Origin of the sequence: Moraxella bovis (assembly GCF_002014975.1) — a bacterium.
GTDB classification, from domain to species: domain Bacteria; phylum Pseudomonadota; class Gammaproteobacteria; order Pseudomonadales; family Moraxellaceae; genus Moraxella; species Moraxella bovis.
Genome location: NZ_MUXV01000001.1, coordinates 1 through 44,634, shown reverse-complemented (window position 1 = coordinate 44,634; position 44,634 = coordinate 1). Strand labels below are relative to the sequence as shown.

Annotated in this window: 39 protein-coding genes, 2 tRNA genes and 2 pseudogenes; 24 read left to right on the top strand and 19 right to left on the bottom strand. The window is 47.4% G+C overall.

Annotated features, from left to right (window positions below; translation table 11 throughout):
• Positions 1-63: 63 nt before the first annotated feature.
• A complete protein-coding gene (locus B0182_RS00210; protein WP_112742774.1) occupies positions 64-411 on the bottom strand; it encodes an outer membrane protein assembly factor BamE in 348 nt (115 codons plus the stop codon).
• Positions 412-497: 86 nt separating this feature from the next.
• On the opposite strand from B0182_RS00210, the gene B0182_RS00205 reads away from it, so the two are divergent.
• From B0182_RS00205 to nqrF, 8 genes are all read left to right on the top strand, one after another.
• Positions 498-1,457, top strand: a complete 960-nt coding sequence (locus B0182_RS00205; RefSeq protein ID WP_228157751.1) for a DUF3025 domain-containing protein — start codon at positions 498-500, stop codon at positions 1,455-1,457.
• An 80-nt stretch (positions 1,458-1,537) separates the two neighbouring features.
• Positions 1,538-1,984, top strand: coding sequence for a hypothetical protein (locus tag B0182_RS00200; RefSeq protein ID WP_078273017.1), 447 nt, complete (start codon positions 1,538-1,540; stop codon positions 1,982-1,984).
• A 410-nt stretch (positions 1,985-2,394) separates the two neighbouring features.
• Positions 2,395-3,735 (top strand): Na(+)-translocating NADH-quinone reductase subunit A, encoded by a 1,341-nt coding sequence (locus B0182_RS00195; RefSeq protein WP_078273016.1) that lies wholly within the window; start codon positions 2,395-2,397, stop codon positions 3,733-3,735.
• Between the two features lie 3 nt (positions 3,736-3,738).
• Positions 3,739-4,989, top strand: coding sequence for an NADH:ubiquinone reductase (Na(+)-transporting) subunit B (locus B0182_RS00190; protein WP_078273015.1), 1,251 nt, complete (start codon positions 3,739-3,741; stop codon positions 4,987-4,989).
• Positions 4,973-5,779 carry a Na(+)-translocating NADH-quinone reductase subunit C gene (locus B0182_RS00185; RefSeq protein ID WP_078273014.1) on the top strand — a complete coding sequence of 269 codons (807 nt, stop codon included), beginning with the start codon at positions 4,973-4,975 and terminating at the stop codon, positions 5,777-5,779. The genes B0182_RS00190 and B0182_RS00185 overlap by 17 nt, the downstream gene beginning before the upstream one ends.
• A 2-nt stretch (positions 5,780-5,781) precedes the next feature.
• Positions 5,782-6,441 (top strand): NADH:ubiquinone reductase (Na(+)-transporting) subunit D, encoded by a 660-nt coding sequence (locus B0182_RS00180; RefSeq protein WP_029103012.1) that lies wholly within the window; start codon positions 5,782-5,784, stop codon positions 6,439-6,441.
• Positions 6,441-7,049 (top strand): NADH:ubiquinone reductase (Na(+)-transporting) subunit E, encoded by a 609-nt coding sequence (gene nqrE / locus B0182_RS00175; protein WP_029103013.1) that lies wholly within the window; start codon positions 6,441-6,443, stop codon positions 7,047-7,049. Before B0182_RS00180 ends, nqrE begins: the two co-directional genes overlap by 1 nt.
• 9 nt (positions 7,050-7,058) lie before the next feature.
• Positions 7,059-8,291, top strand: a complete 1,233-nt coding sequence (gene nqrF / locus B0182_RS00170; RefSeq protein WP_078273013.1) for an NADH:ubiquinone reductase (Na(+)-transporting) subunit F — start codon at positions 7,059-7,061, stop codon at positions 8,289-8,291.
• A gap of 392 nt (positions 8,292-8,683) precedes the next feature.
• Here nqrF and B0182_RS00165 read toward each other — a convergent pair.
• The 3 genes from B0182_RS00165 to B0182_RS14105 all read right to left on the bottom strand — a co-directional run bounded on the left by B0182_RS00165 (position 8,684) and on the right by B0182_RS14105 (position 9,502).
• Positions 8,684-8,768: transfer RNA gene (locus B0182_RS00165), tRNA-Leu, on the bottom strand.
• A 36-nt stretch (positions 8,769-8,804) separates the two neighbouring features.
• On the bottom strand, positions 8,805-9,356 hold the full coding sequence (locus B0182_RS00160) for a hypothetical protein (protein WP_078273012.1): 552 nt from the start codon (positions 9,354-9,356) through the stop codon (positions 8,805-8,807).
• The gene (locus B0182_RS14105) at positions 9,353-9,502 is read right to left on the bottom strand and encodes a hypothetical protein (protein ID WP_158079577.1); all 150 of its coding nucleotides are present in this window, start codon (positions 9,500-9,502) and stop codon (positions 9,353-9,355) included. The genes B0182_RS00160 and B0182_RS14105 overlap by 4 nt, the downstream gene beginning before the upstream one ends.
• Before the next feature lie 169 nt (positions 9,503-9,671).
• Between B0182_RS14105 and rlmD the strand changes: the two genes are divergently transcribed.
• Positions 9,672-11,093: a 23S rRNA (uracil(1939)-C(5))-methyltransferase RlmD gene (gene rlmD, locus B0182_RS00155; protein ID WP_078273011.1), complete on the top strand. Its 1,422-nt coding sequence runs from the start codon at positions 9,672-9,674 to the stop codon at positions 11,091-11,093.
• A gap of 63 nt (positions 11,094-11,156) precedes the next feature.
• Here the strand turns inward: rlmD and B0182_RS00150 are convergent.
• The 5 genes and pseudogenes from B0182_RS00150 to B0182_RS00130 all read right to left on the bottom strand — a co-directional run.
• A pseudogene (locus B0182_RS00150) lies at positions 11,157-11,333 on the bottom strand (MscL family protein); the annotation flags it as partial.
• Between the two features lie 139 nt (positions 11,334-11,472).
• On the bottom strand, positions 11,473-13,320 hold the full coding sequence (typA, locus tag B0182_RS00145) for a translational GTPase TypA (protein WP_078273010.1): 1,848 nt from the start codon (positions 13,318-13,320) through the stop codon (positions 11,473-11,475).
• A gap of 162 nt (positions 13,321-13,482) precedes the next feature.
• On the bottom strand, positions 13,483-14,718 hold the full coding sequence (locus B0182_RS00140; RefSeq protein WP_078273009.1) for an OmpA family protein: 1,236 nt from the start codon (positions 14,716-14,718) through the stop codon (positions 13,483-13,485).
• 249 nt (positions 14,719-14,967) lie between these two features.
• Entirely contained in the window at positions 14,968-15,702 is a 735-nt protein-coding gene (locus B0182_RS00135; protein ID WP_078273008.1) for a pyridoxine 5'-phosphate synthase, read from the bottom strand.
• Between the two features lie 42 nt (positions 15,703-15,744).
• The gene (locus B0182_RS00130) at positions 15,745-17,175 is read right to left on the bottom strand and encodes a C13 family peptidase (RefSeq protein WP_078273007.1); all 1,431 of its coding nucleotides are present in this window, start codon (positions 17,173-17,175) and stop codon (positions 15,745-15,747) included.
• Positions 17,176-17,686: 511 nt separating this feature from the next.
• Here B0182_RS00130 and ccoS point away from each other — a divergent pair.
• From ccoS to recO, 9 genes are all read left to right on the top strand, one after another.
• Positions 17,687-17,899 carry a cbb3-type cytochrome oxidase assembly protein CcoS gene (gene ccoS, locus B0182_RS00120; RefSeq protein ID WP_036387736.1) on the top strand — a complete coding sequence of 71 codons (213 nt, stop codon included), beginning with the start codon at positions 17,687-17,689 and terminating at the stop codon, positions 17,897-17,899.
• On the top strand, positions 17,896-18,732 hold the full coding sequence (locus B0182_RS15045; protein WP_078273005.1) for a sulfite exporter TauE/SafE family protein: 837 nt from the start codon (positions 17,896-17,898) through the stop codon (positions 18,730-18,732). The genes ccoS and B0182_RS15045 overlap by 4 nt, the downstream gene beginning before the upstream one ends.
• A gap of 226 nt (positions 18,733-18,958) precedes the next feature.
• Positions 18,959-19,846 carry a LysR family transcriptional regulator gene (locus tag B0182_RS00110; protein ID WP_078273004.1) on the top strand — a complete coding sequence of 296 codons (888 nt, stop codon included), beginning with the start codon at positions 18,959-18,961 and terminating at the stop codon, positions 19,844-19,846.
• 81 nt (positions 19,847-19,927) lie between these two features.
• Positions 19,928-20,263, top strand: coding sequence for a Uma2 family endonuclease (locus B0182_RS15040; RefSeq protein WP_208624060.1), 336 nt, complete (start codon positions 19,928-19,930; stop codon positions 20,261-20,263).
• Positions 20,250-20,516, top strand: coding sequence for a Uma2 family endonuclease (locus tag B0182_RS15035; RefSeq protein ID WP_208624059.1), 267 nt, complete (start codon positions 20,250-20,252; stop codon positions 20,514-20,516). The genes B0182_RS15040 and B0182_RS15035 overlap by 14 nt, the downstream gene beginning before the upstream one ends.
• Positions 20,517-20,780: 264 nt before the next feature.
• On the top strand, positions 20,781-23,627 hold the full coding sequence (gene rapA / locus B0182_RS00100) for an RNA polymerase-associated protein RapA (protein ID WP_078273003.1): 2,847 nt from the start codon (positions 20,781-20,783) through the stop codon (positions 23,625-23,627).
• 16 nt (positions 23,628-23,643) lie between these two features.
• Positions 23,644-24,000, top strand: a complete 357-nt coding sequence (locus B0182_RS00095; RefSeq protein ID WP_078273002.1) for a 5-carboxymethyl-2-hydroxymuconate Delta-isomerase — start codon at positions 23,644-23,646, stop codon at positions 23,998-24,000.
• A 3-nt stretch (positions 24,001-24,003) separates the two neighbouring features.
• The gene (locus tag B0182_RS00090; protein WP_078273001.1) at positions 24,004-25,497 is read left to right on the top strand and encodes a YifB family Mg chelatase-like AAA ATPase; all 1,494 of its coding nucleotides are present in this window, start codon (positions 24,004-24,006) and stop codon (positions 25,495-25,497) included.
• Positions 25,498-25,523: 26 nt separating this feature from the next.
• Positions 25,524-26,276, top strand: a complete 753-nt coding sequence (gene recO / locus B0182_RS00085) for a DNA repair protein RecO (protein ID WP_078273000.1) — start codon at positions 25,524-25,526, stop codon at positions 26,274-26,276.
• An 18-nt stretch (positions 26,277-26,294) separates the two neighbouring features.
• Here the strand turns inward: recO and B0182_RS00080 are convergent, their stop codons facing one another.
• The 4 genes from B0182_RS00080 to B0182_RS00065 form a co-directional block, all read right to left on the bottom strand.
• Positions 26,295-27,947, bottom strand: a complete 1,653-nt coding sequence (locus B0182_RS00080) for a fatty acid--CoA ligase (RefSeq protein WP_078272999.1) — start codon at positions 27,945-27,947, stop codon at positions 26,295-26,297.
• Between the two features lie 197 nt (positions 27,948-28,144).
• Positions 28,145-28,681 carry a YecA/YgfB family protein gene (locus B0182_RS00075; RefSeq protein ID WP_078272998.1) on the bottom strand — a complete coding sequence of 179 codons (537 nt, stop codon included), beginning with the start codon at positions 28,679-28,681 and terminating at the stop codon, positions 28,145-28,147.
• Positions 28,682-28,779: 98 nt separating this feature from the next.
• Positions 28,780-28,995 carry a PA3496 family putative envelope integrity protein gene (locus B0182_RS00070; protein ID WP_029102430.1) on the bottom strand — a complete coding sequence of 72 codons (216 nt, stop codon included), beginning with the start codon at positions 28,993-28,995 and terminating at the stop codon, positions 28,780-28,782.
• A gap of 182 nt (positions 28,996-29,177) precedes the next feature.
• Positions 29,178-30,425, bottom strand: a complete 1,248-nt coding sequence (locus tag B0182_RS00065; protein WP_143821624.1) for a hypothetical protein — start codon at positions 30,423-30,425, stop codon at positions 29,178-29,180.
• 232 nt (positions 30,426-30,657) lie between these two features.
• On the opposite strand from B0182_RS00065, the gene serB reads away from it, so the two are divergent.
• Together serB and B0182_RS00055 are read left to right on the top strand one after the other, a co-directional pair.
• Positions 30,658-31,863, top strand: coding sequence for a phosphoserine phosphatase SerB (gene serB / locus B0182_RS00060; RefSeq protein ID WP_078272996.1), 1,206 nt, complete (start codon positions 30,658-30,660; stop codon positions 31,861-31,863).
• Positions 31,864-31,947: 84 nt separating this feature from the next.
• Entirely contained in the window at positions 31,948-32,469 is a 522-nt protein-coding gene (locus B0182_RS00055) for a hypothetical protein (protein ID WP_078272995.1), read from the top strand.
• A gap of 128 nt (positions 32,470-32,597) precedes the next feature.
• Here the strand turns inward: B0182_RS00055 and B0182_RS00050 are convergent, their stop codons facing one another.
• The 5 genes from B0182_RS00050 to B0182_RS00030 all read right to left on the bottom strand — a co-directional run bounded on the left by B0182_RS00050 (position 32,598) and on the right by B0182_RS00030 (position 38,630).
• Positions 32,598-34,073, bottom strand: coding sequence for a UvrD-helicase domain-containing protein (locus tag B0182_RS00050; protein WP_078272994.1), 1,476 nt, complete (start codon positions 34,071-34,073; stop codon positions 32,598-32,600).
• A 107-nt stretch (positions 34,074-34,180) separates the two neighbouring features.
• Entirely contained in the window at positions 34,181-34,987 is an 807-nt protein-coding gene (locus tag B0182_RS00045; RefSeq protein WP_078272993.1) for an acetyl-CoA carboxylase carboxyltransferase subunit alpha, read from the bottom strand.
• Positions 34,988-35,059: 72 nt separating this feature from the next.
• On the bottom strand, positions 35,060-35,740 hold the full coding sequence (locus tag B0182_RS00040) for a hypothetical protein (RefSeq protein WP_078272992.1): 681 nt from the start codon (positions 35,738-35,740) through the stop codon (positions 35,060-35,062).
• 3 nt (positions 35,741-35,743) lie between these two features.
• Positions 35,744-37,300, bottom strand: coding sequence for an exopolyphosphatase (gene ppx / locus B0182_RS00035; protein ID WP_078272991.1), 1,557 nt, complete (start codon positions 37,298-37,300; stop codon positions 35,744-35,746).
• Positions 37,301-37,628: 328 nt separating this feature from the next.
• Positions 37,629-38,630 (bottom strand): RluA family pseudouridine synthase, encoded by a 1,002-nt coding sequence (locus tag B0182_RS00030; protein ID WP_078273018.1) that lies wholly within the window; start codon positions 38,628-38,630, stop codon positions 37,629-37,631.
• A 613-nt stretch (positions 38,631-39,243) separates the two neighbouring features.
• On the opposite strand from B0182_RS00030, the gene B0182_RS00020 reads away from it, so the two are divergent.
• From B0182_RS00020 to B0182_RS15285, 3 genes and pseudogenes are all read left to right on the top strand, one after another.
• The gene (locus B0182_RS00020) at positions 39,244-43,038 is read left to right on the top strand and encodes an Rne/Rng family ribonuclease (RefSeq protein WP_078272989.1); all 3,795 of its coding nucleotides are present in this window, start codon (positions 39,244-39,246) and stop codon (positions 43,036-43,038) included.
• Between the two features lie 111 nt (positions 43,039-43,149).
• A tRNA-Pro gene (locus tag B0182_RS00015) sits at positions 43,150-43,226 on the top strand.
• Positions 43,227-43,373: 147 nt separating this feature from the next.
• Positions 43,374-43,649 (top strand): annotated as a pseudogene (locus B0182_RS15285) (Arm DNA-binding domain-containing protein).
• Here the strand turns inward: B0182_RS15285 and B0182_RS14700 are convergent.
• On the bottom strand, positions 43,600-43,818 hold the full coding sequence (locus B0182_RS14700; protein WP_228157749.1) for a hypothetical protein: 219 nt from the start codon (positions 43,816-43,818) through the stop codon (positions 43,600-43,602). The pseudogene B0182_RS15285 and the gene B0182_RS14700 sit on opposite strands and share 50 nt — an antisense overlap.
• 115 nt (positions 43,819-43,933) lie before the next feature.
• On the opposite strand from B0182_RS14700, the gene B0182_RS00005 reads away from it, so the two are divergent.
• Positions 43,934-44,602, top strand: a complete 669-nt coding sequence (locus tag B0182_RS00005; protein WP_078272987.1) for a hypothetical protein — start codon at positions 43,934-43,936, stop codon at positions 44,600-44,602.
• Positions 44,603-44,634 lie beyond the last annotated feature (32 nt).

The following is a 44,634-nucleotide window of genomic DNA, read 5'->3' as shown; positions in this document are numbered from 1 at the left end:
AGTTGAGAGTGGGGTAAAATATTTAAATTACAAATTGTGTTATAAAGGGCAGGCACGCCCTAATTACTGATTTCTTCTTGGCAGTGATTCACGCCCTGCGATACGCACCACACGCCCATTTTCAAAAAAGATAGACAGGTACTGACTGGCGTTTTTGATGTCTTTTTTGCCCGCTCGCTTGCCGTCTGTGCCTGCGGTGTAGTCATACAGATAGTCAAAGCGGTTCGGGTTTAGCGTGTCTTTCATGGCAGGGCTACCAAGCAAATAGGTCACTTGGTCGGCGGTCATGCCTACTTGCACCTGCGATGCCTGAGCGGACGTGATGGGCGTGCCTTGGGGCAAATCAATGGTATACACACGAAACACCGAACAGCCTGACAATGCCAATGTGCCGACCAGTGCCAACGCCATGAATTTAGGGGCAAATGTTTGCGATAGGGTCATCATATACTCTCATCTTTATAAATAATCGCCATATTAAACGCAAGTGCGAAAATATGCAAGTTTTTTATGACGCCCTACCCCCAAAAGCCGACTACCCAAAGCTTACAAAATATGCTATGCTCACGATGATTCTACCGCCTGTTAATGTCATCATGTCCGATTTTTCACACGACTTTTTGCACGACTTTGCCACCATTGACCCGTCCGCCCCTTGGCTTGCCCCGTATTTGCCCATTCATCAAGCATATGCCAACCGCCCTGCCCTGCCACTGTTTGAGTGGTTAAATGGCTATTTTGCTGACAATGATATTGCCCTAAAAAATCACCAAAACTGCCCACTTGCCTTTACCCATCAAAACGACCTAGAACACGGCACAGCGTACGAAACCCACATCGGACAACACCACAAAATCCCAACCCGTGATAATCTGCACGACTGGTTTGGGGCGTGCGTGTGGTCGGTTTTTCCCCATACCAAATCGCTACTTAATACCAAACATCTCGCCCACATGGGCGACAACCACACCGCCAACGGACGTAACCGTGTGCGAGATACCATTACCGTATTTGATGAAAATGGGGCGATACTTGTTGTCGCCGATGATGAGATTGGCACTACCATTAGGCAAGCCTTGGTGGGTTTTGATTGGCAAACGTGCTTGGTGGATAACCGTGAATATTGGGCAGATTATCATCATGACAACAACAAAAAAGCCAAAGTCTTTATCTTCGGTCATGCGTTATTGGAGCAACTCATCAGCCCCTACAAATCCTTATGTAGCCATACCGTGATTATCAAAGTTCATTCGTCATTTTTTGCCAAATCACTCAACGAGCAATTAGCCATGTTGGACAATCAATTATCAGAACATTTAAATAACTTTTTAAAAGATGATATTACACCACGCCAATTAAATCCTCTGCCGATATTGGGTGCACCGTATTTTTGGGATAATGCCAACCCTGATTTTTATGATGACCCTTTTGTATTTAGAGCAGGTCGGAGAAAATAGTTTTTAAAATAAATTTAAAATAAAACCACTCAAAAAACCCAATCATTTATCACACTCATATAACCAAGTTGGAAAAAACCATGTATAAAATTGCCTTGATTGTACATTTATTTGGAGCCAGCATTTGGGTGGGTGGGCATTTATACCTGCTTATCCGCCTAATGCCCAATTTTATCCGCCACAATGACGTGGCAGGATTTTTAGCCTTTGAAAAAAGCTATGAACCCTTGGGCATGACCGCCCTTGCCGTGCAAGTGATAACAGGCTTTTATATGCTAACAACCCTACTACCCCCATCACTTTGGGGGCAAAACATGGGCATGCTGACCGCCCTTGTGCATGGTAAATTAACATGGCTTATCTTGACGATACTCACCGCCTTGCACGCCCGTTTTCGGGTAGTTAAAAAGCTAGAAAATGGCACGCATACCGCCAATACATTAAAAGTCATGGGATTTCACGTGCTACTTATCTGCGTGTGGAGCGTGGCATTTGTCATCAATGGGGCGTTTTTCCGTTTTGGGTGATATTTTTATAAACAATTATCATTTGTAAAATTACGCCCCATCTTGTCTCATATCTTTTTGACATAATCATGACAATCAACCATTTACACTTAATATTTCTCAAAAATTTCTGTAAATTTATCAAAGTTTAGCGTATAATAGATAGAATCTTCATGCCTAATTTGGGCAAGAGAACGATTGTTAGGACGTGTTAAACGTGATGAGTTACGGTCATGGACAGAGATTTGTCAAGTCTTATTCATCTAAATTTTAATTAACACGCCCTAAACGTTCATCAAAACAGGTAGCCAGTCGCCACTGTAACTACAAGCATTAACGTGTTGTTAAGGAGTTTAAGGTCAGCGTTAAAGCTCTCGTGTGTACCAACAGGAGTCTGGCATGGTCATTTCACTCAGAGTGAGTATCCGCTTATGATTACCATAAAAAAGGGGTTGGATTTGCCTATCACAGGCGAGCCAACCAAAGAAATTAGCGAACACACACCTACTCATGTCGCCCTTATCGGTTATGATTATATCGGTATGCGTCCGACCATGCACGTCAAGGAAGGCGATACGGTCGCCAAAGGACAGGTGGTGTTTGAAGACAAAAAGCGTCTGGGGGTCAAATACACCGCCCCCGTCTCAGGTAAGGTCATCGCCATCAACCGTGGCGAGCGACGTGTGTTTGAGAGCCTCGTCATTGAAGTTGCCCAAGGCGATGAGATTGGCTTTAAAACCCACGCCAAAGACAGCCTTGCCAAGCTATCTCGTGAAGAAGTGATATCACAGCTCAATGACGCTGGCGAATGGACAGCGTTTCGTACCCGTCCTTTTAGCCGTACCCCTGAACTTGACAGCACGCCGTCAGCGATTTTTGTTACCGCAACCGACACTAACCCCTTAAGTGCTGACCCTGCCGATATCATCAATGCCAATATTGATGATTTTAACAGTGGTCTTGCCGTCATCTCTACCCTATCGCCAAAAACGCTTGTTTGTCATGGCAAAACCGCCCCAACCAAAGCCACCAATATTGCAGGCAGTGTTGAATATCACGGTTTTGACGGCGTTCACCCTGCTGGCAACGCAGGCACGCACATTCACTTTTTGCACCCCTTAGCTCGTGGCGTAACCGTGTGGACAATCGGTTATCAAGACGTGATTGCCATTGGTAAGCTCTTTACCACAGGTAAGATTCACACCGAACGCACCATTAGCCTAGCTGGTACGGTCGTCAAAAACCCACGCCTTATCAAAACCACTCGTGGGGCGGATTTGAACGCCTTAACCCATGGCGAGCTAAATGGCGATGACAACCGTATCATCTCAGGGTCGGTGCTGTCAGGTCGTAAGGCAAGCGGTGCGGTGGCGTATCTTGGACGTTTTCACAATCAAGTCTCGGTGCTGGTCGAAGGTCGTGAACGCCCTGCCATGCACTTTTTTACCTTAGGTGCCAACCGTTTTTCAACGCTACCGATTTATATTTCTCAATTTTTTAAAGGCAAAAAATACGCCTTTACCACAAGTACCAACGGCTCACCCCGTGCCATGGTGCCAATCGGTTCGTTTGAAACCGTCATGCCCCAAGACTACCTACCCACTCAGCTACTTCGCTCGCTCATCGTAGGCGACATCGTCGAAGCGGTGGAGCTTGGTGCACTAGAGCTTGACGAAGAAGACTTGGCGCTTTGCACCTTTGTATCGCCTGGTAAATATGAGTTTGGCGATATTTTGCGTGATAACTTGACCCGTATTGAGCAGGAAGGCTAAACGATGAAATTTATTCACAATATCTTTGACCGTATGGAGCCGTCCTTTGCCAAAGGCGGTAAATACGAAAAATACTATGCTGTTTTTGAGATGTTTGACACATTTTTTCGTCAGCCAAGCTCACAAACATACAGCGCCTCCCACGTCCGTGATGGTATCGACCTAAAACGGATGATGATTACCGTGTGGCTCTGTACTTTCCCTGCCATGTTTTGGGGGATGTACAATGTCGGCTTTCAGGCCTTGAGTGCCATACAGCATTTTGGCATTGTCCCAACAGGCTGGCGTACTGCCATTACAGGCATGGTCGGCTATGACCCAAATAGCATCCTTGCTTGTGTGGTTTATGGGGCGATGCAGTTTTTGCCCATTTATATCGTCACCTTTGCGGTCGGTATCTTGTGGGAGATTATCTTTGCCGTGGTGCGTGGACACGAAGTAAACGAAGGCTTTTTCGTTACGTCTGTCCTATTTGCCCTATCGCTACCGCCTGACATTCCGCTTTGGCAAGTTGCCCTAGGCATCAGCTTTGGTGTGGTCGTGGCAAAAGAAGTCTTTGGTGGTACGGGCAAGAACTTTCTTAACCCCGCCTTGGCAGGTCGTGCGTTCTTGTACTTTGCCTACCCTGCCTATATGTCAGGCGATGCGGTGTGGACGGCTGTTAAAGGCTTAAACAACGTGGACGGTTATAGCGGTGCAACTCCCCTAGGTCAAGCTGCCGCAGGTGTGCCGTCTAATGCTTTTGCAGACGCTTATGGTCAGACCATCTCTTGGGGTCAAGCCTTTTTGGGCAACATGCAAGGCTCTATCGGCGAAGTCTCAACCCTTGCCATTCTTATCGGTGGTGCGGTACTCATGTACACCAAAATTGCCAGCTGGCGTGTGATTGCAGGGGCGGTCATCGGTCTTGTGGTAACTGCCTTTATCTTTAATATGATTGGTTCTGAGACCAACCCAATGATGAGCCTTGCCCCCCATTGGCATTTGGTCATAGGTGGCTTTATGTTTGGTGCAGTCTTTATGGCAACAGACCCAGTATCAGCCGCCCACACCAACACAGGTCGCTGGTGCTATGGCTTGCTCATCGGCTTTATGACGGTTGCCATTCGTGTGGTAAACCCTGCTTTCCCAGAAGGTATCATGCTTGCCATTTTGTTTGCCAACCTATTTGCACCGCTATTTGACTACTTTGTCAAACAAGCCAACATCAAACGTCAAACAGCACGGAGACTAGCTCATGTCAGCCAAAAATAGTAACGTTACAACCCTTGTAACCGCTTTGGTGCTGTGCCTTGTCTGTTCGGTCATGGTGTCAGCCGTTGCGGTGGGTCTAAAACCCAAGCAAACTGCCAACAGCACCCTAGATTTTAACAAAAACGTCCTTATCGCCGCAGGTAAATTTGACCCAAATACTGAGTCAAATGCGGTGGTGGCAGAACGCTTTAAAGAGTTTGAAGTTCATCTTGTCAATCTAGAAACCGGCAAATTTGCCACCGAAGAAGAAGCCCAAAGTGCAGGCATCACAGACGTGGCAAACTATGACATTGCCAAAGCGGCTCGCACCCCAAGCCTTAGCACACCACTTGAAAACGACATTGCTGCCATTGGTGGCAAGCCAAAATTCGGTAAAGCCTATGTCGCCAAAAACGCCAGTGGTGAGATTGAGACGCTCGTTCTGCCTTTTCATGGGGCGGGTCTATGGGGTCAAATCTATGGACTGCTTACCCTTGATAAGGACTTTAACACCATTAAAGGCGTAAACTTCTACCAGCACAAAGAAACCCCCGGTCTGGGTTCTCGTATCACCGAAGAGCCTTGGCGTGCCCAATGGTTGGACAAAAAAGTTCACAACGATAACGGTGAGGTCATCATGGGTGTTGCCAAAGCAGGCACTGCCAAACCTACCGAAGTAGATGGCATTAGTGGTGCCACCCTAACAGGTCGTGGCGTGCATAACATGATTCAGTTTTGGCTGGGCAAAGACGGTTATCAGCCGTTTTTAGACAACCTAAAAGCTGGCACAGCTGGCGGTAAAGGAGCATAATCATGGCGGATACCAAAAAGATTTTAACCACGCCGATTTTTAATAACAACCCCATTGCCCTGCAAATCCTTGGTATTTGTTCGGCATTGGCGGTTACCACGAGCGTGCAAAACGCCCTTGTCATGTGTATTGCACTCACGCTCGTTACGGCATTTTCTAGCTTTTTTATCTCAATCATTCGTAACAATATCCCGTCATCGATTCGTATTATCGTACAAATGGTCGTGATTGCGTCATTAGTTATTGTGGTTGAGCAAATCCTAAAAGCAGTCGCCTATGACACCGCCAAATCGTTAGGTGCGTTCATCGGTCTTATCATCACCAACTGTATCGTTATGGGTCGTGCCGAAGCCTACGCCATGAGCAACCCACCAATCCCAAGTTTTATTGACGGTATTGGCAACGGCTTGGGCTACTCAACCGTACTGATTTTTGTGGCAAGTATCCGTGAAATCATCGGTAACGGTAGCTGGTTTGGCATTCAGCTTTTAGAAAAAGCCACAGACGGCGGTTGGTATATCCCAAATGGCTTGCTGTTGTTGCCACCGTCATCGTTCTTTGTCATCGCTCTGTTCATCGCCATTGTGCGTTACTGGAAACCTGAGCAACAAGAACCTGCGGAGTTTGTCATCGCACCAAATTCTAAGGGAGGGGCACACTAATGGGACACTATATCAGTTTATTCATCACGTCCGTATTCATTGAAAACATGGCTCTTGCCTTTTTCTTGGGTATGTGTACGTTCATCGCTGTCTCCAAAAAGGTCTCAACCGCCATCGGTCTGGGCGTTGCGGTCGTTGTGGTTATGGCGGTTACTGTTCCGCTAAACAACCTGCTTTACCAATTCCTACTAAAAGACGGGGCATTGGCGTGGGCAGGCATGCCAAATACCGATCTGTCTTTCTTGGGACTACTTAGCTACATCGCTCTGATTGCGGCAACCGTCCAAATCTTAGAGATGTTTTTGGACAAATTCATGCCAGCACTCTACAACGCCCTAGGCGTATTCTTGCCACTTATCACGGTAAACTGTGCGATCATGGGTGGCGTGCTATTTATGGTAGAACGTGATTACAACTTTGGTGAATCTATCGTCTATGGCGTGGGTTCTGGCTTTGGTTGGGCATTGGCGATTACGGCATTGGCAGGACTTCGTGAGAAGCTCAAATACTCAGACGTACCCGCCCCCCTTCGTGGTCTTGGCATTACCTTCATCACTGTCGGACTGATGTCGCTTGGCTTTATGTCATTCGGCGGTATGAGCTTATAAGGAGAAACCATGTTTGGTACAGCAATCAGTGGTGTCATCATGTTTACCGCCATCATCATGGGTTTGGTGGTGGTCATCTTGGTGGCACGCTCACGCCTTGTCAGCTCAGGCAAGGTAACAATTAACATTAACGACAATCCCGACAACAACGTAACAACCGCCGCAGGTGGCAAGCTCTTGCAGACCCTTGCAGGCGAAGGCATTTTCTTGTCGTCAGCCTGTGGCGGCGGTGGTACTTGCGGTCAATGTCGTTGTAAAGTATTGGACGGTGGCGGTTCTATCCTACCTACCGAAGAAGGTCATTTTACCCAAGGCGAGATTCGTGAGGGTATGCGTTTGGCGTGTCAAGTTGCCGTCAAGCAAGACATGAAAATCGAGATTGACCCTGAATTTTTTGATGTTAAAAAATGGGAATGTGAGGTTATCTCTAATGATAACGTGGCAACATTCATTAAAGAGCTTACCCTGAAAATCCCAGAGGGCGAAGTCGTACCTTTCCGTGCAGGTGGCTATGTACAGCTAGAAGCCCCACCGCACGAAGTGCATTATAAGGACTTTGACATTGCCAAAGAATACCACGAAGACTGGGACAACTTTAACCTATGGCGTTATACGTCCAAGGTTGATGAGCCTGTGATTCGTGCCTACTCTATGGCAAACTATCCCGAAGAAAAAGGCATCATCAAGTTTAACATTCGTATCGCAAGCCCACCGCCACGAGGTCCAGAAGGCATTCCTCCCGGTAAAATGTCATCGTATGTGTTTAGCCTAAAACCAGGGGATAAAATTACCGTATCTGGCCCTTATGGTGAGTTCTTTGCCAAAGACACCAAGGCCGAAATGGTATTCATTGGGGGCGGTGCAGGTATGGCACCGATGCGTTCGCACATTTTTGACCAACTAAAACGCCTAAAATCCGACCGCAAAATCAGCTTTTGGTACGGTGCCAGAAGTAAGCGTGAAATGTTCTATGTTGAAGATTATGACGGTCTGGCCGCTGAGTTTGACAACTTTGAATGGCATGTCGCCCTATCCGACCCACAACCTGAGGATAACTGGGAAGGCTATACAGGCTTTATTCACAACGTTCTGTATGAAAACTACCTAAAAGACCACCCTGCCCCAGAAGACTGTGAATTCTACATGTGTGGGCCTCCTGTCATGAACGCCGCCGTCATCAAAATGCTCAAAGACTTGGGTGTAGAAGATGAAAACATCTTGCTTGATGACTTTGGTGGTTAATCACCAACCTTGGCAAAAAATCCGCTCTGCATGGGGCGGATTTTTTGGTAAATGATAAATAATAATGACAACTCATTAAGGCTGTAAGAAACTCAAGAGTTATTTACGCTTTGTCTAAAATAAATTTCTACTCATAAGGCGTAAAAGTCAAAGTTTTTCCTGTAATCTCATCTTTCTGACTTAAAGATAAATGGAGTTTAGTCGCATTATAGAAATTAAGAATCTTGTTTTCTTGCTTTGTGTGGTCACTGCTTGCAAATTCACCTTTGTCATGCTACATTTGCATGAGTACACTCAACCCCTTGCAAATAAAGCCTTACAACCCAATTTTAACTACAAAAAAGGCTTAGCCCTATTATACAGACTAAGCCTTTGATTTTTAAAGGAATATTTGGTGCGAACGGAGGGACTTGAACCCTCACGCCGTGAAGCACTACCCCCTCAAGATAGCGTGTCTACCAATTCCACCACGTTCGCAAGTGGTGTGCATTATAGCCGAAGCCATCGCCATTTTCAAGCATTTTTTGCAAAAGATAGAGGTATATTTCGCCCAAAATGCACTTCGACGGTAAGTTTTGGCACGTCCCCTAACACGTCTTGGCACACGTTCATGATATGCTCGGCGGTGAGCCATTCTACCGTACTGCCCTCTTGGGCGGTGGCGTTCTTGACAAGCAGAGCCGACCCCAGTATCGCCACACGCCTTAGCCCTTTATATCGCATGAGTTCATAAACGTGTGGTTTTAGGGCAGTCAGGGAGTGTTTGAGCATTCGCACGCTGATGGGCTGTTCGGGGAATTTTTGGATAACAAGACTACCGACATACTCCGCCCCACCCATCTGCACGCCAAGCCCCGTGGTCTGCTTAGAGATGCGAAACACCATCGCATCGCCCAGCGACAGCTCGCCCCCGATTGCCTTTTTTGGGTAATGCTCGTAGTTGTCGGCATACAAGCCTTTGCACCGTGCGATGACAGGGTGGGCAATGTTACCGTCTGTACTAACGGGCATGATGAGCATCTGAGCCTTGGACTGCAAAAACGGCTCATGACTGGCAAAAATCACAACGCACCGCCTGATACAGGGTAAGCCTGCTCGCTGTCGGGATTCTCATTATCGCTTTTTTCATCAGCAGACGGCTTGGTATTGTCATGCTCATCGACTAGGGCGTCATGAATGACAAAGGGGTTGATGTTACATAACTGGCACATAATTTTCCTAATAAATGGTTTGGCATGGGCATATTTGACTTTGATGATGTTTATTTTTTAAAACATCAAAAGAATTTGATTATTATAATGCCAAACACTAAAAATACCAATGCCCACCCACAATAATGATATAATGCCCTTTTTATGATACCCAACAAAATAGGCAGTCATGACCCACCATTTAACCAAATTCGAGCAAACCCAAACGCCCATCACCCTACACATCACCGCCCTAACCCATGACGGACGTGGCATCGCAACCTATGACGACACGCATGGCGACAAATCGGGCAAAAAAGTCTTCATAAGCCACGCCCTGCCCACTGAGACGGTAACGGTACATCTTACCAAATCCAAAAAAAGCTATGATGAAGCCGACTGCTCGGGCGTGCTAACCCCAAGCCCTCACCGCACTGCTCCCATTTGTCCGCATTTTGGGGTGTGTGGCGGTTGCACCCTGCAACATTTTGACGTGGACGAGCAGATTCGGCACAAACAGTCTGTCCTACAAAACCACCTTACCAAATCAGGCATTACCCCTGCCACGTGGCTACCGCCAATCGTGGGCGACAGAACGCATTATCGCACCAAAGCTCGTCTGGGCGTGCGTTATCTACCCAAGACAGGCAGGCTCATTGTGGGCTTTCGTGAGCGGGCAAGCAATTTTTTGACAGACATTGACACTTGTCCGATTTTGGATCAGCGTGTGGGCGATAAATTAGATGACTTAAAACGCCTTTTAAAAACGCTAAAAGTCAAGGAAAGTATTACCCACCTAGAAATTGCTGTGGGCGAGAATGCAGGCAAAGAAGTGGGCGATTTGCCAAGCGTGGCTCTTATCGTCCGCCACACCAAGCCAATCAACAAAGCTGACACCGCCAAACTTATCCATTTTGGCAAATTGGTAAATTGGCAAATCTATTTACAGCTCAAAGGGGTAGATAGCATTTATCGCATTGACAGCACCGACAAGGCGATACTACCCATGAGCCACACCACACCCCCGACAGGCGGACTGTTTTATCATTTGCCTGAATTTAATTTGACCTTACAAAGTAGCCCTACAGACTTTACGCAGGTTAATTTATCCGTCAATCGGCAAATGGTAAATCTCGCCTGTCGGCTCCTTGATTTAAAACAAGGCGAGCGGGTGCTGGATTTGTTTTGTGGGCTGGGTAACTTTTCGCTGACTCTTGCCAAATGCGTGGGGGATACGGGCAAAGTCATTGGCGTGGAGGGTGGTCGTGATATGGTCATGCGTGCTAAGATGAATGCCAAAGACAATGGACTTACCAACACCGAATTTTTTACCCAAAACTTGACCCAAGATTTTTCAGGCGAACCGTGGGTAGGACAGGTGGATGCCCTACTCATCGACCCGCCACGCACAGGGGCGTGGGAGGTTATGGATTATCTGGGGCGATTTAACGCCCGCCGTATCGTCTATGTCTCATGCGACCCTGCCACGCTCGCCCGAGATAGCGTCCGCCTTGCCGAGCAGGGCTATCGGGTGACTCATGCAGGGGTCATGGATATGTTTTGTCATACGGGGCATGTTGAGAGTATTGTGCGGTTTGAAAAGGAGGTCTAAACCCATTAAAATAACAAACCCATCATCTATCAGATGATGGGTTTTGGATGTGGTACATGCTAATTATTTGCTTAGCTTTTGGCTAATCTCACGCAGTAGCAATACTTCTTCTGATGGTTCGGCAGGAGCTTCTGGCTCTGCTTCGGCTTGTCTACGCATTTTGTTCATGCCTTTGATTAGCATAAATACAATGAACGCCAAAATGATAAAGTGGCTCTGGTTCAAAAAGTATGCTACAAAGAAAACCGTTCGTGGTGAGCTTGGGAAACCTAACGGTTTTCCTACCCGTAGGCATAGCTCAGGGCGAACGGAAAACCTAGTTTGACATACTTTTTAGACTACTACCAGAATATTTAAATAATGACATCATTTTTGTCAATTAAGCATCCTTTTTGCGACCAAAACGCTTACGGTCATTTTCGGTCAGATACTTTTTGCGGATACGAATAGATTTTGGCGTAACTTCCACAAGCTCATCATCTTCAATAAATTCAAGTGCCTGCTCCAAGCTGTACTCCAACGCAGGGGTCAAAATAATGGCATCGTCCGAACCTGACGCACGGATATTGGTGAGCTGTTTGGCTTTGGTTGGGTTTACCACCATGTCATCACCACGAGAGTTGATACCCACAATCATGCCTTCATAGACTTCAAGCTGTGGTTTGGCAAACAGTCGCCCACGCTCCTGCAAGCTAAACAAAGCATAACCTAGGCAAGTACCTGTTACCATAGAAATCAGCACACCATTTTGACGTTTGGCAACCGCACCCTCTTTCATCTCACCATAATGGCTAAAACTTGATGTCATGATACCTGTACCAGATGTCATGGTCAAGAACTCCGAGCGAAAACCGATAAGCCCACGAGATGGCACGGTCGCCTCGATACGGATACGACCTTTACCATCCACCTCCATGTTGGTCAGTTCGCCTTTGCGGTTGCCCATCTGTTCCATGACCGCCCCTTGATGTTGCTCTTCTACATCAAAAGTTACGTTCTCGTACGGCTCACACATCACGCCATCAATCTCTTTGATGATAACCTCCGGACGAGACACGCCAAGCTCAAAGCCCTCACGTCTCATGTTCTCAATCAAGACAGATAAATGTAGCTCACCACGACCCGACACCTTAAAGCGGTCTGGGCTGTCGGTATCCTCAACACGCAAGGCAACGTTGTGAATCAACTCACGGTCTAGGCGTTCACGAATGTTACGAGACGTGACAAATTTACCCTCACGCCCTGCAAATGGGCTGTCATTGACTTGGAACGTCATCGATACAGTCGGTTCATCTACTGACAATGCCGGCAAAGCCTCGACTTTTTTGGGGTCGCAAATGGTGTCCGAGATGTTAAGATTGTCAATACCTGTCACGCAGACGATGTCGCCAGCTTGGGCAGACTCCACGTCCACACGTTCAAGTCCATGATAACCCATGATTTTTAGGATACGACCGTTACGCTTGTTGCCGTCTTTATCCACGACCACCACAGGCGTGTTGGTCTTGATAGAGCCACGTTGAATACGCCCCACACCAATCACACCCACAAAGCTGTTATAGTCAAGGCTTGAAATTTGCATTTGGAATGCACCGTCCACGTCCACTTTTGGTGGTTCAACGATGTCCACAATGGTCTCAAACAATGGTGTCATGTCAGGAGCAGGCTCATCAGGCGACAGCCCTGCAATGCCGTTAATGCCTGAGGCATAAACGATGGGAAAATCAAGCTGTTCGTCTGTACCGCCTAGATTATCAAACAAATCAAACACTTGGTCGATTACCCAATCGGCACGGGCAGCAGGTTTATCAATTTTGTTGATAATCACAATCGGCTTTAAACCACGGGCAAACGCCTTTTGGGTAACAAAGCGAGTCTGTGGCATGGGACCTTCTTGGCTATCTACAAGCAGTAGCACACAGTCCACCATAGATAACACACGCTCCACCTCACCACCAAAGTCGGCGTGTCCGGGGGTGTCCACGATGTTAATGCGGTATTCGGTGTTGGTGCGTTTATCCATCCATTTGATGGCGGTGTTTTTGGCAAGAATGGTAATACCACGCTCACTTTCTAGGGCGTTTGAGTCCATGACTCGTTCAATCTCGCCCGCTCGCTCGCCCAAGGCGCCTGATTGTTGTAAAAGTTTATCAACCAAGGTTGTTTTACCGTGGTCAACGTGGGCAATAATGGCAATATTGCGTAGATGTTGGATATTGTTTGACATAAAATCTCAAAATTTTAAATAAAAATAGGGGTGCAAATTAAGAACTTACACAAAAGCTGTCTATTATAGCATGGATTTGACCAATAATAATATAAAATGCCAAGTTTTAGAAAATAAAAAACCACCCAAATTACTTTGGATGGTTTTTGAATAATCAGAAGATTATTTGGTTTCTACAACGTTAGTTACCTTGTTACCTTGGATAACTGCATAAACACGGCGGTTAAGTGCTTTGTTTTCAGCAGTATCGTTAGGTGCTACAGGACGGTCAAAGCCATAACCTACCGCAGAGATACGGTTAGGAGCGATACCGAACTCGTTAGATAGCATAGACTTCACAGCGTTTGCACGAGCTTCAGATAGGCGTTGGTTGTACTTAGCACTTGAACGCTTGCTGTCTTTAGAAGCGTGACCTTCGATGGCAGCAGTTGCGTTCGGGAACTCACGCATCTTGTCAGCAACTTTAGCAACCTCTTCACGGAACTGTGGTTTGATGTTTGACTTGTCACGGTCAAAGAATACACGAAGTTCCATGCGTAGGTCTTCTTGTACCGCAGTCTCAACTGGGCAACCATTAGCATCAACCACAACGTTGCGTGGAGTATTTGGGCATAGGTCTAGATGGTCAGCAACACCATCACCATCACTGTCGATGAACTGCTCTTCAACAACTTGTACTTGTACAGGTTGAACCACTGGCTCATGAATAGGTGCCACAGGTACGGTAGGTGCCAAACGACCACCTAGAGTCACTTCAAGACCTGCTAGGGCTTGACCTTCCCACCATGCGTTGTCAAAGTTGTGAACGGCACGAGCTTCGCCACGTAGAGCTAGAGCGTCGTTGATTAGGTAACGAGCACCTAGACCTAGGTTACCGATGGTGTCTTTTGACTCAGATGCTTCTATGCCAGCTGGAGTACCATCACGAAGTTGTTCACGGCTTTCTACTTTATATTTGGCTTGACCTGCACCGATAAGCACATAAGGCTTGAACTTATTGTTAGTGTAGCCTGAGAATTGCTCAGTGCCGATTAAGAAGTTACCAGAGATGATTTCTTCTTTGGCATCAAATACGTTTCTAGGATGAGCATTGGCAGAAGCTTTTGAAGCTCTTGCATCAGTATCAGTTACGCCATATTCTACTTGGAATTGAGTAGATGGGGTAAGTTCCACACCTAGGGCTACGCCAGTATACAGGTCACTTTCAAGAGCAACACCATTTTGCTCACCTGCTTTATTAGGATTAAAGTCTACACCTTCAACCTTGAAAATCTCACGTTGCTTTTTGTGAGCTTCGTCTTGATATTGGTAACCAACTAGTGGGGTTACAGTCACGCCAGCAGATGCGACGGTAGCAGTAGCGGTAACCAATGCCAAAGCGATTTTATTAAGTTTCATAAATTCCTCCAAAGGACGGTTTTGATAAAGTCAAACACACTTAGACTATCACTGTCTATTCTAACATTAAGCGGAAATATTTTTCAATACAAATTACAAAAATAATTCAGCTTTCTGACAGATGGAGATAGCTTAACGGCAAAATAAGAATTTGACAACCTTTTTTTGATAAAAAATACAGTTTATTACATAAAAGTTGCCAACTTTTACAATAAAATAGGGGTTTTTAGCGATAAATGGCAATAACGATTAATCAGAGAATGCTTGTCTCATGTTTTTTACCGCTTTATCCAGCCCCACAAACACGCTATCAGCAATGATACTATGCCCGATGTTTAATTCATGAATGCCGTCAATTTGGGCAATGGGGGCGACATTATCCACTGTCAGTCCATGTCCTGCGTTTACCAAAAAGCTCGGGTGTTTAGACAAAGCAAATGCTACGCCTTTTTTGACACGGTCTAGCTCATGGGCGATTTTGTCTTGGTTATTTTCAAGGCAACGCTCGGCATACGCCCCTGTGTGAATCTCAATGGCATCTGCCCCAAGCTCTATCGCTCTGTCAATCTGGGCGGTATCAGGGTCTATAAAAAGCGATACTTTGATACCGACATTTTGTAAGTCTTTGATAAAGCTAGGTAATTTGTCATTATTCATGACATCAAGCCCACCTTCGGTCGTCACTTCTTGGCGTTTTTCGGGGACAAGGCATACCCACTGGGGGCGGACATCACGGGCAATGGCAAGCATCTCGTCCGTTACCGCCATTTCTAGGTTCATCGGAATGCCAATCGTTTTTTTTATGGCATAGACGTCAGCGTCCTTGATATGACGGCGGTCTTCTCGCAGGTGCAGGGTAATGCCGTCCGCCCCTGCCTGCTCACACACCACCGCCCCTTTGACAGGACACGGATAATCCACGCCACGGGCGTTACGAAGTGTGGCAATGTGGTCAATATTGACACCAAGTCGGGGAGTTGTCATGGTTTTTCCTTAATATGTCGCATGTGTTAGGGCTTGCTATTGTTAAGGTTTGCTATCTGCTGGCATGGTCGGCTCTTGGCTGTTGTCAAAAAGCGTTTGCTCAAGCTCGGGCAGTGCCGTTTTCATGAGACTACCGACATACATCTGTGGCTGTGATGGCGTAAAACCCATGAGTGCTTCTAGCTCGCCCACTCGCTTTTTGGTGTAGGCGTAGGCATTATCAAAAGTGTTTTTATCGCCACGCAAGCCTTCGGCAAAAAACGCCCGCCCAAAATAACTCAAATCGGCGTTATGACTACACCCAAAAGACGCTCTATCGGCAGCCGATGCGGTGATGATGAGCGTGGTCGGTGATGCCAAACTCTCAATAAACGCACCCGAGTAGCACGATGAGACGACAATCACCCGCCAACGAATGCCCGATGCGTCAAGCGTCTCTTTGAGCCACACAGGGTCAATGTCGTCCAAATCCAGTGGCGGATTATCCAGCACCAAATCCCCCAAAATCTGACCGCTCTCATCCACCGCCCCGTGTGAGCTTAACGTTAAAAACAGCACGTCTTCATCGGCATTCATCTGTTTGCCGATGGTTTGGAGCGTCTCGTGAATACTGGTCTTAGTGGCGATGGGGTCAGACTGCCATGTGTTTGGGTTATTGATGAGTGCAATTGATTTGCCCTTTGTGCCAAAACGCACATCAAACAGCTGTTTTGCCTGCTCTATCTCATTGGTAAAGACATCCAACTCGCTATATCCTGCCACACCCATAAAGTACCAGTCGGTCTCGCCCGTCTCAGACTTTTCAATGTTCGCCAAATGGTCTGCCAAAATCATCGGCTGAGCATAAAAGGCAGTCTCGCTGATGGTCGGGCTTTGGTTTTTTACCTTAAAAATGGGTTGGTCTGCCACGTTTTTTTGCCACACCACCAACAGGGCAATCGCCCCTATCATCATGATGACTCGCTCCCACCACTGCCAGTGCAAACGCTTGGCGAAAATCAACAGTAGTGCCGCCGTCTGCCACACAAACAGTGCCACGAACAAATCGGGCAAAATGCGATACATCCAATTTGGTAGCCAGTTTTGCAAGCTCAAAAACTGCATGCCACTTTGCACCAAAATCAGTAGCGTATCTGCCACTAGCCACAAAATCACAGGCACAAACAGCAGTGAGTAGTTAAGCGTACGCTTGGCAAGCAAAATCCCTGCAATGAGCATGATGGTCGGCCAAATCAAGTAGCTAATCAGCCCCTGCTCGTTAAAGTCGCTACCAAAATTTGCCGTCAGCCACGCCAATAAGATATTGACCGCCAACGCCAACAGAGCAAACAGAGCAAACTGCCCAAACGTGGGCTTGACCCAATTAAAGGCACGCACCGACCCCACCAACATCCACAAGGCAGCGACGATGTTGGCGGCAAAGTTTAGGGAAAATCTTGGTAGGGATTGGATTTTTAGGGATTCTAGTGACAAATGGCGACTCTTTATCGATATAGAACAAAAAGTTAAATTGGCTTATTTTCGCAAAAATTTACGGTTGTGGCAAGTGGTTTTATAAAAATTTGGTGCATGGTTGTTTGTAAATACTAAGATTATTGATGTCTACTTATTAAATTAACTTCATCTATTTTTAAGAAAAAGTGATGTTTATCTAGGGCGTGCCTGCCATTGATAACATTTTTATAAAATAAGATGAAAGTTTGACAATTTCAATTGATTTTTGCATGAAACATGGCTAAATCTTGTTTTTCATCGTAAATACCAAAGGCAGGCATGCCCTAAAACCATAAATTTTTTGTGGATTTTTAAAAAACTTAACCGCCAAAGCGGATAAATATGTTAGAATATTACCCCTATTTTGGTTTGTGTTGATTGGTTGGCACTGGGGCATTTTCCCTTTGTCCAAATTTATCAATAAATACGCCATTAACCAAGAGTGAATTTACACCTTTCTACCTTTAACACCTTTTATAAAAGAGATGACATGGTCAGTATCTACCTGCTCATTCCACTAAGTCTTATGTTGTTCGTTGTGGCGATTTGGGCGATTGTGTATGCGGTCAAATCCAACCAGTTTGAAGACTTGGACAACGCCCCCGACCAAATCATCTTAGACGACCGTCAAGCCCGACGTGACACCCTAAATCACGCTCGCCAGGCAAACCAAAATAACCAACACCACAAGGATAACGCATGAGTATCGCTCTATTAGTACCTGCCCTTGCCATGGGCTTTTTGGGGTCGCCACACTGCATGGGCATGTGTGGGGGCATTGTGACTGCTTTTGGCATTTCGATGAAAAACCTAAGCCCCCAAAAGCGTGGAATGCTTATCGCAACCTATCATACAGGACGTTTGATGAGCTATATGGCTCTTGGGCTCATTGCCACTCTCATTGGCGAGAGCGTGCTTGCTCCGCTCATGACCGATAACGCCCTGCCCCGTATCGTGCTGGGTCTGGCGATTGTGTTTGCCGCCCTACTCATGCTTGGCGTGCCATTTTTAAATCGCCTTGAAAAAGTGGGACTGGGTCTGTGGAATCGCCTTGCCCCTGTCCGCCAGAAGGTACTGCCCATGGACAGCTTGCCTAAGGCTTTGGGAGCGGGTCTGCTGTGGGGGCTACTTCCCTGCGGTCTGGTCTATGGGGCACTGGTCATGGCGATGAGTGTGGCGGCGGCAGGGCATGAACCCATCATGGGCGTGCTGTTCATGCTCGCCTTTGGGGTTGGTACGTTGCCCATGCTTATCATGACGGGGGCGGCACTGTCATGGCTACAACAGAAGGTTAAAGCCTTTAACCTGCGTAAATTTAGTGGAGCTGTTATGCTCATCTCGGGACTGTCTGTCATGCTCTCGCCCACCATCATGCATCTCATGCACGGTCATCATCATGGCGGGCATGGCAATCATGGTCATGCACACGGTGAACACCACCACGAACACAATCATCAAATGAGCCAAGACACTCATGCAGGGCATAAACATCATCATGACCATGGGCATCAGCACAGCCATGACCATCATCATTAAATACCATCATCAAAGCCCCGTCATGGGGCTTTGATATGATTGGGCGGATGTTTCTATGGACACGCAAAGCCAACCCCCAAAACCTATGGCAAATATCAAATTCATTGGGCGTACAACAAACCACATCCCATTATCAATCACTACTTATTCTCATTACCAACCTTTTTAACCTGAAAAATTTTTGATTTTATGATAAAATAATGAAAAATTTTAACCCAAAACCGCCATGCTAGAAATCCGCCATTTGCAAATGCTCTCTGCCCTTGACCGTCTCGGTTCGCTTGCCATGACTGCCGATGAGCTTAATTTGACCGCATCCGCCATTTCTCATCAATTAAAAGAACTAGAAAGCTATTATGACATTACGCTGGTCAATCGCCGTACTCGCCCTGTAACCTTTACGCCAGCAGGTCGCTTGGTTTTGCAGCTTGCCGATAATGTCCTACCGCAAGTCGCTCGCACCAAAGCCGACATAAGGCGTTTGGCACACGGACAAGCAGGGCAACTAAGACTGGCAAGCGAGTGCCATAGCTGTTTTGATTGGCTCATGCCGATTTTAAATGTCTATCGTAACGAGTATAGCGATGTGGAGTTGGATTTTGCCTCTGGCTTTGAACCCGAACCACACCAAATGCTCCTAGACGGCGACATTGACCTACTCATCACGGCAAGCGATTTGCCGATAGACGGTATCCATTATGAGCCACTGTTTACCTACGAAAGTCGCCTTGTGATGTCACCCACGCACCGCTTGGCAAGCCATAGCGTGATAACTCCTACCGACCTAGCGGACGAGACACTCATCACCTATCCTGTGGAGCAGACTCGCCTTGATGTCATTGCCAAATTTTTAGAGCCAAATAGCGTTACCCCCAAACATATTCGCACGACCGAGCTTACCGCCATGCTCATTCAGCTGGTGGCAAGCGAGCGGGGTGTATCGGCACTGCCCGACTGGGTGGCGAGCGAATATGAGAAAAAAGGCTGGGTGGTAACACGTCCGCTCGGGGCGGGGGTGCATTGTCAGCTGTATGCAGGGGTGCGTGCAAGTAGTATGGATATGGCGTATGTGAAGGGGTTTTTGGGGTTACTTGAAGGGATTAAAAAGCAGTAATCGGACAGTAAAACCTTGCAGTCACGCTTTGGGCGTGTTATGCTAATCTTACTGACCCCTAGGCGACCATTAGGAGCTGTCATGACCATCACTAGCCTGTCCGAGCTTAATCTTAATCATCGCTATACTTATGCCGATTATTTGACATGGCAACTAAAAGAAAAAATTGAACTCATCAAAGGCAAAATCATCGCCATGAGTCTTGCCCCTACTCGCTTTCATCAAGACATTGCATGGAATCTAAGCCGTGTGCTTGGTGATTATTTTGACAAACAGCCGTGTCGGGTTTATTTTGCCCCTTTTGATGTACGGCTAACAGGCGATAGCCCCGAGATTGAGACGGTGGTTCAGCCTGATTTGTGTGTGGTGTGTGATTTGTCAAAACTGGATGATAAAAGGGTGTGTGGGAGCCCCTGATTTGGTTGTGGAAATTCTATCGCCAAGCAACTCAAAAAAAGAGATGAGCATAAAATTTGATCTATATCAAGAAGCAGGTGTGCGTGAATATTGGATAGTGGACAGCAAAGCACGCACGATTTTGATTTATGTGTTAAAAGATGGCAGTTATGTGGGCGAACGTCTTTATGTACAAGGCGAGAACCAAGTCGCCCATTCGGTTATTTTTGATGGATTGGCGTTTAATGTGGATAAGGTATTTGATTTATCCTAGGCAGTTTTTATTTTATTTTGCCTTGTCAAATAAAATCTTTCTATTTTAATCTTGCCACATTTAGCCCCATCAAACTTAACCCTGTCAAACCACGCCTAAAAATAGGACAACCATCATTTACCCTATTTACCCCACCCCACCCACAACAAATTTTTATTGCAAAATCCTACCCATTTCACTTAAAATAATCAATTTGCCTTTATAAAATGGGGATTGCCCCCATAAACATAAATTCATCACATCTTTACCGAGCGTTAAATTTTTATGAGCGTATTTGCCATTGGTCAGCGTTATTTGTCCGATTCTGAGAGTAATTTGGGATTGGGCGTGGTCATCGAAGTGGACGACCGCTGTGTTCACATCTTATTCCCCCAAAGCGAAGAAAAACGAGTGTATGCCAAAGCGTCCGCTCAACTGTCACGGGTGGTCTTTGGCAGTGGCGACACCATTTTTGACCAAGACGGGCAAGAGTTCGTGGTGGCAAGCTGTGAAGAGATAGCCGATGTCATGCGTTATCATCTGACCTGTGGCAAAAGTCTCATGGAGACTCGCCTGTCGGCAAACATCACGCTCGCCAAGCCCTTGGAGCGACTGCTGGCAGGACGCATTGAGCATAATGAGCATTATGAAGTCCGTCAAGACGCCCTGAAACTCAACGCCATGCTCACCCGTCATCCGCTTCGTGGACTCATCGGGGCAAGAGTGGACATCATTAACCATCAGCTCTACATCGCCCACGAAGTCGGCAAACGCCTAGCCCCCCGAGTACTACTGGCAGATGAAGTGGGGCTGGGCAAGACGATAGAAGCAGGGCTTATCGTTCATCAACAGCTCATCACAGGGCGAGCCAATCGGGTGCTTATCCTTGTCCCTGACAGCTTACAGTATCAGTGGATGATAGAGTTAAAACGCCGATTTAACTTAGATTTTGCCATTTTTGACCTAGTACGGACAGCATCCATCAAAGAACATAACCCTGATGAAAACGTGTTTGGCACCGAACAGCTCATCATCGCCAGCATTGATTTGTTGCTTGACCATCACGACCTATATGAGCAGGCGTATGCATCGGGCTTTGATTTGCTTGTGGTGGATGAAGCCCATCATCTGCATTGGGACAGCGAACAAGGCGGTAATGACAAATACGAGTTGGTGGCAGATTTTGCCCAGCACATCGCAGGGGTGTTACTACTGACCGCCACGCCAGAACAGCTTGGCGTGGAGAGTCATTTTGCCCGCCTGCGACTGCTTGACCCGCACCGCTTTGATGATTTGGATGATTTTATTGCCTCCCAAGACGCCTTTGCGGACGTGGCAATGGTGGCAACTTTGCTGATAGACGGCAAAGATCTGACCGATAAGCAAATCACGGCAGTGGCAGGACTGCTCGGCTTTGATGTCAGCGAGATTGCCGACATCAATACCAATGACAAACTCCGCCAGCACATCATCAACGAACTGCTAGACCGCCACGGCACAGGACGTGTACTATTTAGAAACACCCGAGACAGCGTGCAGGGTTTTTATGGACGTACAAGTATCGCCTACCCACTACCCCTGCCGACAGCGTGGCAAAACACCCCTTACACCCATGGCAAACTGCGTGAACAGCTGTGGGGCGAAGAAAGCTTTCCCGACGGCTCATGGCTAGAAGCTGACCCCCGAGTGCCGTGGCTCATTGAGCTGTTAAAAAACGACTTAAAACACAACAAAGTCCTGTTCATCGCTCGCTCTGGGGCGACCATTGAGAGTTTAGAAGCGGTGTTACGTCTGCACGCTGGCATTAAGACCGCCATCTTTACCGAGCAGATGAGCCTGTTGGAGCGTGACCAAGCATCTGCCTACTTTGCTGACACGAGTGGGGCTCAGATACTGCTGTGTAGCGAGATTGGCTCGGAGGGGCGTAATTTTCAATTTGCCCAAGATTTGGTGTTGTTTGATTTGCCTGCCAACCCTGACACCTTGGAGCAACGTATCGGACGACTTGACCGCATCGGACAAATCGCCCAAATCCGCCTGCATGTCCCTTTTGTCGTTGGCACCGCCCAAGAACGCCTATATCATTGGTATGACCATGCTCTAAACATCTTTAACCACATCAGTCCCACCGCCCAAACAGTGCAAGAGCATTTCATCGCTGACCTAAAACCACTACTAGAAGGGCAAGGCACGCCCAATGACTTTGCCGAACTGGTGGCGGACGCAACCGCCCTGCGTATACAGCTCGAAGAAGAGCTACAAGCAGGGCGAGACCGTCTGCTAGAACATAACTCATGCCGTCCTAGCGTGGCAGGACGTATCGTGCAAGCCATGCATGAGCTGGACAACACGCAGATACTGCCAGTATTTCTTGACCGCTATCTGGACGCACTCAACGTCGATTATAGTATTAGCCGTGATGATTCGTGGGTCATTCATCCCATTGACAGCACCGAAGTGCAGGACATCTCGGGACTGCCCCTTGACGAAGACGGTATGGCCCTAACTTTTGACCGCACCCAAGCCCTGACCCGTGAAGACATGGCGTACATGACCCTAGAACACCCGCTCATGACGGGCGTGTTAGAGTCCATCAAGTCAGGCACGTTTGGCAACACCAGCGTGGTGCTATTAAAATCATCCGCCATGCCACAGGGTCTCATGCTCATCGAAAACCACTTTCGAGTCGAAGCCATCGCTCCCAAACACCTAAATCTATCTGCCTATCTTTCAGGGCAAATCATCCGTGTGCTACTTGCCGAAAATGGCAATGACCTAACCAAAGTGGCAACCCCCGACAAACTTCTGCCCATCATTGACAGACTAGACAAAGCCAAAGCCCGTCAAGTCATCAAGGCAAGACATGAAGTCATCGGCAACATCACCGCCCTAGCCAAGACTAAGGCAACCGATGAGCTGTCCGCCATCAGTGCGTCCGCCCAAAGCCAATTTGCCGACCATCTGGATAAAGAGATAGGACGACTGCAACGCCTACAAGCCATCAATCCAAACGTGCGAGATGATGAAATAAAGACTCTCATTGAGATGAAAGAGCAGGGACTGTCGGCATTGGCAAATCTATCGCTCGTACCTGACAGCATTCGTGTACTGATTTGTGTCAAACCTGATTAATCCAAAAGGAAGTTTTATGCCCCATCTTACCCTAGAATTATCCAAAAACCTAAAAATCGCCGATGAAGCTGATTTGTTATTAAAGCTAAATACTGCCCTATTTGAAAGCGGTCAATTTGCCCAGTCCAAAGACATCAAAAGTCGTGTATATCATGCCACAGACAGCCTTATCGGACTGGCGTTTGATGACGGCGAGCATTTTGTGGTGGCACATTTCGCGATTATGGCAGGTCGCAGTGATGAGATAAAGGCGGATTTGGTCGGGCGTGTGATGAGCGTATTACAAAGCGAGATTGGTAAGGCTTACCAAAACGTGCAATATGCGGTGAATTTGACTGAATTGTCCAGCGTTTATCAAAAGGCGATTGTATAACCCATGTCCTTCGCCCAAATCCACACCCGTTCTGTCATCGGTCTGACCGCACCGCCTGTTACGGTGGAAGTCCATATCTCCCAAGGCTTGCCTGCCCTAACCATGGTCGGCTTGCCCGAAGCGTCTGTGCGTGAAAGTAAAGACCGTGTCCGCTCGGCGATTATCAACAGTGGTTTTGATTTTCCCAATCGCCGTATCACGATTAACCTTGCCCCTGCTGACCTGCCAAAAGACGGGGCTAGGCTTGATTTGCCGATTGCCATTGGGATTTTGACGGCAAGTGGGCAGATTGATGAGACGGTGCTGGATAATTTTGAATTTGTGGGCGAGCTTGCCCTAAATGGCGATTTGCGTGGGGTAACAGGCTCACTGTCGGTGGCTCGCACCCTAAAAGGCGGTGGGCGGACGCTAATCCTGCCAAGTGCCAATGCGTCCGAAGCGGTGCAAGTGGCGGATATTTGCGTGCTGGGAGCGGAGAATCTCGCCCAAGTCTGCCGTCATCTAAATGCTATCAATGGCGGTCATGCAGACGACAAACTTACCCCAACCGCCATACCGACCGCCAAAACAGTGGCGACTTATCCGCTTGATTTGTCCGATGTCAAAGGGCAACACCACGCCCGTAGAGCGCTGGAGATTTGTGCCACAGGTGGGCATTCTATGCTGTTTAAAGGCTCGCCCGGTTCGGGCAAAACACTCATGGCAAGCCGTCTGCCGAGCATTTTACCGCCCTTGACTGACGATGAAGCCCTAGAAGTGGCAAGCATTTATTCAGTGGCAGGCGTGCCTTATGAATTTGGTATACGTCCGTTTCGCTCTTGTCATCATACCATGAGTGCGGTGGCGTTGTCGGGCGGTGGATCACGCCCCAAACCAGGGGAGATTAGCCTTGCTCATCAAGGCGTGCTTTTTCTTGATGAATTGCCCGAGTTTGACCGCAAAACGCTCGAAGTCATGCGACAGCCGTTAGAATCCAAAACCATCACGATAAGTCGTGCCAACTCACAGGTGGATTATCCTGCCAATTTTCAGCTCATCGGGGCGATGAATCCGTGTCCGTGTGGCTATCATGGCGATCCGTCTAACCGTTGTCGCTGTACGCCTGAGCAAATCCGCCGTTATCAGGACAAAATCTCAGGTCCCTTGCTTGACCGTATTGACCTGCATATCCACGTCCCTGCCATGCCGATAGACGACCTACAAAACGCCCCACAAGGCGAACCGTCTGCTGTGGTGCGTGAACGTGTGGCAAAGGCTCGCCAAATTGCCCTAGACCGTCAAGGCAAAGCCAACAGCGAGCTGACCCCAAGCGAGATTGATACCTACATACCGCTTGGCACGGCAGAAAAACAGCTCCTAGCCACCGCCCAATCACGGCTCAATCTCTCCGCTCGTAGCTATCATCGGGTGCTAAGAGTGGCTCGCACCATTGCTGATCTGGCAGGGGCGGATAGGGTGGGCATGGCTCATTTGGCGGAAGCACTTAGTTATCGCTAACTTCTTTTTATATCAAGCGACCCATCATGAAAAACGAGCCACTGACCGGCTATCTACTACATGCCCGAGCCTATCAAGAAAAACGGGCGATTTATCAGTTTTTTAGTGCCGAACATGGCGTGGTGCATGGCGTAGGCGTGCGTGGCATGCCGTCCTTTGCAGTCATTGAGCTGTTTGCCAGTGGACAAAACACCCTAAAAAACTTCACCCAAATTCACATCACGACCACATCGCCCCCACGCCCTTTGGGGCAAAATCAGTACGCCCTACTCTATCTTAATGAACTCATCTGCCGACTCATCGCCCCCGAAAACCCCTGCCCCGCCCTATGGCAACACTACCATGACAGCGTGACACAACTCCAAGCTGTCAGTCATGACATGGGCAATGATAAAAATAATCAAACGGGCAACAGTACCGCTCATAAGATGAGCAACATGAACAAGATGAAACGGACACTACGGCAGTTTGAGAGAGCGTTGTTTGATGAGCTGGGCGTAGGCATTGACTGGGGTACAGATGAGACAGGGCAGGCGATTGATGTGCAGTCATATTATGACTTTATCCCCACACGGGGCTTTGTCAGCACCGACGACACTGGCACATCAGGGGCAGTGATTAGGGCGGTCAGCAAGACAGACCATCATCAGCCAAGCCCCACCGCCTTGGCACTGCTCGGACAGATACATCGGGCGATGATAGACTACCTACTTGACTACAAGCCCTTAAACAGTCGTAAGTTATGGGCAGAACAGGTCAGATATCGCCAGTTGTCTTGACCGCCTGCCCTGCGTTTGTTACAACTCACCATCCGCCACAAGCGTGCGAATCACCTTTTTGTCATGCTTGCCCACGCTGGTTTTGGGAATATCGGCAACAAAACGTAGCTCGCTCGGCATGCTGTATTTGGGGATAATCTCCCGTTCATAGGCTTGGTGTGCCAGTGCCAAAATGTCATCAGGCGTAATGTTCTCATGATTTGGCTTTTTGACCACCAACGCCAAAGGTCGCTCGCCCCATTTGTCATCAGGAATACCGATGACGGCAATGTCCGCTACAGACGGGTGCAACGACAAAATCGTCTCAATCTCCAATGATGACACCCACTCGCCCCCTGACTTGATGACGTCTTTTAGGCGGTCGGTAACTCGCACCACGCCTTTATCATCCATGTGGGCGATGTCTTGGGTGTGTAGATAACCGCCCGTCCAAAGCTCATCGCCTGCGTCTTGGTTTTTAAAATAACTCTGAGTCAGCCACGGCGTACGCACCACCACTTCGCCTGCGGTTTTGCCGTCTTGGGGTAGGCTTTGCCCGTGCTCATTCCAAATTTGCAAGTCCACGAGTGGCACAGGCACGCCCGTACTTACCCGAATGGCAAGTGAGTTCTCGGGCGTTAAAGGCTCTTTTTTGTCAAAAGTTGCCACCGTAATCACAGGGCAGGTCTCACTCATGCCATAGGCGGTATAGACCTGTATGCCACGGGCTAGGGCGGATTTGGCAAGCCCTTCGGTCAGGCGTGAGCCGCCGATAATCATCTTTAAGCCGTCAAAGGTAATATCACGCTCGCCTGCTTCTTTTAGCATCATTTGTAAAATAGTCGGTACGCAGTGGGTAAAGCTTACCTTGTGTTTGATTGCCAAATCTACCAGTAGGCTTGGCACATAACGGCTTGGGTAGATTTGTTTTAACCCAATCATGGTCGCCACATAGGGAATGCCCCAGCCATTAACATGAAACATTGGCGTAATCGGCATATACACGTCCGAGTATCTAAGCCCAACTTCATCGGGGTTTAGACTTGCCCCCATTGCCACCGCCATGGCGTGCAGGACGATTTGACGATGACTAAAAAACACGCCCTTGGGGTCGCCTGTCGTGCCTGACGTATAAAAAGTCGTGGCAATGGTGTTTTCGTCAAAATCTTCAAATTCAAATACATCATCGGCACGGCTTAACAGCTCTTCGTACTCGCCCACCACAAAATCAGGGGCAGGCGTGGTGTGGTCATCAAGCCAGATGATTTTCTCAACGCTTGGCACGTCATGGACATGATTGCCAATCATCGGCATAAATTCAGAGTTAAGGAGCAACGCCTTGGGCTTGGCGTGGTTTAGGGTGTATAGGATTTTTTCAGGGGACAGGCGGATATTAACCGTTTGCAAAATCAGCCCGAGCATGGGAATGGCAAAATACGCTTCTAAATAGCGATGACTATCCCAGTCCATGACTGCCACAACGTCGCCTCGTTTTAGCCCCAAATCGGTCAAAACATTGGCAAAACGCTGTATCCGCCCCAAAAACTCCCGATAAGTAAATCGGGCTTTGTCGGCATAAAAAATCTCTTGGTCAAGCGAGACGGTTTTGGCTCGGTTTAACAGCTGTTTGATAATGAGTGGAAAAGGATAGGCGTGAAGGCTGGCTTCATAGCCGTGAATGTGGTCGTGCATGATGTGTCCTTACAAATAGATAAAAATCAAAAGTCATCAATCCTAAAACAATCCTAAAATTATCCATCCTAAGACTGATGGCTTAGCATAACTCATTTAAAAACACTTGTAAAGAATTTTTGTACATAAAAAACACCCTAAAACACAGCTGATTTTAGGGCATCCATCACAAAGATTTGTAATATCAAAGACCAACATCAATCATTGGTATGAAACAACAAAAACAGCTCAGTAACATTGCCTTCTAAGCTATTGGCGAGCTGCACCATCATGTCAATGTCACCTCTCATCATGCCAAGCTCTTCACTCTCTTCATCCATGCCTGACAAAATGACCATCGGCAAGGTCAGCTCCGCCACGTCTTTTTCGGTGTCAGCATCATCAAACCAATCCACAGACTCATCGCCATACATCGCCTCGATGAAGCCGATACACCACGCCACCACGTCTGAATTTTCGCCAAAGTCTTCTTCGTCGTCGTCAGCATCAAAGGGCAGTTCAACAGGCTCTTCGTCTTTTAGGGTTTGATAAATCCCATCTCGCCATGCCGTCAGGGCGGTTTTGACATCATCGCTCACCTCATTTTCATGCCCATCAAAATACACAGACAGCCAATTTGGCAGAGGCTTGCCGACGATACTGGCGGTCAAAAACCCATGCGTGGCAACAGGGTCAAAGCCATAAGGGTTCGTCTCTTCGCTGTATAGTAGCGTTATTAATTCATCGCGGGTCATGGGTGTACTCTTAGGGTTTGGGATTAAAATAGCATGGCTAAAAGTGGTATAATTAGATGACAGGCAAATGACAACACCAAACTTAGCCTAAGGCAAGTTTAGGCATCAAAATCATCATCGTCCAAATCATCAAATTCGGCAAAATCATCGTCATCTTCTAAGGCACGCATGAGTTTATTTAGGCGTTGCTCTTCGAGCATGGCGTCGATTTTAAGGCGTTTTTCTAAGGGTTTGGCTTTGGTGTCGTCTGCCAGTTGGGCATCGGCATCTTCTTCAAAATTATCATCATCAAAATCATCATCAAGACCGCTCATGATAACTCCTTTTGGATAAATGGGTTGGGGTAAATAATGGGCAATATGGATAAATTTGTTTTTATTTTTAAATCAATTTGGCAAAAACAAACTGACCCAATTTCAAAATCCTTATAAAGGTAAAATCATCTTTTGTCAAGTAAATTTTTAAAAATATTACCACCATTCCCCATTTTTATCCATCAGCCAGACAGCAATACCTTGTCTCGCACTCGCTCCAATGTCTCGGCATGGGAGACGCTCACGTGTCTTAGATGACGGCATTCACGCTCGGCGACACTAATCGGGTCGGCAAGTTTTAGAAAATTACCGTGAGACGATAAATCCGTGATGACACGATTTGGCATCAGCACCAGTGGTGTTTTGCGGTGTTTTATGCCCACGCTCACCACTTCATCTTGACGGGCGACGTCACTGACATAAGTACGTATGGGTAGGGCAAAGCGTTTGAGTTCACGGTGCTTGTCATAGATGGTTTGATTGAGCATGAGTGCCAGTCGTGCCAGCAGGATGGATGCTAGGGCAGATTTGCTGTATTTGTCTTTGCCTGACAGGACGATACGACAGCCTTGGTCATCAAAGGGCGAGATACTCTCGACGCTGACCCCATGAAACACCGGCAGGGCAAGCAGTTCTGTGGTCGCCTTACTCAGTAGCTGATGGCACAGTGAAAAATAGACGTTTTTGGTCTGATTGCTCACCGTGGCAAGCAGGTCGTTGGGGTCGTCAAAGCGGGCTTGGATGACATAGGTATGCTCGCTTTGTGTTTGATGTGACGGTTCAGATTGGGCGGGGGGCGTATCATACTTGGCGTGATGTGTACTAGATGAGCCTGTTTGAGTGCCGATGGGGTCGCCACTGCTGTGGGCGTGGTTCTTTTGATTGACATCATACAGCAGTCCCTTAGCAAGCAGGCGGTTACGCACGTCATGGGAAATCTCTGTGCAAATGGCGTCGGTCGGGCGTGCCACATAGCCATAAATAAGCAATAGCAGTGCATGTAAAAACGCCACGCCCACCAGATACATCCAGTTATCAGAGATAATCTTGGCTCGATTAATCTCATGCGTCTGCACCGTCACATAGCCCAACACGCTTTGACTGCCTGTCACCACTTCTTTGACCGCATGCCCATTTGTCTCTTTGCCCACAGGCACGAGCAGATTGTCATTAACATCATACACCCCCACAAATGCCACGTCATCGCCCCGAATGTAGCGATTTGCCACCACGCTCATGCTGATGCGGTCGTTAATGCTAAGCGGTGCGGACAGCTCTTCGGCAATCGCCACCGCTTCTGCCTGTATGCTACGCTCATAACGCTCTTTTTGCTGTCGCTCGGCACTGATGACAAAAAACAGCAAATTTAGGGTTAGGCTTACCAAAATAAAAACAGCAAATAAGCCATGACGAGGGGCAGGATAGGTCATGATGAATCGTTCATTGGGCATGTGGACAAATAGGGTATAGATTTTATCATTTTTTTTGTGAAATTTTAAGCACTTAAACTCATACTGGCATGATTTGGATAAAATTTTTACATAATATTGACCAAGTTGTTATAAAATTTCAATAATTCATGTCCATGCCAATTTTAACTTTTCATTGCCCAGCTAAAAATGTTACAATAAAACGCAACATCAACAATAACGAGTACTAACGATGAATACTTATGCACTTCCCAAAGATTCTAAGGCATGGCAAAATGCCATTGACCGTGTGGCACATCTTTTGCCTGAGGGTACAACAGGCAGTATTCAAGCTCTAAAACAGTTGCCCGTTTTTGCCATTATTGTGGTGGTAGCAAAGACAGCAGTTGATAAACTGACAGACAGTGGTCGGCAGATGGATGACGTGGTGCAAACATGGAGCAGTGAGCAAAGGGGCTGGCAAGCTGTGGTGGTCGCTGATGATGAGATGGCGGTTGCTAATGCACATCTGATTGGCACTCATGAGCATCTCTCTGACGTGGCGGTATATCGTTATCTACTCATCCCAACCGACCACAAAGAGATGAATGCCGACAAGCGTGAGGCGGTCGCCCACATCATCGATGAACAGCTGACCGCTTATCTAAGAAAAACCTTAAAGCCCAAGCCCAACTATCAATTTCAAGTTGATGAGACAGGGCAAGTATCCGAACTTACCCCCGAGCAGATGGCACAACTCAAAAAAGGCTATATTGACGTTCATATCCTATCCATCGCCCAAATGCTTCGCCGTCATAAACTTGTTTGTTTTGACATGGATTCAACGCTCATTCATCAAGAGGTTATCGTTGAGTTGGCACGCATTGCCGGTGTGGCGGACAAGGTTGCAGAAATTACCGAATCTGCCATGCGTGGTGAGATAGATTTTAATGAAAGTTTTGCCAAACGTGTGGCACTCTTAGAGGGTGTGGATGTCTCGGTGGTTGATGAGATTATCAAAGACCACATCAGCTTCTCAGAGGGAGCATTTGCCACCATCAAAGCCCTAAAAAGCAAAGGCTGTCGCACGGTGCTGATATCAGGGGGCTTTACCCCGTTTGCCAAATATGTTGCCGAGACGTTGGGCATGGATGAATATCATGCCAATCCCCTACTGGCAACAGGCGGTAAGCTGACAGGCGGGGTTGGGTCTGATATCATTGACGGCAAAGCCAAAGCCCGCATCGTCGCTCATGTCGCTGATAAGATGGCGATAGACATGGAAGAAGTGGTGTGCGTGGGCGATGGGGCAAACGACTTGCCCATGATGGCGATTAGCGACATTGGTGTTGCTTATAAAGCCAAGCCCATCGTGCGTGTTAAAGCTGACACTTCGGTCAATATCACAGGACTAGAAGGCGTGCTGTACGCCATGGGTCATCGCTTTGATAAGCACTGATAAATCCAAGTTACCAAAAAACACTTTTAAACGCTCGGATTTGCGTTAGAGTATTATTTTTTATTTTGCCATTTTGAGAACATCATGCCAACTTTACCCATCATCGACGTAAAAACCGACCCTTTGGATGCCCTGCTGTACGGCTTAGGACTGCGACTGTCAGCCCTATCCAAGGGCGATAACGAGACTTATCACAACCTTATCAAAGACAAAGAGCTTGCCATTCAATTTAAAAGTGGCGATGACGTGGCACGCTACTACCGCTTTGTTGATGGGCATTTTGGGCAGGCGTTGGGGACTGCCAGACATGCTGATTTGACCATTGACTTTAAAGACTCCATGACGGGCGTGCGACTGCTTGCCAAAGGCGACATCACCAGTTTTATGAGTGCCATCCAAGATGGCGATGTGGTCATCTCGGGCGATTATAAGCTCGTGCTGTGGTTTGCAGGTGTTGCCAAGCAGGGGGCGAGCTTGCCTGAACCTTATGCTGATTATGTCAAACAAGCCAAGCCGTATTTTGAGCAGGCTCGTCCTTATATAAATAAAGCGGTTGATTTTACCAATAAGACGTTTGGTAAAAATTTTGGCAAGTCTGGTAAATAACATCTCATTCATCAAACGCATAATGCATGGGGCGTGGCATACATGCTCTTTTTTACACGTCCCTTTTTAAAATGGATGTAACAAATCGCCCCATGCCATCCCCAATTTAAATCACTACACCCATTACCCTACCCATACACCAATTTCTTACCACTGACCAGTCCTGCCAACAGCTCCTTAATGCCGTCCACGTCCAGCACGTCCTTGCCCCGAGTGCAGGCGACATAGAGCAGGCGTAGCTCTTCGGGGCTGATTTTGACGGTTTGGCGATTGACATCGTACAAAAAGTCATCATCTATCTGCACCCTGCCCCATTCTAACCCCTTGGATTTGTGGGCGGTAGAGACGACATAGTCAGCGTGTGAATGCGTGGTTAGGTTATTGATGGCGGATGTGATGGTCTTGGTGCCATGCTCTTCGATAAGTCGCACCCAAGTTTTTAGGTCACTGCCTTCGCCTGTCTCGCTAAACTCTTGGACTTCGCCCCAATGACTAAAAAAGGCAAGCTCGGGCGTGCCATAGGCGGATTTGCCATGTTTTAAGCTGTCTGCCCCTTGGCAAAATCGCAGTATTCTTGCACTGTCGGCTTGCAAGGCGACTTTATGCCCCATCTTTTGCCCTGCCAACAGACGAGCCATGGCGTTGGCGTTGGTGCGACAAAGGATGGCATCTTTTTGCCCATTTGCCAGCAGGCGTGCGGTCATCGAATGTTTGGCAGGGTTGCCTTTTAGAGGGATTTCTTCTTGTAATGCCTTTAAAAAAATATTGGCAACTTTGGCAATCTCATCGCCAAAGCGAAACGACTGCGTAAGTAGCGTGGCAGGATACGGCAAGCGTTTCATGGCGTTGGTCGCTCCCCGCCATTCATAAATCTGCTGATGAGCATCCCCGACATAAATGGTCTGCTTATTTTGTTGTAATAACGCCCCCATCATGAGCGGGTCGGCATCTTGGGCTTCGTCAAACAGGATGAAGTCGGCAGGAATGATGGGATTTGAGAGCGTCCACAGTTTTAGATAGACATCATGCCCTATCCCTGCTTGATGGCGGGGGTCGATGGACGACAGCCAGCGATATTCAAAGGCAGGATAGAGTAGCTCTTGCAATCGCACCTTGTCAGCATCCGACAGCCAAGACGGGGGCGTGATGTGGCGTGGGGCAGGATAGGCAGATGACGTCTTACAAAACGTGATGATGGCTTCGCTTATGATATTAGCAAGTTTGGCAGGGGTCAGCACCACGGATTTTTTAACCCCGTCAAAACTTCGCTCCACTTCGATGGCACTCAAGCCAAGCTCCGTTGCCAGTCTAGCAGGGGTCAGCCGTGGCAGACTCACTTTGGCGGTAATGCCCCGCGGCACATGGCGATAGGCGAGCGAGTGAAAGGTTTGGCATTTGACATTGGGGGGAAATTTGCCTTGGGCTTCACTGGCGATGGACTTATTAAATGCCAAATACAGCCCACGCCCACGCAAATTCTCGCTGATGAGTTTGAGTGTCGTGGTCTTGCCTGCCCCTGCATACGCCACGATTTTAAAGGAATCGCCTGTCATCGCCATATTTAGGGCGGATAATTGCTCATCGGTAGGGGCGTATGCGGTCATGGCGGTCGGTCTGGATAAAACGTGGTATTATAGCAAATTTTGCCTGCATTGTCGGTAGTTTTGGCAATAATAAACCGCCCTTTTTGGCGGTTTGTCTGACATCACAATCACAGCGAAGTCTTAGAATTAAATCTCATAAGACGCTCATACCGCCCAGCGAGCAACTCATTTTTGCCCAGCATTTCAAGCTCGTTTAATTGCTCGTTTAACAAATTTTTTAAATTTGTCATCACCACATCAGGCTCAATATGTCCACCAGCCCCTTCGTCCACAACTTCGTCAATGAGTCCCAACTGGTGCAAATTATTTGCCGACAGTTTCAACGCTTCGGACGCATCAGGGGCTTTTTCTGCGGTTTTCCACAGGATAGAGGCACAGCCTTCGGGGCTGATGACCGAATAAATGCTATTTTGGAGCATATTGACCTTATCCGCCACACCGATTGCCAACGCTCCGCCCGAACCGCCTTCACCAATGACGGTAGCGATGATTGGGGTGTTAAGACTGCTAAATACCGCAATGGCACGGGCAATGGCTTCTGCCTGCCCACGCTCTTCTGCTCCCACCCCGGGGTACGCCCCTGGGGTGTCGATGAATGTCAAAACAGGCAAGCCAAAGCGTTCTGCCATCTGCACAAGGCGAATGACCTTGCGGTAACCTTCGGGGCTTGCCATACCAAAATTGTGGGTAATCCGCTCACGAGTAGAACGCCCACGGTGCTGACCGATGACCATGACAGGCTTGCCGTCAAAACGAGCAAGACCGCCCAAAATCGCACGGTCGTCATGAAAAGCACGGTCGCCATGCAACTCATCAAATTCAGTAAATAGCGTCTTGACATAATCCAAAAACAGCGGACGGTCGGCATGGCGGGCAAGTTTGACACTTTCCCAAACGCTCACAGGTTGGTTCATAATGTTTCCTTATCATTCGTACAAATGTAAACTTATATAGTTTAGCATATTTTTTGGCGTTTGGGAAATGGTTTAGGGGTCGTCCCACGCTCGCCCATTGGTGTAGTTTTTCTTGACAAAAGGGAAATGGCTGGCGGTTGGGTCTTGTTGGAGCATTTTTACCATACTGTCAATTATCCAAATGCAACTTCTTAGGTTTTCAGGAATGTATCTTTCATTTTGATGGGTAAAATAAAAAATAGCTCCCATCTCATTGGAACTGATTACATAAGAAAAATCATGCCACAATGACTTTTTTAAACTTATCGCAAACGACAGATTGCCCTTAGACAGAATATAAACACTTCCTATCTTATCAATCGGCATAGCCACAAGCTCTTCACCAAAAGGGTCATACACACGCATGTCTTGATGATGAATGGTAATAAAAGGAGTGATTTTTGGTAGATTTTTAATTACTTTTAATTGCTTTTTATATTGGTATTTGTCAATCATTGAAATGACTGCAAACATCACGATGAGTAGAAGCCAAAACCAAATAATATCCAGTATCGAATTACCCAAAGATAACAAAAGACCCAACACAAACAGTTGTCCTATCACCACCAAAGCACAAAACAACCAACCATGCAGATTGTCTTTTTTATAATACTCTGCAAATCGCTCTTTGGTAGCATTCTCACGCATGATGACAAACGGCAAGGGAATGCTCATACGGCTTGAAATGTCATCATTGCTCTTGTATACGGTCATGGATTAGCCAACCACCGACAATTTCACCCCCCATTTGGCAAATTGGGCAATGTCATTATTTAATTCATTAACGATAAGCTCTTTGTGCAAGCCGTCTCCCAGCGTGATTTGCCAATGGTCTTTGTTTTTGTCCAAAATGGATAGGTAAATGGGGGCGGATTTTATGGTGCGTGAGTGGTTGGCGGTAACGGCAAGGCGTAAAATCAGGCACAGATAGGCAAGTTTGCGACCGCCTAAGTTTTCAATAATATCTAGGTTTTCGGATTTGAGTTTGCGTCTGTGGTTTAGGGCAATCTGAGCCATGCTCGCTTGACCCGTTTGGGCAAAACCTGCAATGTCCGAAAATTCAAGCAAATACGCACTATGACGCTGATAGTTGCTATGACCCACGGCAAGCCCAATCTCATGCAAATTGGACGCACGGCGGAGCAAGTCTCTGTCTTCATCATCAAAGCCCAAATCCGCCTTGACCATGTCAAACAGTCGCCCACAAGTCGTCATGACACGCCCTGCCTGCTTAAAATCCACCGAATACCGCTCAGCAAGGGCGGACACCGAACGGTCTCGCACGTCTTCATTGTCAAGCCGCCCCAGCATGTCATACATCACGCCTTCACGCAACGCCCCGTCTGAATAATAAAGGTCTTTAATATCAAGCGTTTGCATGATTGCCAAAAGCTCCGCCACTCCCGCTGGGAATACCGCTTGGCGATGAGCTTTTACCCCTTCAAAGGTGATTTTGTCAATGTTGCCAAGTTTGATAAGGTGTTTTTTTAATTTTATCATGCCGTCCAGCGTGATGACATCTTTGGCAAATCCAAGCTCTTCTAGCACAAGTTTACACGCCTTTGCTGTGCCAGATGACGCGATGGCGTTGTCCCAGCCTGTTTTTTTGTAGCGTTTGGCGATACTTAACAGCTCGGTTTGGGTTGCCGTCATCGCCCCGTCAAACGCACGCTCGCTGATACGTCCGTCTGCAAAAAATTTGCGAGTAAAAGACACACAGCCCATTTGCAAACTTTCCATTTCAATGGGTTCAAAGCCTTGTCCGATGATAAATTCGGTACTGCCCCCACCGATGTCAATCACAAGGCGTTTGTCGGTACTGGCGTTAGAGTGCGACACGCCAAGATAGATAAGGCGAGCTTCTTCACGCCCTGCGATGACTTCAATGGGCTTTAACAAAAAAGCATTGGCACGGCGGATAAATTCTTGGGCGTTCACCGCCTTTCTTAGGGCGTTGGTTGCCACCACCCTTAGGCGGTCGGGGCTGATTTCGCTGACATGGGGCAAAAAGCGTTTTAGGCAATCAATGCCACGCTCCATGGCTTCCTCAGATAGGACGTTGTTTTCGTCAAGCCCTGCCCCTAATTGCACTTTTTCAGAAATGCTGGCGATACGGCGTACCTCCCCATGGTCAAGCCGAGCGATTGCCAAGTGAAAACTGTTTGACCCCAAGTCTATCGCCCCCAAAAGTTCATCACGGGACAGCCCTGTGTCAGAAATGGATTTGGCAATCGCTTCATGGCGGGCGGTCGTGTCTATCATTACAGGTTTCATGGCGTTTTTCCAAAAAATATAAATGACTACTGTAAAATAAAATTGGCAAATTGTCTAGGGCTTTTTGGGGAAATTGGGTTGATTTGGGGAAGCGTTCTATGTTTGTCTGTCGTAATGGTAAAGTGCGTATTACGCACCAATATTTTTTAAGCCTTTGCTAATTGATGATAATTTTGGATAGATTTGTAGGAGCAAATTGCAATTTTTCCCTACCAATTTATCCAAAAAACTTACCCATTAACAATGCCTAAAAACATAGTGGTGCGTGGTATGCACCTTACTTACTCTTAACTAGCTCTTAACCCATGTTAAATAATCGCACACAATCCTAAACCCTATCCCCCACAAACCCCCTCATATCATCAGGCATATCCACTTCAAACACCTGCACATTATCATCGCTTGGCACAGCAATCCGCCATGCGTGCAGACACAGCCGTTTTATGCCTTTTTGGGTGGCAAGGCTTGCTTGCGTGGGCGATTGGTATTTGTCATCGCCAAGCAAGGCATGACCGATACTTGCCATATGCACACGGATTTGGTGCGTGCGTCCTGTCAAAGGACTTGCCTTGACAAGGCTTACCGCCATGCCGTCTATCTCAAAAGTCGCCAGCACCTCTATCACAGTCTGGGACGGTTTGCCGTCTTTATCTACCTTGACCCGTCTTTCACGATTTTTTAGGGTATATTTAAGGAGCGGCTTGTCTATTTTTTGACCGCTCTTGACCGTGCCATGCACCACGCACAGATAGTCTTTTTGTATGGTTTTTTCTCTAAAATGGGCTTGTAAGTCTTTTAATGTACTGCGTTTTTTGGCGATAAGCAGTAGCCCTGACGTATCTTTGTCAATCCTATGGATAAGTTCTAAATATTTTTTGCCCGTTGCCACTCGCATGGCTTCAATCACCCCAAAACTCTCGCCACTTCCGCCATGCACCGCCAAGCCGTGCGGTTTGTTTAGCACAATCAAGCCGTCATTTTCAAACACCACTCGTCCAAGCAAGCTTTTAGCAAAGTCGTCTGACACCACAGGTTCATCACGCACCGACAGGCGAATGGGAGCGACACGCACGACATCGCCTGCACTAATGCGGTCATGGGGCTTACAGCGTTTTTTATTGATGCGGATTTCATCGTCTCTGATGAGCTTATATAGGTGCGAGCGTGGCAAGCCTTTTAAGCGAGCGAGCAAAAAATTATCAATGCGTTGTCCGTCTTGGTTGGGCGTTACGCTGATAAAATTGACTTTGGCAAAGTCGGTGATGACATCGTCCGCTGATTGGGGTTTGGGCGTTGGTTTTTTGGGCGATTTGGAAAATGGTTTTTGCATAATTTGTAAAAAGTAAAAATTTTGGTAGGAAAAATCGGTCAAATCTGTTAAAATCCAACCGCTAATAACATAGTTTAGCACATTGCCCAATAAAGTGATGAGAAAATGTCAATTTTGCCAATCATGGCGTATGTTTAAAAATTTCAAGCAAATTTCTTTTTAAGGGTGTCATACCCACATTCATCAAACTTAAATCACGGCAATCACCCTATTTTTTATTTTGCACACAAAGTGCGTAAGAATTTTTGCCAAACCCACACGACCACACAAGACAAACACTGTGGTCGGAGAATTGGCGGTTTGGCTCATCGGTGCAAGCGATGATACGGATATTTTAGGAAATTTTTTGTATTGTATTTATCATCATGCCCAATTTATCGTGGTGCCTACACGCACCAAACCACATTGGCACGCTCACAATACCATCAAATCTCCCCCAATGTTAGGCGTTGAACTGATTTGGCAATCATTTGCCAAATGGGTTTTTAAATGTAAATTTTATGTTGCGTGATTGATTTTTAAAGCATAAAGTCAATCACAACCCAACCACTTTTGTCTAATAGGCAACGCCTCCTCTTACCACTTTGATGTGCCTTATGTTAAGGAAACATCAATGAAACGCATTCTTATCAACGCCACCCACAACGAAGAGATTCGTGTGGCACTGTGCAAAGACCACCACCTTTACGATTTTGACCTAGAAAATCGTACGCGTGAACAAAAAAAAGCCAACATCTACAAAGGGCATATTACCCGTGTTGAGCCGTCATTAGAAGCGGTATTTGTCGAATACGGCTCGGCTCGTCAGGGCTTTTTGCCCCTCAGAGAGATTGCCCCAGAGTACCTAAAAGGCAACCCACGCACCGACAACATCAGAGACATCATCAAAGAAGGCGACAGCGTCATCGTTCAAGTCGAAAAAGAAGAACGTGGCAACAAAGGAGCTGCCTTGTCCACTTATGTGTCGCTCGCTGGGCGTTATCTGGTACTCATGCCTAACAACGCCAAGGCAGGCGGTATCAGCCGTCAAATCTCAGGCAAAGTCCGTGATGAGATGAAGCAAATCATCGCCAGTCTGTCCATACCCCGTGGCATGAGCGTGATTGTGAGAACGGCAGGGATTGGCAAGGGCTTTGATGACCTACAAAACGACCTAAACCACCTGCTCGATGCGTGGTCATCTATCCAAGAGCAAAACCGCACTCGCCCCAGCCCCTGCCTTGTCCACCAAGAAGCAGGCGTGGTCACTCGTGCCGTGCGTGATTATCTTAGAGATGACATCGGCGAGGTATGGATTGACAGCGAGAACGCCTATAACGAAGCGGCGCATTTTATTGCGTCCGTCATGCCCACCCAAATGGGCAAACTGCGTAAATATACCGATTATGAGCCACTGTTTAGCCGTTTTGGGGTAGAGCGTCAGATTGAGACCGCCTATCAGCGTGAAGTACGCCTGCCATCTGGTGGCTCTATCGTCATCGACCAAACCGAAGCCATGGTGGCAATCGACATCAACTCCGCCAAGTCCACCAAAGGCTCGGACGTCTCCGAGACCGCTTATCACACCAACTTAGAAGCCGCCGATGAAATTGCCCGCCAGCTACGCCTAAGAGACATGGGCGGACTCATCGTCATTGACTTTATTGACATGAACGACCCACGCCACCAAAAGGATGTGGAAAAACGCTTGATTGATGCCACACGCTACGACCGTGCCAGAGTGCAGTTTGCCGAGATTAGCAAATTTGGGCTGATGGAGATGAGCCGTCAGCGTCTGCGTCCGTCCCTAGAAGAAGCCACAGGCTATCTATGCCCTCGTTGTCATGGCAACGGCATGATACGGGATTTGCGTTCGCTTGCTCTGTCTATCATGCGTCAGATTGAACAGATTGCCCTAAAAGAGCGTATGGGTGAGATTCAAGCCGAAGTGCCGACCGAGATTGCCGCCTTTTTGCTTAACGAAAAACGTGAAAGCCTTGTGTATTTAGAGCAAGACTCAGGCACACGCATTACCATTTTGCCCCATGCTCATCTAGAATCGCCCAATTTTAGCTTGCACTTCAACCCAGACGGCTTTGCCCCGTCAAGCTATGAGCGGATTGTTGATGTTGAAGAGCGTGAAAACATTGACCGTGGCTATGAAGTGAACTGGCAAACGCCCGAACCTGCCACACCAAAAGGGGCAAATCATTGGGACAAAACCGAACAAAAGCCCGCCCCAAACACCCAAAAAGACAAGCCCAAAGCCAAAGACACAAAACCTATCCATGAGCCAAAAGCCGTGGCGTGGTTATCCAATCTATTTGCCCCCAAACCACAGGCACGCCTTGCTCACACCCTAAATAACGAAGACGCTGCCGCTGCCATCGAATCCATCGTCAATGGTGGGGGCGTGAGCCTAGGTTCGTTTGGCACCCTAGCTCTGCCCGAAAAAGAACACAAAGAAGCAAAAGCTGACGACAAAACCCACGACAAGAGCGGTGACAAACATCATGACAAGACAGAACGCCTTGCTCGCTCTGAACGTGATGACAAATACAAGAAAAAGACCAAACGTGACCACAGCGACAGTGACAGTCAGAACAAGACCGACAAACGCGAAAACTATGATAAGGACAGAAACGAAAAAACCGACCGTCGCAGAAAAGAGCCAGACTATCCCAAGCGTGAGCCAAACTCTCAGCGTGAATCTCGTGGCGAAATGGTGCGTGGCGAGACATTAAGACCTGCCGACAAAGCGGACATGGCAAGTACCGACAGCCATCAGTCAGGCAAGGCCCACGACAAAGCAGACAAAGGGGCGGATAAAGGCATAGACAAGGGCATGGACAGATCGGCAACCAAACCCCAAGCCGATGAGCCAAAGCCAGAATCAAAACATAAGCCAAGAGCAGACAAGAGTGCTGATAAACCTGCCAAAGCTGACCGTAGCACACGCAAATCTGCCAACCCCGATGAAGTGGTGCTATACATCAGTCCCATCATCCAGCATGAAATGACAGGCGATGTGGTGCATGTCTCGCTAGACAACAGCAAACCCAAGCCAAAACGCACCAGAGCTGAAAAAGCCGAACCCGCCGATAAACCCAACAAAGACAGCGAAGTGGTAGACTTGGCGGTGCAAGCAGAAGTGGTAACAGAAACCATCAGTGTGGATGACAGTGTTACCACTCCTGTTACCACACCTGCCAATGATACAGGGGTAAATCAGAAAGGGCAAGCCACATCCACCCAAGTAGGTGGAGTAAGTGCTAATGCTTGCGACATGACACAGCAGGCAGACATGCCAACCGCTGATGTCGTGAGTGCAGAACGCCTAACCACGCTCGCCCAAGAGATGAATAAGGCAATCAACGACCCCCGAGTCGTGGCGGTCGCCCTGCGTGAGAAGCTTGGTCTGACCAAAGCACAGTCAGCCCCCACCACAACTCGCCCGACCATCACAGGCACGGCAGGCGAGTTCATCCAAAGCGTACTGGGCGACACCCTGCCCCAAGCATGGCGTGATGACTTTGTGGCACACTTTTTGCGTGCGGTAGACGCCATTCACGCTGACAAACCCACAGAGACTCACTCTGCGACAGATGGAGAGCAAGAGTTTGAACAGGCGTTCGCCAAGCAGTTCGCCAACTATGGCTACGCTCCACTCTCAAGCGAATATCTGGCGGACTTTGCCGAGCATACCACCGCACAGCGTGCATGGCACATCGGACAAGGCAAAACCAAAACCATGCCACGCCCCATCGCTCAGCGTGCCAGCAACGATCCCCGTGGTCAACACCCTGACTTAGGCACAAGTCCCATCCTTGATGAGACAACAGGCGAATCTGTCCCGAGTACGATTACAGACGAGACGCCAACCCCTGCCACAGAAACTCACAAGCCTGAGCCTGTGGACAGCCCTGACCTGCCAGTAGGCGACATGGCGGAGCCTAGTACACATGACACTACCGAGCCAAGCTTGTTAGAGTCTGCCAGCGACACCATGGATAAAGTGTTAGAATCCGCTGAGTCCGCCTTGGAATCTTTGGTGCAAGCCTTGGATGATATCATCAGTCCAACTGATGAATCCAAAGACGACGATAAAATGTCAGATGCCAAAGCCCCCAAAGTAGCTGATAAGACTGACGATAAGACAAATGATGAGACCACCAAAACCAGTCCTGCCAGCTATAAGGACATGATTGAGAGCGTCTCGGGTCAACTGCTACAACCAACAGGGATTTTGAATTTGGTAACGCCCAAAAAGCCCAAACCTGCCAAAACAAAAACTCCAAAACCTGCCAAAACCCCTGCCAAGAGAACATCTAAGGCAGCCCAAAAGGCAAAAGTCGTCAAACGCAAACCCAAAGCCGATGACAACACCCCGCTTGATACCCCATCATCTGATGACAATCAAGCAGGATAAACCGCCATACAAACCCACCCAAATTTATTGGGCGGTTTTTGCTTTACAATCACAATACAAGTTAAAAATCGCTTGCAATCTACCAAAAACCTGCTATAATAATCGCCTATTCGGGGTGTAGCGCAGCTTGGTAGCGCACTTGCATGGGGTGCAAGGGGTCGCGAGTTCGAATCCCGCCACTCCGACCATTAAACAATCTAGGGCTGTCCGTCATCGTACGACAGCCTTAGATTTTCCTAGGCTTTAAGCTCTTTTCTTGTCTTTGGCTGTCCGTCATAATCTATTGCTATCCATAAAAAACTGGTATACGAGTTCGTAACCAAAATATACCAAAAATGAGCCTTACAGATACCGCCATTAAACGCCTACAGCCTAACGATAAATGCACACCGAATAAGCCCAATAAAATCAGTGATGGTAATGGGCTATGGCTTTATATGCGACATACAGGCACAAAAGTTTTTATATCAATTTACAGCCACAATGGCAAGTAAAAAGAAAAGGCATTAGGCAAATACCCTGCCTTATCGTTGGCACAAGCACGAGCCAAAAATATAGAAATCAAAGAGCAGTTAACACAAGGCATAGACCCCAAAGAAGTTGCCAAATAAGCCAAAATAAAGCAATCTGACAACCGTTTTGATACGTTCGATAAGCTGTGGTTGGGACACCCTTTTCACAAAAAAACAGCTTAAAATTGCTTATAAGCTGTTTTTTATTTTTTATCTTTTGTAATAAATCAATCTTTTGTTTAGTGGTTTTTAAAAAGCCATGAAACATAGATCTTACCCACCCTTTGTATTTACAACGAAAACATCCGTTTAAAAGGCAGGCATTCTCCATTCTTGACAAAATTATTTGGCTGATTTAGGATAAATCAAAAAGATTGCCAATCATGAAATTTATCACTCCCTTACTTATCGCCCTATCATGCGTGGCGATTATCGCCATTATGCCATCGTCTAATAGTCAAAGCCAATTTACCCATATCGGCTATGATATGTGCATGCATAAAGAGCTTAGCAAGATTGCCCTAAAACATGGGGCGGATTTTATGACCAATCACGATTTTGATATGCCCGCCCTTGACATCATTGGCGACAAACAAACCATTCAAACAATCCAAGATGAATTTAATCAAATCCAAAATACGCACTCGGGGGCGGATAATTGCCATATCTCCAATCTTAACTACCACGCCAAGCACGTCAATCCCAAATTAGCACCCCACATTCCTAATGACGTGGATTATGTCAGCTATGCTCCGCCTAATATCGGACAGGATAAAGCGGTATATTGCCACTATCATTTTAGTGAGCAAATTTTTACCACGCCACAAGCAAAGTCGCAATGCCATTTTATTTATCTTGATAATGACCGCCTTATCACCGAAGACATTAGCGATTTAGAGCGACTGCATTTAACTCTCATGCATGACACACATCAATTTTATAAGCCGTATAGCTTTATTTATGAATGGCATGATAACGCCCATTTACGCTATGGCATCACCTTTGTTGCTCAGGTTAATAATCAGCGTTATGGGTATGCAGGTGTTTATTAAGAGCAATTAAAAATTAGGCTCTGGTCTAAAAA

Bases quoted from the DNA above. Each gene is read 5' to 3' on its own strand.
- B0182_RS00210 (WP_112742774.1), bottom strand. From the start codon at position 411: ATGGCGTTGGCACTGGTCGGCACATTGGCATTGTCAGGCTGTTCGGTG.
- B0182_RS00205 (WP_228157751.1), top strand. From the start codon at position 498: ATGCAAGTTTTTTATGACGCCCTACCCCCAAAAGCCGACTACCCAAAG.
- B0182_RS00200 (WP_078273017.1), top strand. From the start codon at position 1,538: ATGTATAAAATTGCCTTGATTGTACATTTATTTGGAGCCAGCATTTGG.
- B0182_RS00195 (WP_078273016.1), top strand. From the start codon at position 2,395: ATGATTACCATAAAAAAGGGGTTGGATTTGCCTATCACAGGCGAGCCA.
- B0182_RS00190 (WP_078273015.1), top strand. From the start codon at position 3,739: ATGAAATTTATTCACAATATCTTTGACCGTATGGAGCCGTCCTTTGCC.
- B0182_RS00185 (WP_078273014.1), top strand. From the start codon at position 4,973: ATGTCAGCCAAAAATAGTAACGTTACAACCCTTGTAACCGCTTTGGTG.
- B0182_RS00180 (WP_029103012.1), top strand. From the start codon at position 5,782: ATGGCGGATACCAAAAAGATTTTAACCACGCCGATTTTTAATAACAAC.
- nqrE (WP_029103013.1), top strand. From the start codon at position 6,441: ATGGGACACTATATCAGTTTATTCATCACGTCCGTATTCATTGAAAAC.
- nqrF (WP_078273013.1), top strand. From the start codon at position 7,059: ATGTTTGGTACAGCAATCAGTGGTGTCATCATGTTTACCGCCATCATC.
- B0182_RS14105 (WP_158079577.1), bottom strand. From the start codon at position 9,502: ATGTGCCAGTTATGTAACATCAACCCCTTTGTCATTCATGACGCCCTA.
- rlmD (WP_078273011.1), top strand. From the start codon at position 9,672: ATGACCCACCATTTAACCAAATTCGAGCAAACCCAAACGCCCATCACC.
- typA (WP_078273010.1), bottom strand. From the start codon at position 13,320: ATGTCAAACAATATCCAACATCTACGCAATATTGCCATTATTGCCCAC.
- B0182_RS00140 (WP_078273009.1), bottom strand. From the start codon at position 14,718: ATGAAACTTAATAAAATCGCTTTGGCATTGGTTACCGCTACTGCTACC.
- B0182_RS00135 (WP_078273008.1), bottom strand. From the start codon at position 15,702: ATGACAACTCCCCGACTTGGTGTCAATATTGACCACATTGCCACACTT.
- ccoS (WP_036387736.1), top strand. From the start codon at position 17,687: ATGGTCAGTATCTACCTGCTCATTCCACTAAGTCTTATGTTGTTCGTT.
- B0182_RS15045 (WP_078273005.1), top strand. From the start codon at position 17,896: ATGAGTATCGCTCTATTAGTACCTGCCCTTGCCATGGGCTTTTTGGGG.
- B0182_RS00110 (WP_078273004.1), top strand. From the start codon at position 18,959: ATGCTAGAAATCCGCCATTTGCAAATGCTCTCTGCCCTTGACCGTCTC.
- B0182_RS15040 (WP_208624060.1), top strand. From the start codon at position 19,928: ATGACCATCACTAGCCTGTCCGAGCTTAATCTTAATCATCGCTATACT.
- rapA (WP_078273003.1), top strand. From the start codon at position 20,781: ATGAGCGTATTTGCCATTGGTCAGCGTTATTTGTCCGATTCTGAGAGT.
- B0182_RS00095 (WP_078273002.1), top strand. From the start codon at position 23,644: ATGCCCCATCTTACCCTAGAATTATCCAAAAACCTAAAAATCGCCGAT.
- B0182_RS00090 (WP_078273001.1), top strand. From the start codon at position 24,004: ATGTCCTTCGCCCAAATCCACACCCGTTCTGTCATCGGTCTGACCGCA.
- recO (WP_078273000.1), top strand. From the start codon at position 25,524: ATGAAAAACGAGCCACTGACCGGCTATCTACTACATGCCCGAGCCTAT.
- B0182_RS00080 (WP_078272999.1), bottom strand. From the start codon at position 27,947: ATGCACGACCACATTCACGGCTATGAAGCCAGCCTTCACGCCTATCCT.
- B0182_RS00075 (WP_078272998.1), bottom strand. From the start codon at position 28,681: ATGACCCGCGATGAATTAATAACGCTACTATACAGCGAAGAGACGAAC.
- B0182_RS00070 (WP_029102430.1), bottom strand. From the start codon at position 28,995: ATGAGCGGTCTTGATGATGATTTTGATGATGATAATTTTGAAGAAGAT.
- B0182_RS00065 (WP_143821624.1), bottom strand. From the start codon at position 30,425: ATGACCTATCCTGCCCCTCGTCATGGCTTATTTGCTGTTTTTATTTTG.
- serB (WP_078272996.1), top strand. From the start codon at position 30,658: ATGAATACTTATGCACTTCCCAAAGATTCTAAGGCATGGCAAAATGCC.
- B0182_RS00055 (WP_078272995.1), top strand. From the start codon at position 31,948: ATGCCAACTTTACCCATCATCGACGTAAAAACCGACCCTTTGGATGCC.
- B0182_RS00050 (WP_078272994.1), bottom strand. From the start codon at position 34,073: ATGACCGCATACGCCCCTACCGATGAGCAATTATCCGCCCTAAATATG.
- B0182_RS00045 (WP_078272993.1), bottom strand. From the start codon at position 34,987: ATGAACCAACCTGTGAGCGTTTGGGAAAGTGTCAAACTTGCCCGCCAT.
- B0182_RS00040 (WP_078272992.1), bottom strand. From the start codon at position 35,740: ATGACCGTATACAAGAGCAATGATGACATTTCAAGCCGTATGAGCATT.
- ppx (WP_078272991.1), bottom strand. From the start codon at position 37,300: ATGAAACCTGTAATGATAGACACGACCGCCCGCCATGAAGCGATTGCC.
- B0182_RS00030 (WP_078273018.1), bottom strand. From the start codon at position 38,630: ATGCAAAAACCATTTTCCAAATCGCCCAAAAAACCAACGCCCAAACCC.
- B0182_RS00020 (WP_078272989.1), top strand. From the start codon at position 39,244: ATGAAACGCATTCTTATCAACGCCACCCACAACGAAGAGATTCGTGTG.
- B0182_RS14700 (WP_228157749.1), bottom strand. From the start codon at position 43,818: ATGTTTCATGGCTTTTTAAAAACCACTAAACAAAAGATTGATTTATTA.
- B0182_RS00005 (WP_078272987.1), top strand. From the start codon at position 43,934: ATGAAATTTATCACTCCCTTACTTATCGCCCTATCATGCGTGGCGATT.